The 47,968-nt window shown below is 70.7% G+C and carries 54 protein-coding genes; 34 read left to right on the forward strand and 20 right to left on the reverse strand.

The window, feature by feature from the left end; all coding sequences use genetic code 11:
• Positions 1-43 precede the first annotated feature (43 nt).
• Together dapD and AB0A63_RS06860 are read right to left on the reverse strand one after the other, a co-directional pair.
• Positions 44-1,000 carry a 2,3,4,5-tetrahydropyridine-2,6-dicarboxylate N-succinyltransferase gene (gene dapD, locus AB0A63_RS06855; protein WP_360386145.1) on the reverse strand — a complete coding sequence of 319 codons (957 nt, stop codon included), beginning with the start codon at positions 998-1,000 and terminating at the stop codon, positions 44-46.
• A gap of 70 nt (positions 1,001-1,070) precedes the next feature.
• Positions 1,071-1,484 (reverse strand): hypothetical protein, encoded by a 414-nt coding sequence (locus AB0A63_RS06860; protein WP_360386148.1) that lies wholly within the window; start codon positions 1,482-1,484, stop codon positions 1,071-1,073.
• 60 nt (positions 1,485-1,544) lie between these two features.
• Between AB0A63_RS06860 and dapE the strand changes: the two genes are divergently transcribed.
• From dapE to AB0A63_RS06875, 3 genes are read left to right on the forward strand one after another with little or no spacing between them, the layout of a single operon-like run.
• Positions 1,545-2,612 carry a succinyl-diaminopimelate desuccinylase gene (dapE, locus tag AB0A63_RS06865; RefSeq protein ID WP_360386151.1) on the forward strand — a complete coding sequence of 356 codons (1,068 nt, stop codon included), beginning with the start codon at positions 1,545-1,547 and terminating at the stop codon, positions 2,610-2,612.
• Positions 2,613-2,628: 16 nt separating this feature from the next.
• Positions 2,629-3,411 (forward strand): TIGR00730 family Rossman fold protein, encoded by a 783-nt coding sequence (locus AB0A63_RS06870; protein ID WP_360386154.1) that lies wholly within the window; start codon positions 2,629-2,631, stop codon positions 3,409-3,411.
• On the forward strand, positions 3,411-3,944 hold the full coding sequence (locus AB0A63_RS06875; RefSeq protein ID WP_360386689.1) for a TIGR00730 family Rossman fold protein: 534 nt from the start codon (positions 3,411-3,413) through the stop codon (positions 3,942-3,944). Before AB0A63_RS06870 ends, AB0A63_RS06875 begins: the two co-directional genes overlap by 1 nt.
• On the opposite strand, the gene AB0A63_RS06880 is transcribed toward AB0A63_RS06875, so the two are convergent.
• Together AB0A63_RS06880 and AB0A63_RS06885 are read right to left on the reverse strand one after the other, a co-directional pair.
• A complete protein-coding gene (locus tag AB0A63_RS06880; protein ID WP_360386157.1) occupies positions 3,915-4,964 on the reverse strand; it encodes a winged helix DNA-binding domain-containing protein in 1,050 nt (349 codons plus the stop codon). The two genes, AB0A63_RS06875 and AB0A63_RS06880, sit on opposite strands and share 30 nt — an antisense overlap.
• Positions 4,965-4,974: 10 nt before the next feature.
• Positions 4,975-6,468 (reverse strand): CocE/NonD family hydrolase, encoded by a 1,494-nt coding sequence (locus tag AB0A63_RS06885; RefSeq protein WP_360386159.1) that lies wholly within the window; start codon positions 6,466-6,468, stop codon positions 4,975-4,977.
• 117 nt (positions 6,469-6,585) lie between these two features.
• On the opposite strand from AB0A63_RS06885, the gene AB0A63_RS06890 reads away from it, so the two are divergent.
• A complete protein-coding gene (locus tag AB0A63_RS06890; protein ID WP_360386162.1) occupies positions 6,586-6,924 on the forward strand; it encodes a hypothetical protein in 339 nt (112 codons plus the stop codon).
• A complete protein-coding gene (locus AB0A63_RS06895) occupies positions 6,924-7,835 on the forward strand; it encodes a glucosyl-3-phosphoglycerate synthase (RefSeq protein ID WP_360386165.1) in 912 nt (303 codons plus the stop codon). Before AB0A63_RS06890 ends, AB0A63_RS06895 begins: the two co-directional genes overlap by 1 nt.
• Here the strand turns inward: AB0A63_RS06895 and AB0A63_RS06900 are convergent.
• From AB0A63_RS06900 to AB0A63_RS06915, 4 genes are read right to left on the reverse strand one after another with little or no spacing between them, the layout of a single operon-like run.
• Positions 7,767-9,068, reverse strand: coding sequence for an ATP-binding cassette domain-containing protein (locus AB0A63_RS06900; RefSeq protein ID WP_360386168.1), 1,302 nt, complete (start codon positions 9,066-9,068; stop codon positions 7,767-7,769). The two genes, AB0A63_RS06895 and AB0A63_RS06900, sit on opposite strands and share 69 nt — an antisense overlap.
• A complete protein-coding gene (locus AB0A63_RS06905) occupies positions 9,065-10,414 on the reverse strand; it encodes an ATP-binding cassette domain-containing protein (RefSeq protein ID WP_360386171.1) in 1,350 nt (449 codons plus the stop codon). The genes AB0A63_RS06900 and AB0A63_RS06905 overlap by 4 nt, the downstream gene beginning before the upstream one ends.
• Positions 10,384-11,007, reverse strand: coding sequence for a cytochrome d ubiquinol oxidase subunit II (locus tag AB0A63_RS06910; RefSeq protein ID WP_360386174.1), 624 nt, complete (start codon positions 11,005-11,007; stop codon positions 10,384-10,386). The genes AB0A63_RS06905 and AB0A63_RS06910 overlap by 31 nt, the downstream gene beginning before the upstream one ends.
• On the reverse strand, positions 11,007-12,167 hold the full coding sequence (locus AB0A63_RS06915) for a cytochrome ubiquinol oxidase subunit I (RefSeq protein WP_360386177.1): 1,161 nt from the start codon (positions 12,165-12,167) through the stop codon (positions 11,007-11,009). The genes AB0A63_RS06910 and AB0A63_RS06915 overlap by 1 nt, the downstream gene beginning before the upstream one ends.
• Positions 12,168-12,273: 106 nt before the next feature.
• Between AB0A63_RS06915 and AB0A63_RS06920 the strand changes: the two genes are divergently transcribed.
• From AB0A63_RS06920 to AB0A63_RS06935, 4 genes are read left to right on the forward strand one after another with little or no spacing between them, the layout of a single operon-like run.
• Positions 12,274-12,612 (forward strand): helix-turn-helix transcriptional regulator, encoded by a 339-nt coding sequence (locus AB0A63_RS06920; protein ID WP_360386180.1) that lies wholly within the window; start codon positions 12,274-12,276, stop codon positions 12,610-12,612.
• Positions 12,597-13,289, forward strand: coding sequence for a permease prefix domain 1-containing protein (locus tag AB0A63_RS06925; RefSeq protein ID WP_360386183.1), 693 nt, complete (start codon positions 12,597-12,599; stop codon positions 13,287-13,289). Before AB0A63_RS06920 ends, AB0A63_RS06925 begins: the two co-directional genes overlap by 16 nt.
• Positions 13,286-13,588, forward strand: coding sequence for a DivIVA domain-containing protein (locus AB0A63_RS06930; protein ID WP_360386186.1), 303 nt, complete (start codon positions 13,286-13,288; stop codon positions 13,586-13,588). Before AB0A63_RS06925 ends, AB0A63_RS06930 begins: the two co-directional genes overlap by 4 nt.
• Positions 13,575-14,123: a DNA-3-methyladenine glycosylase I gene (locus AB0A63_RS06935; protein ID WP_360386189.1), complete on the forward strand. Its 549-nt coding sequence runs from the start codon at positions 13,575-13,577 to the stop codon at positions 14,121-14,123. The genes AB0A63_RS06930 and AB0A63_RS06935 overlap by 14 nt, the downstream gene beginning before the upstream one ends.
• 64 nt (positions 14,124-14,187) lie before the next feature.
• On the opposite strand, the gene AB0A63_RS06940 is transcribed toward AB0A63_RS06935, so the two are convergent.
• Positions 14,188-14,973: an enoyl-CoA hydratase-related protein gene (locus tag AB0A63_RS06940; protein WP_360386192.1), complete on the reverse strand. Its 786-nt coding sequence runs from the start codon at positions 14,971-14,973 to the stop codon at positions 14,188-14,190.
• A gap of 12 nt (positions 14,974-14,985) precedes the next feature.
• The gene (locus AB0A63_RS06945) at positions 14,986-15,783 is read right to left on the reverse strand and encodes a PaaX family transcriptional regulator C-terminal domain-containing protein (protein ID WP_360386194.1); all 798 of its coding nucleotides are present in this window, start codon (positions 15,781-15,783) and stop codon (positions 14,986-14,988) included.
• A gap of 208 nt (positions 15,784-15,991) precedes the next feature.
• Between AB0A63_RS06945 and AB0A63_RS06950 the strand changes: the two genes are divergently transcribed.
• The 3 genes from AB0A63_RS06950 (at position 15,992) to AB0A63_RS06960 (ending at position 19,420) form a co-directional block, all read left to right on the forward strand.
• On the forward strand, positions 15,992-16,159 hold the full coding sequence (locus AB0A63_RS06950; RefSeq protein ID WP_065914675.1) for a DUF3117 domain-containing protein: 168 nt from the start codon (positions 15,992-15,994) through the stop codon (positions 16,157-16,159).
• Positions 16,160-16,324: 165 nt separating this feature from the next.
• The gene (locus AB0A63_RS06955) at positions 16,325-17,743 is read left to right on the forward strand and encodes a leucyl aminopeptidase (protein ID WP_360386196.1); all 1,419 of its coding nucleotides are present in this window, start codon (positions 16,325-16,327) and stop codon (positions 17,741-17,743) included.
• A gap of 78 nt (positions 17,744-17,821) precedes the next feature.
• Positions 17,822-19,420, forward strand: a complete 1,599-nt coding sequence (locus tag AB0A63_RS06960) for a hypothetical protein (protein WP_360386199.1) — start codon at positions 17,822-17,824, stop codon at positions 19,418-19,420.
• Here AB0A63_RS06960 and AB0A63_RS06965 read toward each other — a convergent pair.
• Positions 19,402-20,295, reverse strand: a complete 894-nt coding sequence (locus AB0A63_RS06965; protein ID WP_360386201.1) for a LysR family transcriptional regulator — start codon at positions 20,293-20,295, stop codon at positions 19,402-19,404. The genes AB0A63_RS06960 and AB0A63_RS06965 overlap by 19 nt on opposite strands.
• 52 nt (positions 20,296-20,347) lie before the next feature.
• Between AB0A63_RS06965 and AB0A63_RS06970 the strand changes: the two genes are divergently transcribed.
• Positions 20,348-21,592: an MFS transporter gene (locus AB0A63_RS06970; protein WP_360386204.1), complete on the forward strand. Its 1,245-nt coding sequence runs from the start codon at positions 20,348-20,350 to the stop codon at positions 21,590-21,592.
• 1,328 nt (positions 21,593-22,920) lie between these two features.
• On the opposite strand, the gene glgA is transcribed toward AB0A63_RS06970, so the two are convergent.
• Positions 22,921-24,072 (reverse strand): glycogen synthase, encoded by a 1,152-nt coding sequence (gene glgA / locus AB0A63_RS06975; protein WP_360386206.1) that lies wholly within the window; start codon positions 24,070-24,072, stop codon positions 22,921-22,923.
• A gap of 88 nt (positions 24,073-24,160) precedes the next feature.
• Here glgA and glgC point away from each other — a divergent pair, with 88 nt between their 5' ends.
• The gene (gene glgC / locus AB0A63_RS06980; RefSeq protein WP_360386208.1) at positions 24,161-25,375 is read left to right on the forward strand and encodes a glucose-1-phosphate adenylyltransferase; all 1,215 of its coding nucleotides are present in this window, start codon (positions 24,161-24,163) and stop codon (positions 25,373-25,375) included.
• 180 nt (positions 25,376-25,555) lie between these two features.
• On the opposite strand, the gene AB0A63_RS06985 is transcribed toward glgC, so the two are convergent.
• Positions 25,556-26,188, reverse strand: a complete 633-nt coding sequence (locus AB0A63_RS06985) for an O-methyltransferase (RefSeq protein ID WP_360386211.1) — start codon at positions 26,186-26,188, stop codon at positions 25,556-25,558.
• A 198-nt stretch (positions 26,189-26,386) separates the two neighbouring features.
• Between AB0A63_RS06985 and sigE the strand changes: the two genes are divergently transcribed.
• The 4 genes from sigE (at position 26,387) to tatB (ending at position 29,515) form a co-directional block, all read left to right on the forward strand.
• The gene (gene sigE / locus AB0A63_RS06990) at positions 26,387-26,989 is read left to right on the forward strand and encodes an RNA polymerase sigma factor SigE (protein ID WP_045312713.1); all 603 of its coding nucleotides are present in this window, start codon (positions 26,387-26,389) and stop codon (positions 26,987-26,989) included.
• Positions 26,986-27,528: a zf-HC2 domain-containing protein gene (locus AB0A63_RS06995; protein ID WP_360386214.1), complete on the forward strand. Its 543-nt coding sequence runs from the start codon at positions 26,986-26,988 to the stop codon at positions 27,526-27,528. Before sigE ends, AB0A63_RS06995 begins: the two co-directional genes overlap by 4 nt.
• Before the next feature lie 65 nt (positions 27,529-27,593).
• On the forward strand, positions 27,594-29,120 hold the full coding sequence (locus AB0A63_RS07000) for a trypsin-like peptidase domain-containing protein (protein ID WP_360386217.1): 1,527 nt from the start codon (positions 27,594-27,596) through the stop codon (positions 29,118-29,120).
• 17 nt (positions 29,121-29,137) lie between these two features.
• On the forward strand, positions 29,138-29,515 hold the full coding sequence (gene tatB, locus AB0A63_RS07005) for a Sec-independent protein translocase protein TatB (RefSeq protein ID WP_360386219.1): 378 nt from the start codon (positions 29,138-29,140) through the stop codon (positions 29,513-29,515).
• A 66-nt stretch (positions 29,516-29,581) separates the two neighbouring features.
• On the opposite strand, the gene AB0A63_RS07010 is transcribed toward tatB, so the two are convergent.
• Entirely contained in the window at positions 29,582-30,727 is a 1,146-nt protein-coding gene (locus AB0A63_RS07010; RefSeq protein ID WP_360386221.1) for a P-loop NTPase, read from the reverse strand.
• A gap of 103 nt (positions 30,728-30,830) precedes the next feature.
• Between AB0A63_RS07010 and AB0A63_RS07015 the strand changes: the two genes are divergently transcribed.
• On the forward strand, positions 30,831-31,298 hold the full coding sequence (locus tag AB0A63_RS07015; RefSeq protein ID WP_360386224.1) for a MarR family transcriptional regulator: 468 nt from the start codon (positions 30,831-30,833) through the stop codon (positions 31,296-31,298).
• Positions 31,295-31,693: an NUDIX domain-containing protein gene (locus AB0A63_RS07020; protein ID WP_360386226.1), complete on the forward strand. Its 399-nt coding sequence runs from the start codon at positions 31,295-31,297 to the stop codon at positions 31,691-31,693. The genes AB0A63_RS07015 and AB0A63_RS07020 overlap by 4 nt, the downstream gene beginning before the upstream one ends.
• Positions 31,694-31,717: 24 nt before the next feature.
• Here the strand turns inward: AB0A63_RS07020 and AB0A63_RS07025 are convergent, their stop codons facing one another.
• From AB0A63_RS07025 to AB0A63_RS07040, 4 genes are read right to left on the reverse strand one after another with little or no spacing between them, the layout of a single operon-like run.
• Complete coding sequence (locus tag AB0A63_RS07025; protein ID WP_360386229.1) at positions 31,718-32,203, reverse strand: DUF1003 domain-containing protein; 486 nt, start codon at positions 32,201-32,203, stop codon at positions 31,718-31,720.
• Positions 32,196-33,449 carry a CBS domain-containing protein gene (locus AB0A63_RS07030; protein ID WP_360386232.1) on the reverse strand — a complete coding sequence of 418 codons (1,254 nt, stop codon included), beginning with the start codon at positions 33,447-33,449 and terminating at the stop codon, positions 32,196-32,198. Before AB0A63_RS07030 ends, AB0A63_RS07025 begins: the two co-directional genes overlap by 8 nt.
• A 15-nt stretch (positions 33,450-33,464) precedes the next feature.
• Complete coding sequence (locus AB0A63_RS07035; RefSeq protein WP_360386234.1) at positions 33,465-34,298, reverse strand: aminoglycoside phosphotransferase family protein; 834 nt, start codon at positions 34,296-34,298, stop codon at positions 33,465-33,467.
• On the reverse strand, positions 34,295-34,633 hold the full coding sequence (locus AB0A63_RS07040; protein ID WP_360386237.1) for a hypothetical protein: 339 nt from the start codon (positions 34,631-34,633) through the stop codon (positions 34,295-34,297). The genes AB0A63_RS07035 and AB0A63_RS07040 overlap by 4 nt, the downstream gene beginning before the upstream one ends.
• Positions 34,634-34,743: 110 nt before the next feature.
• Here AB0A63_RS07040 and AB0A63_RS07045 point away from each other — a divergent pair, with 110 nt between their 5' ends.
• Positions 34,744-35,703: a CoA ester lyase gene (locus AB0A63_RS07045; protein ID WP_360386239.1), complete on the forward strand. Its 960-nt coding sequence runs from the start codon at positions 34,744-34,746 to the stop codon at positions 35,701-35,703.
• A gap of 146 nt (positions 35,704-35,849) precedes the next feature.
• Positions 35,850-36,026 (forward strand): hypothetical protein, encoded by a 177-nt coding sequence (locus tag AB0A63_RS07050; RefSeq protein WP_360386241.1) that lies wholly within the window; start codon positions 35,850-35,852, stop codon positions 36,024-36,026.
• Positions 36,027-36,034: 8 nt separating this feature from the next.
• Here AB0A63_RS07050 and AB0A63_RS07055 read toward each other — a convergent pair whose 3' ends face one another.
• Entirely contained in the window at positions 36,035-36,418 is a 384-nt protein-coding gene (locus AB0A63_RS07055) for a DUF4190 domain-containing protein (protein ID WP_360386244.1), read from the reverse strand.
• A gap of 201 nt (positions 36,419-36,619) precedes the next feature.
• Here AB0A63_RS07055 and AB0A63_RS07060 point away from each other — a divergent pair, with 201 nt between their 5' ends.
• Positions 36,620-37,816 carry an acyl-CoA dehydrogenase family protein gene (locus tag AB0A63_RS07060; RefSeq protein WP_360386246.1) on the forward strand — a complete coding sequence of 399 codons (1,197 nt, stop codon included), beginning with the start codon at positions 36,620-36,622 and terminating at the stop codon, positions 37,814-37,816.
• 19 nt (positions 37,817-37,835) lie between these two features.
• Here the strand turns inward: AB0A63_RS07060 and AB0A63_RS07065 are convergent, their stop codons facing one another.
• Positions 37,836-38,078 carry a hypothetical protein gene (locus AB0A63_RS07065; RefSeq protein WP_360386248.1) on the reverse strand — a complete coding sequence of 81 codons (243 nt, stop codon included), beginning with the start codon at positions 38,076-38,078 and terminating at the stop codon, positions 37,836-37,838.
• A gap of 26 nt (positions 38,079-38,104) precedes the next feature.
• Here AB0A63_RS07065 and AB0A63_RS07070 point away from each other — a divergent pair, with 26 nt between their 5' ends.
• The 11 genes from AB0A63_RS07070 (at position 38,105) to AB0A63_RS07120 (ending at position 47,558) form a co-directional block, all read left to right on the forward strand.
• On the forward strand, positions 38,105-38,734 hold the full coding sequence (locus tag AB0A63_RS07070; RefSeq protein WP_360386250.1) for a hypothetical protein: 630 nt from the start codon (positions 38,105-38,107) through the stop codon (positions 38,732-38,734).
• A 248-nt stretch (positions 38,735-38,982) separates the two neighbouring features.
• The gene (locus tag AB0A63_RS07075; protein ID WP_360386252.1) at positions 38,983-39,450 is read left to right on the forward strand and encodes a hypothetical protein; all 468 of its coding nucleotides are present in this window, start codon (positions 38,983-38,985) and stop codon (positions 39,448-39,450) included.
• Positions 39,447-39,785, forward strand: a complete 339-nt coding sequence (locus AB0A63_RS07080; RefSeq protein ID WP_360386255.1) for a barstar family protein — start codon at positions 39,447-39,449, stop codon at positions 39,783-39,785. Before AB0A63_RS07075 ends, AB0A63_RS07080 begins: the two co-directional genes overlap by 4 nt.
• 70 nt (positions 39,786-39,855) lie before the next feature.
• Positions 39,856-40,374, forward strand: a complete 519-nt coding sequence (locus AB0A63_RS07085; protein ID WP_360386258.1) for a general stress protein — start codon at positions 39,856-39,858, stop codon at positions 40,372-40,374.
• A 175-nt stretch (positions 40,375-40,549) separates the two neighbouring features.
• Complete coding sequence (locus AB0A63_RS07090) at positions 40,550-41,803, forward strand: ABC transporter substrate-binding protein (protein ID WP_360386260.1); 1,254 nt, start codon at positions 40,550-40,552, stop codon at positions 41,801-41,803.
• Entirely contained in the window at positions 41,800-42,753 is a 954-nt protein-coding gene (locus AB0A63_RS07095) for a sugar ABC transporter permease (protein ID WP_360386262.1), read from the forward strand. The genes AB0A63_RS07090 and AB0A63_RS07095 overlap by 4 nt, the downstream gene beginning before the upstream one ends.
• A complete protein-coding gene (locus AB0A63_RS07100; RefSeq protein ID WP_360386265.1) occupies positions 42,753-43,598 on the forward strand; it encodes a carbohydrate ABC transporter permease in 846 nt (281 codons plus the stop codon). Before AB0A63_RS07095 ends, AB0A63_RS07100 begins: the two co-directional genes overlap by 1 nt.
• A gap of 8 nt (positions 43,599-43,606) precedes the next feature.
• On the forward strand, positions 43,607-44,791 hold the full coding sequence (ugpC, locus tag AB0A63_RS07105; protein WP_360386268.1) for a sn-glycerol-3-phosphate ABC transporter ATP-binding protein UgpC: 1,185 nt from the start codon (positions 43,607-43,609) through the stop codon (positions 44,789-44,791).
• A 308-nt stretch (positions 44,792-45,099) separates the two neighbouring features.
• Entirely contained in the window at positions 45,100-45,987 is an 888-nt protein-coding gene (locus tag AB0A63_RS07110; protein ID WP_360386271.1) for an SDR family oxidoreductase, read from the forward strand.
• Positions 45,988-46,126: 139 nt separating this feature from the next.
• Positions 46,127-47,119, forward strand: a complete 993-nt coding sequence (locus tag AB0A63_RS07115) for a hypothetical protein (protein ID WP_360386274.1) — start codon at positions 46,127-46,129, stop codon at positions 47,117-47,119.
• Between the two features lie 166 nt (positions 47,120-47,285).
• Positions 47,286-47,558, forward strand: coding sequence for a hypothetical protein (locus AB0A63_RS07120; RefSeq protein ID WP_360386276.1), 273 nt, complete (start codon positions 47,286-47,288; stop codon positions 47,556-47,558).
• Positions 47,559-47,968: the final 410 nt, after the last annotated feature.

A 47,968-nucleotide genomic window follows, 5' to 3' on the forward strand; every position in this document is an offset into this window, starting at 1 on the left:
CAGCCTGCCTGCGCAGACCGGGCCCCGGACACCTGGTTTCCGGTCAGTCGTTCGCGTGCAGCGCGGCGTTCAGCTCGACGCCGGTGCCCTTGCGCGGTTTCACCTTCACCACGCCGTCGGTGGAGTCGCGCAGGAACAGCAGGTTCGACTGCCCGCTGAGCTCCACGGCCTTGGTGACCGTGCCGTCGGGCAGCGTCACCTTCGTGCCGGCGGTGATGTAGAGCCCGGCCTCGACCACGCAGTCGTCGCCGAGCGAGATGCCCAGGCCGGCGTTGGCGCCCAGCAGGTTCCGCTCGCCGAGCGAGATGACCTGCTTGCCGCCGCCGGACAGCGTGCCCATGATCGACGCGCCGCCGCCGACGTCGGAGCCGTCGCCGACCACGACACCGCCGGAGATGCGGCCCTCGACCATCGAGCTGCCGAGCGTGCCGGCGTTGAAGTTCACGAAGCCCTCGTGCATGACCGTGGTGCCGGACGCGAGGTGCGCGCCGAGCCGCACCCGGTCCGCGTCACCGATGCGCACACCGGACGGGACCACGTAGTCGACCATGCGCGGGAACTTGTCGACGCCGTAGACCGTCACCGGCCCGCGGACGCGCAGGCGGGTGCGGGTCTGCTCGAAGCCCTCGACCGCGCACGGGCCGTGGTTCGTCCACACGACGTTGGTGAGCAGGCCGAAGATGCCGTCGAGGTTCGCGCCGTGCGGCTGGATCAACCGGTGGCTGAGCAGGTGCAGTCGCAGCCAGACGTCGTAGGTGTCGGCCGGGGCGGCGTCCAGGTCGACCGCCACGCGGACGCCGACCACCTCGACGCCGCGCTCGGGGTCCTCGCCGAGGAGCTTGGCCGCGGCCTCTCCGAGGGCTGCCGCGATCTCGGTGGAGGCCAGCCGGGTCGTGCCCAGGTCCGGCGTCTCCTCCAGGACGGGCGACGGGTACCAGGTGTCGAGGACGGTGCCGTCCGGGGTCACAGTGGCCAAGCCGATGCCGTATGCGGTGCTCACGGAGACCGAGCTTAGTCCTGGTGGGACGGGGCCGGGTTCCGCAGGTCACCGCCGGTGGCGGCGGTCGTGCTCAGTCGGGGACGTCGGCTGTGAAGTAGAGGGAACCGAGGTCGCCGCGCGTCGCGATCAGGGCCTCGTTGCACTTCCACTGCCGGGCGTCGGTGCTGGACACGTTGTCGACCGCCACCTCGCCGCAGCGGTTCGCCTCGAAGTCGCCGACCGAGGTCTTGAGGCGGGGCAGCACCTCGTTCACGCCGGGCTCGACCTCCTTGCCCTGCAACGACCGGTCGAGCGCGCGGGTCATGCCGCCGACCCGGGAGACCCACGCGGCGCACTCGGCGGGGGTGCCGCTGTGCTGGGAGCCGCACGGGGCGGCGAACAGCGCCCTGATCTCGCCGCACTGCTGGTCGCACGCCGCGGGCGCCTCGCCGCAGCCGGTCGCCGTCAGCACGAGCGCGGTGACGAGGAGTGTGCGTTTGGTCACGCACCGCACGCTAGCGGCTGATCGGGCAGGCGCGAAACGCGCGGCGCTAGGGTGGCGGTCGTGTCCGACACCCTTGACCTGTTCGCCGACCCGATCGAGCTCACCACCGCGCTGGTGGATGTGCGCAGCGTGTCAGGGGAGGAGGACGAGATCGCCGATCTGGTCGAACGCTCGCTGCGGCTGCACGCGCCGCACCTGGAGATCACTCGATCGGGGAACGCCGTGCTGGCGCGGACGAACCTCGGCAAGGACAAGAGGATCGTGCTGGCCGGGCACCTGGACACCGTGCCGGTCAACCGGAACTTCCCCAGCCGCCGCGAGGGCGATGTGCTGCACGGGTGCGGCACCGTCGACATGAAGGGCGGCGACGCGGTCATGCTCGCGATCGCCGCACAGAGCCGGAACGCGCGCCACGACCTCACGTTCGTCTTCTACGACTGCGAGGAGATCGAGGCCGAGCGCAACGGGCTCACCCGCATCGAACGGGAGCTCGTCGAGTGGCTGAGGGGCGACCTCGCGATCGTGTGCGAGCCGTCGAACGGCACGGTCGAGGCCGGCTGCCAGGGCACCATGCGCATCGAGGTCAGGACGACCGGCAAGCGCGCCCACACCGCGCGGGCGTGGATGGGGCAGAACGCCATCCACGGGCTCGGGGAGGCGTTGAACCGGCTCGCCGCCTACGAGCCGCGGCAGCCCGAGATCGACGGCTGCCGGTACCACGAGGGACTGCAGGCCGTGAAGATCAGCGGCGGGGTCGCGGGCAACGTCGTGCCGGACGAGGCGGTGCTGACGGTCAACCACCGGTTCGCGCCGGACCGGTCGGTGGAGCAGGCGGAGCAGCACCTGCGGGAGGTCTTCGCGGGCTACGACGTCACGGTCACGGACTTCTCGGGCGGTGCGCTGCCGGGGCTGCACGCCCCCGCCGCGCAGGAGTTGGTGGCCGCCGCGGGGGGCACGCCGGTGGCCAAGCTGGGGTGGACGGACGTGGCGCGGTTCGCGGCGCTGGGGATGCCCGCGGTGAACTTCGGGCCGGGTGATCCGACGCTCGCGCACACCCAGGAGGAGAACGTGCCGGTCGAACAGATCACCGGGTGTTTCACCGTGCTTCAGCGTTTTCTGCTGGCCTGATCATTAGGATCATCGGATGACGGAAGAGAAGAACAGCAACGGCGCGGTGGACGAGCATCCCAAGGAGAAGCAGCGCGGGCCGGTCGTGCTGCGCCGCGACCAGAAGGACGAGCTCACCACCACCGACCAGCGCCTGCTCGACTCGCGCGGGCCGTCGGACTGGGTGCACACCGACCCGTGGCGGGTGCTGCGCATCCAGGCCGAGTTCGTCGAGGGCTTCGGGGCGCTCGCCGAGGTGCCGAGCGCGGTGACCGTGTTCGGGTCGGCGCGGACCGGGCGGGACCACCCGGAGTACCAGCTCGGGCGCGACCTCGGGAAAGCGCTGGCGGAGGCCGGTTTCGCGGCGATCACCGGTGGCGGTCCCGGCGCCATGGAGGCGGTCAACCGCGGGTGTTCGGAGGCCGGCGGGTTCTCGGTCGGGCTGGGCATCGAGCTGCCGTTCGAGCAGGGGCTCAACCCGTGGGTCGACCTCGGCGTGAACTTCCGCTACTTCTTCGTCCGCAAGACGATGTTCATCAAGTACTCGCAGGCGTTCATCTGCCTGCCGGGTGGTTTCGGCACGCTCGACGAGCTGTTCGAGGCGCTCACCCTGGTGCAGACGAAGAAGGTCACGAAGTTCCCGGTCGTGCTGTTCGGCAAGAGCTACTGGCAGGGCCTGTACGACTGGATCCAGAGCTCTGTGCTGGAGGGCGGCAAGGTCGGCGAGAAGGACCTCGCGCTGCTGCACCTGACCGACGACATCGACGACGCGGTGCGCGTGGTCAAGGAAGCGCACAAGGCATGGGCGGACGCACACTGATGTACGTGGCTGTGTACTGCGGCAGTCTCGCCACCGTTCCCCAGAGCTACGTGGACGTCGCCGCCGAGGTGGGCAGGCAGATCGCCGCACGCGGCTGGAACCTCGTGTGGGGTGGCGGGCAGACCTCGATGATGGGCGCGGTCGCACGGGAGGCGCGCGCCGGCGGCGCGAGCACCTACGGCGTGATCCCGAAGGGCCTGGCCACCAGGGAGATCGCCGACACCGACTCGACCGAGCTGCACGTCGTCGACACCATGCGCGAGCGCAAGCGGATGATGGACGACAAGGCCGACGCGTTCCTCACGCTGCCCGGCGGCATCGGCACCGCGGAGGAGTTCTTCGAGGTGTGGACGGCCGGGGTGCTGAGGATGCACGACAAGCCGGTCGTGCTGCTCGACGTCGACGACCACTACAAGGGCCTCGTCGAGTGGCTGACCGAGCTGCGGGACAAGGGTTTCGTCTCGCCCGCCGCACTGGCCTCGCTGGTCGTGACCGGCGACGTGTCAGCGGCTCTCGACGCTTGCGTCCGCTAGTCCCCTGACCCTGGCCAGGAACTGGGCCTCCGGCAGGAGGTCCGGCAGCGGCCGGTACGGCGTGACCGCCACCGCGAACCGCTTGCCGGACACCACCCTGCCCTGCCAGGAGCCCGCGATCTCGCCGTCCACCAGCACGGCGCCGCGCCGGCCCAGCACGCGGAAGACGTCCTTCTGCGCGGCCTTGTCCGGCAGCAGCAGGTCGCGGTCGCGCGCCTGCAGGTAGGGGTCGGTCGGCGGCAGGAACCTGACCTCCGGCGGGTCGGCGGCGGCGATCTCCACACCCTCCGGCAGCCACGCCTGCTGCCCCTCCACGGCCACCTCGACGAGGTCGTCCGGCCACCTCTTCTTGACCTCGCGCACGGTCGTGCCGAAGTAGGAGGCCACTTCGGACGGTCCGGCCGGACCGTGCAGCGCCAGGTAGCGGTGCACCAGCTCGTCGAACCCGGCGGTCTGCCGCGGCACCCCCGGCCAGCCGTGAATCCGTTCGAACGTGACGGTCTTGCACTCGGGCAGGATTCGCAAACCCGCGGGCAGCGCGGCGAGCCGGAAGATCGGGTCGCTGACGTGCGCGGTCCCGCAGCCCCGGCAGTCCTCGACGGTCTGCTTCGGCGCCAACGGGGTCAGTGCCGCGCTGACGTCGCCCTTGGTCATCGGCTTCGTCACGATCGACCGCATGGCCGTGGCGACGTGCCGCAACGCCGCCAGCAGGTCGTCGACCTTCGGCCGGGAGGCGCGGGCACGGGCGTCGGCGTCGCTCCACGGCCACAGCGCGCGGGCGAACGCCTTCAGCTCACCGGCCCGGTGCAGGTGCGGGGCACCGCGCACCGACCACGTGACGGTGAAGTCGTCGGTGGCCGGCGCGGTGAGGCGTGCGGCGAGGCTGAGCAACGCCGAGCCGGCGGTGTTGTCCTGGACGCCCAGGGAGAACACCGCCAGCTCGGCCGCGTCGCCGACGCGCCGGTCCAGCTCGTGCTGGTGGATCCGGTGGAGGAGCACCTGCTGCCGGGTGAGGTCCACCCGGACATTCTTACGCCTTCGGCACGGTGAGGCTCGACGGTCCGAAGGTGACGGTCGAGCCGCGGGTCGACTCGCTGAGGTACCGCGGGTCCACGGTGTCGACCACCAGTGCCAGCCGGTTGCCCGCGCCGACGTTCCACACCGTCGGCTCCAGCGGCACGTCCAGCGTCTGCGTGCGGCCGGCACCGGTGACCTTCACCGGCTTGTGCGTGACCAGCGCGCCCAGTCCGAGCGGGCCGACCTCGTACAGGTACGCGAACAACGTGGTGACCTCCGCGCTCGGCGTCACCGTCAACCGCAGCTGCGGCGTGCCGGCGAGCGTGGCACCGGCCGGGTACTGCGGCCCGTACCAGACGCCGGCGACGTTGCGGTCGACGAACGGCAGCGAGACGCCGGTCGGGATGTTCAGGAACCCTTGCAGCGCACCGGAGAGCAGGATCGTGCCGCTGTCGGCGACGGTGTTCCAGCCGGCGTGGATCCGCTTGCCTTCGAGCTGCACCGTGTCGGCGGCCCCGTCCGGCCAGGCGCCGAACTTCTTCCACGTGCCGCCGTTGTTGGGCTTGAGCTGCACCGGCTGCTCGGCGTCGATGCCGTTGGCCGTGCCCTTCACGTACCGGTCGAACCAGCGGCCGACCGACTCCCAGATCTCGTTGGGCAGACCGGCCGCGCCGAACAGCTCGGCGGTGGCGTGGTCGCCGGGCGAGAGCATGAGCCGCTTCGGCCCGGTCAGCCGCGAGTAGAGGTCCGCGACCTGGCCGGGGGCGAAGATGCCGTCGTTCCAGGCGTTGCCGAGCAGCACGGCGGTGCCGTTGGCGTTGAGCTGCGCGATCTTCGAGGCGGCTGACCGGCCCGCGGAGATCGGCACGACCTCGTGGAACCGGCCGTCGCGGTAGGCGTCCTCGGCCTCCAGCAGAACGGGACCTGGGCGCCCGGTGGCGTGGCCCGCCGCCAGCAGGACCTCGACGGCCTGCTTGTTCACGGTGTCGTTGGGGTAGAGCGAGCGGGCCAGGTCGGTCCACGTGCTCAGCGCCGCTGCCGCCCTGATCCGCCGGTCGTTCGCGGCGGCGAGCAACGACTGCCCGGCGCCGTAGGAGATCCCGGCCGCACCGACCTTCGTGCCGTCGGCACGGGCGTTGGCGATCGCCCAGTCGATGACCTTGCTGACGTCGCCCACGGTGTCGGGGCCGGCGATGTCGATCTCACCGCCGGAGTCCCAGAAGCCGCGGCTGGTGTAGCTCACGACGACGTAGCCGGACTCCTTGGCGAGCTTGGCCGCGGCACCGACGTACTCGATGTTCGGAACCGACCAGCTCGACGGCATCACGAGCAGCGGGAACGGCCCGTCACCCCGGCCGGTGGGCTCGATGACGAAGGCCTTCAGCGCGGTGCCGCCGACGCCGGGGATGGTGCGGTAGGTGATCTGGTGTCCCGGCGCCGCGATGGCCGCCGGTGCACCGAGCAGGGTGGTGAGGAGTGCCAGGAACAGAACAAGTGACCGGCGCACGCTGGTCCTCCTTGACCATGACGTAGATCACACAGGGTTGCTGTTCGGGAGTAAAGCAGATGGCTACTCGCGAGTAGCAAGAAGCTGTGAGTCAGGTCACTGTTTACGCTGGGTGGCGTGAACCGATTCCGCGTCAGTGAGCTGCCGAAAGACCGGGTGCTGATCGTTGCGCATCTGACCAGCGCGAATGCCTTGGAGCAGGCGGTCGCCGACGGTGCCGACGTCGTCGAGTTCGACGGCGAGCTGGAGCTGCCGCCGCTCACCGGGACGCTGGACGTCGTGACCGTCCCCGCGGGCGACGAGGACTTCACCCTGGCGGCCGCGACGGTGGCCGCGCTGTCCGGAGCACGCGCCGTGCGGGCGTCCGACGTGCGGCAGGCGAGGAAGGTCGTGGAGATGGTCGCGAGCGTGGCGGGCACCCGTCCGCCGGCCCGAGCGGTGCGGGCGCTGGCCTGATGCTGCCCTCCGTCGAAGCCTGGTTCGGCACGCACACCTGGCAGCAGCCCCCGTGGACGGTCAACGAGCTGGTGGCGTCGAAGCGCGGGCGCACGGTGTCCGTGGTGCTGCCGGCGCTGGACGAGGAGGAGACCGTCGGCGCCGTCGTCGCGGTCGTGCGGCCGCTGCTCGGCACGCTGGTCGACGAGCTGGTGGTGGTGGACTCCGGGTCGACCGACCGGACCGTCGCCGTGGCGGCGGAGGCCGGGGCGCGGGTGGTGCTGCGCGAGGACGTCGTGCCGTGGCTGGAACCGGTGCCCGGCAAGGGCGAGGTGCTGTGGCGCTCGCTCGCGGCGACCACCGGCGACCTCGTCGTCTTCCTGGACTCCGACCTCGTGGACCCGGAGACCGCGTTCGTCACGGCATTGCTCGGGCCGTTGCTGCTCGACCCCGGCGTGCACCTGGTGAAGGGCTTCTACCGGCGGCCGCTGCGGCTGGAGAGCACCGGCGGCGGGCGCGTCACGGAGCTGGTGGCGCGGCCGTTGCTGAACACCCTGCGGCCGGAGCTGTCCGGTGTGGTGCAACCCCTCGGCGGCGAGTACGCGGCGACCCGCTCCTTCCTGGAGTCCGTGCCGTTCGCCGCCGGGTACGGCGTGGAGATCGGCCTGCTGCTGGACGTGCACCGCCTGCACGGGCTGGCCGGGCTGGCGCAGGTGAACCTGGGCGTGCGCAAGCACCGCAACCGGTCGCTGCTGCAGCTCGGCGTGATGTCCGCGCAGATCATGGGAACGGCGCTGGCCCGGTGCGGGGTGTCCGCGGACTCCGTGCCGTTGACGCAGTTCGTGCAGGTCGACGGCGAGTGGCTACCCGACTCGACCGACGTGGTCGTCGCGGACCGGCCCCCGATGGTGCACGTGGTCGAAGAGCGCTAGCTGCTCCTCGCGGTGCGTCACGACGAGCGCCGTTCCCCGGCAGTGGCCGAGCACCTTGCCGAGCACCCGGTCGGCCTGCTCGGGGTCGAGGCCCTCGGTCGGCTCGTCCAGCAGCAGCACCTCGGGTCGGGCGAGCACCGACCGGGCGAGCACGAGCCGTTGCCGCTGGCCGCCGGAGATCTCCTCACCGCGTTCGCCGACGACCCGGTCCCAGTCGAGGTCCAGCTCGGCGATCTCGGCGGCCCGGTCCAGTTTTTCTTGAGTGGCACCGGGTTTGGCCAGCAGGACGTTCGCGCGGACCGTGGTGTGGAAGACGTGGGCGTCGGCCAGCGCGCCCGCACTGGGTTCGAGCCGGCGCGCGACGGCGTTGAGCAGCGTGGTCTTGCCCGCCCCGCTCGGGCCGACGACCGCGGTCTTCCCCCGCAGTGCCGGCACGTCGGCGGGTTCTGCGGGCTCGGGTTCGCCGGTCGGTTCCGGGGCCGGCCTGCTCAGCGCGGCCAGCGGGACGGTGATCTCGAACGTCGCGATGGCGGCCATGACCAGCCACGCGGGTTCGTGCTGCGCCAGCACCAGCAGCGCCGCGCCGAACTGGACGGCGATGGCGAGCGGGGTCAGGTCGCGGGCGCGTTCCTTGCGGGACAACGTCTTCGCCGTCCGGGCCGCCACCGCGAACCGGGCGTCGTAGAGGCCGTGGGCGATCAGCTCCTCACGGCTGTGCACCAGTTCGGTGGTCTGCTCGGTGAGCAGGGCGCGCAACGGCGTCAGGTCCTCCGCCCGCCGCGTGGCGAGCCAGGGGAGCAGGCCGAGGTTCACCAGCAGACCGGCGACCAGCGGCACCGAGAAGCCGGAGACGACCACCACGACCACGCCGGCGAGGACGGCGGTGCACCACGGCAACGTCGTGCGGAGCCGGGCGTCGAGCTGCTGGTCGACGTTCGTGACGATCCGGGTGAGCGCGGTGCCGGACGGGACGTGCCGGCGCGCCACCAGGTCGTCGTAGACCCGGCCGCGCAGCTCGACGGCCTCGCCGAGCACGGCCCGGTGGCTCGTGAGGCGTTCGAGGTAGCGCAGTGCGCCCTTGGCCAGCGCGAGCGCCCTGACCGCGACGATCGCGACGGTCAGCGCGTGCACCGGCGGGTGCTCGGCGGCCCGCAGCACGAGCCACGTGGCGGTCGCGGTGAGGCCGACGCCGGCGAGCTCGGCGAGGGTGCCGACGACGATCGCGAGCCTCACACCGCCACCACCCTCGTGACCTCGTCGAGCAGCGCCGGCCGGTGCGCCACGACCACGGCGGTGCGGCCCCTGGTGAACTCCCTGACCGCTGCGAGCACGAGCGCCTCCGTCTCCGCGTCGAGGTGCGCGGTCGGTTCGTCCAGCAGGAACAGCCCGGCGTGGCGCCGGTCGAGCGCGGTGGCGAGCGCGACCCGTTGCTGCTCGCCGGAGGAGAGGTCCTTCGGCACGAGCGTGGGGCGTTGCGGCACCCACGAGAGCGCGGCGAGCCATTGCGCGTGGTCGATCTCCGCGAGGTCGACACCACCGACCAGCACGCGGCCCTCGTCGGGTCGCACGAACCCCAGCAGCAGCCCCAGGACCGTGCTCTTGCCGGCGCCGCTCGGGCCGACCAGCGCGATCCGCTCGCCGGGGGAGATCCGCAGCGAGAAGTTCCGCAGGCTGCGCACGCTCACGCCGTCGAGCACGATCTCGGCGCGGGCGAGGTCCGGCGGCGCCACCCCGGTGTGCTCGGCGCGGACCGGGACCCGGTCCAGCACCGCACGGCCCTGCGCGCCGGCGTGGTACTGCGCACCGGCCGCGCGCAACGGCAGGAACGCCTCCGGCGCCAGGAAGAGCACGAGCAACGCGGTGTGCAGCGGCACGCCGCCGCCGAGCAGCCGCAGCCCCACCGGCACGGCGACCAGCGCCACCGCCATCGTGGCCACCAGCTCCAGCACGAACGCCGACAGGAACGCGATCCGCAGCGCCGACATCGTCTCGGTCAGGTGCCGTGCGGCCAGTGCGCGCACGGTCGCCGACTGCGCCCGCGCCCGCCCGAACGCCCGCAGCGTGCCGATGCCCTTGACGACGTCCAGGAAGTGCCCGCCGAGCGTCGCCAGCGCGTCCCACTGCCGTGCGGTCCGCTCACGGGTGTGCGCGCCGACCAGTGCGCCGAAGACCGGGACCAACGGCAGCGTGACGAGGATCGTGAGCGCCGCCGCGAGGTCCGCGAACGCCAGCCGGACGACCACCGCCAGCGGCACCACGACGGCGAGGACCTGCTGCGGCAGGTACCCGGTCACGTACGGCGTCACGTCGTGCACGCCGCGCGTGACCAGCGTCGCGACCTCGCCGGCCCTGGTGCCGGGGTCGCGCAGGAACGCCTCCCGCAGCCGGGTGCGGGTGCGTTCGGCGGCCCGGTGCGCCCACTCCCGGTGCCCCCACCACACCAGCACCCGCGCGCCGACGACCAGGCACAGCAGGGCGTACCCGGTGCCGCCTGCCAGCACCGACGCGAGCAGCTCCGCCTGCGCCAGCACCAGGAACGGGACCGGGATCAGCGCGAGGAGATGGCGACGATCGACCACTGCACAACCACCACCAGCGGGATGACCGGGACCGCGACCCACGCGAGCAGGCCGAGCGTGTCGGCGTGCGCCATGAGCCCGGTCGTGTCGACACGGGTGAACGCGAGCGGGATCGGCAGCGCGCACAGCAGTGCCGTCACCGGGAACAGCCGCCGGTGGCCGCTCTGGAACACCCACCCGTGCACCGCGAACAGCACCGGCATCACCAGCGCGACGGGCCACGGCGCGTCGAGCAGGTGCGCCAGGAACAGCCCCCACCCCACCGACACCGCCAGCGCGCCGGTGAACACCAGCCACCACCACAACCGCAGCTGCACCGCGGCCATGAACAGCACCAGCCCGGCCAGCACGAGCGTGAACACGCTGTGCGCACCGGACAACAGCTCGCCCTCCAGCCGCGGGAACGCCGCGAACAGCACCCCGACCGCGGCGACCAGCCACACCTCGTTGCCGAGGAAGAACGGCGTCATCCTCCGCAGCACCTCGTCCCGGCGGCGGAACGGCAGCAGCAGTCCGCTGCCGTAGTCGAAGCCCGCCAACGCGAAGTAGCCGGCCGTCAGCGTGCCGAGGACCGTCAGCCACAGCGCTTCCATCAGAGCGTCACCACCAACGGCGAGACAGGGGCGGGCGTCGTGTCCGGACCGCGGCGGACCGCGCGTGCGATCAGCGTCCAGTCGACGACGGCCAGCACGGCGAACAGGGACGTGAAGACGATGAGGGACAACAGGACCTGCCCGGCGTCCACGTGCGACACCGCGGCCTCGGTCCGCAGCAGCCCCTGGACGAGCCAGGGTTGCCGGCCGACCTCGCGGAAGACCCACCCGAAGACCGCCGCCGCGAACGGCAGCGGGATGCCGACCACCATGAGGTGCAGCGGGAAGCGCAGGCGGATCACCGCGTCCCGCAGGAGCAGCGGCAGCGTGAGCCAGCTGACCGCCGTCAGGACCATCCCGATGATGATCATGAACCCGAGTGGCGCGCCGAGCCACTGCGCCGCGTCGGCCTTGCCCGGCTGGTACCGCGCGATGACCGGGAACTGCGCGAACCCGGCGCCGATCAGCGACGGCGTGGCCAGCGCGGTGCTCACCACGCCCAGCCGCAGCGACCGCCGGAAGAAGTCGGTCTCGGTGGTGCGCCGGAGGAAGTGGCAGGCCGACACGCCGGTCACGAACACGCCGCCTGCCGTGATCGACGCGAAGACGACGTGCACCAGCGCGCTGGTGAACGTCGGGTTGGTGAGCAGGGCCGAGAAGTCGTCCAGCCGCAGCACGTTCCCCTCGACCCGGTGGCCGACGGGGTGCTGCAGGAACCCGTTCGCCGCCATGATCCAGAACGCCGACGCGAACGCCGTGAGCGCCGTCAGCCAGAGCAGGCTCAGGTGCACCCACCGGTTGAGCCGTCCCCAGCCGAAGATCCACAGGCCGAGGAACGTCGACTCCAGGAAGAACGCGACGAGCGTCTCCAGCGCGAGCGGCGCCCCGAACACGTCGCCCGCGTAGGTCGCGAGCCCCGACCAGTTCAGGCCAAATTGGAACTCCATGACGATGCCCGTCACGATGCCCAGCGCGTAGTTGATGACGTAGACGCGGCCCCAGAACCGCGTCATCCGCTCGTGCACCGGGTTCCCGGTGACCGCGTAGCGGGTCTGCATGACCACCAGCAGCGTCACGAGCCCGAGCGTGAGCAGCACGAACAGGAAGTGGAACGACGTCGTCAACGCGAACTGGAGGCGGGCGAGGTCTGCTGCGCTCATGAGTAGCCACGCTATATGTAGCGTGCCTACAGCAAGGCGGATCTGCTGCAACATCAGGGACATCTCAGGGCTCCCCGGAGGCGGCGCATCAGTAGAGTCGCTACTCATGAAGCCCGACGCGCTGCGTGGCCACCTGGACGCGTTGCTGCTGGCCACACTCGACGGCGAGCAGCTGCACGGCTACGCGATCATCGAGGCGTTGCAGCAGCTCAGCGGTGGTGCGCTGGACCTGCCCACCGGCACGGTCTACCCCGCGCTGCGCAGGCTGGAGCGGGCGGGCCACGTCACGAGCGACTGGAGCACGGTCGGCGGGCGCAAGCGGCGGACCTACCGGCTCACCTCGGCCGGCCAGCGGGCGCTGAGCGCCGAACGCACCGCGTGGCGGGAGTTCACGACGGTCATCGACGGGGTGCTGGGAGGTGGTGGCGGGTGGGCCCGGACGTGATCGACCACCGCGTGATCGACCGGTACGTGACCGACCTCGGGTCCCGGCTGCGTGGCTCGAAGCGGCAGGTCCGCGACCTCCTCGCGGAGACCCGCGACAGCCTGTCCGACGCCACCGAGGCCCACGTCGAGAGCGGTCTCACCGAGCAGGAGGCGCAGCGGCGCGCCGTCGCGGAGTTCGGGCCGGTCAAGGAGATCGCGAACGAGTACCAGGCCGAACTGGCCGTCGCGTACGGCACGCGGACGCTCATCTGGCTCGCAGTCGTGCTGCCGTTGCTGCACATGGCGTGGGAGTTCGTCCGGATGCTGCTCATCGGGCCGTGGCAGGACTTCGGGACGGTGCCGCCGCAGTGGTACCTGTTCATCGCCAAGGCGAACGACCTGGCCGGCGGTGTCGCGTCCGGGATCGCGCTGGTGGCCCTCGTGCTCGGCCGGGTCCTCGCGCGCACGTGCGACACGAGGCTGCTCGCCCGGCTCGGCGCGGGCGTGGCGCTGGGCGCGGTCGGCATGGTGCTCGCGGGCAACCTCGCGATCATCGCGGCCACCGCGCACCTCGACCCGGCGCGGCTGCTGCAGTCGGTGCCGATGAGCGTCGCCAGCCTCATCACCTGGACCGTGATCGTCCGGCTCGGTCTGCTCGCTCGCCGCTGCCTGAGCTGTGCCACGATCGTCGCGTGACCAACGCCCTGATCTACCTGATCGTGATGGTGGCCGTCGCGGCAGTGGTGTTCCTGCTCGCGGCGTTGGTGTTCGGGCGCGGCGAGGAGCTCGCCCCGCTGCCGCCCGGCGCCTCGCCCACGCGGCTGCCGGCCGACGACATCACCGCGGAGGACGTCCGCGAGCTGAAGTTCCAGCAGGTGTTCCGCGGCTACAAGATGAGCGAGGTCGACTGGGCGTTGCAACGGCTCGCGACCGAGGTGGAGACGCTGCGGGCGCGCGTGCGGGAGCTGGAGCCGGAGAGCCATGAGCGAGCGTGAGCGTTGCCCGTGGGGCGGCTCCACGCCGGACTACATCAACTACCACGACACCGAGTGGGGCGTCGAGCTGCACGGCACGAACGAGCTGTACGAGCGGATGTCGCTGGAGGCGTTCCAGTCCGGGCTGTCGTGGATCACGATCCTGCGCAAGCGGCCGGCGTTCCGCGCCGCGTTCGCCGGCTTCGACCCGGAGCTGGTCGCCGGTTTCGGACCGGCCGACGTCGAACGGCTGATGGCCGACGCCGGCATCGTCCGCAACCGGATGAAGATCGACGCGGTGGTCCACAACGCCCGCGTGATCACCGAGCAGGACCTCGACCTCGACGCGCTGCTGTGGTCGTTCGCGCCGCAGGACCACGTCCGCCCCGCCACGATCACCGACGTGCCCGCGATCACGCCCGAGTCCAAGGCGATGGCCAAGGAGCTCAAGCGCCGCGGCTTCAAGTTCCTCGGCCCCACCACGTGCTACGCGCTGATGCAGGCCACCGGCATGGTCGACGACCACATCGCGACCTGCTTCCGCGCCTCCTCCTGAGGGCATCTGCAAGTACTGCCAACTGCGAGTTGGTGGTACTTGCAGATGCCGGAACAAGCAGGGGTCAGCGGCCGGTGAACTTCGGGGCGCGCTTGGTCACGAACGCGTCCACGGCCTCGCGGTGGTCAGCGGTGGCGCCGCAGTCGGCCTGGGTGCGGCGCTCGGCCTCCAGCGCGTCCTCCAGCGTGCCGTCGGCGGCGGCCGCGAGGGCTTCCTTGATCTTCGCGTAGGCCGTCGTCGGACCGGCGGCGAGCTTCGCGGCGAGCAGGTGCGCGGTGGAGAGCAGCTCGGCGTCCGGCACGACCTGGTTGACCATGCCGATCCGCAGCGCCTCCTCGGCACCGACCGGCTGCGCCAGCAGCATCATCTCCATCGCCCGGCCGTGCCCGATCAGCCGCGGCAACGTCCACGAGGCACCCGAGTCCGCGGTCAGCCCGACGTTCGCGAACGCCATCAGGAACTTCGCCGACGCGCCCGCGATCCGCAGGTCGGCCGCGTAGGCGAACGACGCGCCCGCGCCGGCCGCGCTGCCGTTGACCGCCGCGATCACCGGCTTCGGCATGCCGATCAGCTCGCGCACGATCGGGTTGTAGTGCAGCTCCACGGTGTGCAGCGGCGCGGGGTCACCGGCCTGGAGCAACCCGATGTGCTCCTTGAGGTCCTGGCCCGCGCAGAACGCCCGGCCGGCGCCCGTGATCACCACCGCGCGCACCGAGGAGTCGGCAGCCGTCTCCTTCAACGCCTCCAGGAACGCCACCTTCAACGCGACGGTGAACGCGTTGAACGACTCCGGGCGGTTGAACGTGAACGTGCGCACTCCGTCAGCGTCGTCGACGAGGAGCTCGGACACTCGGGACCTCCATCAAGCAGTGGAAACGTTGCGGACCGGGCGCAGGCACTCGTCGACGAAGCGGCTCGTGCCCGGTGCCAGCCGCAGCGTCTGTTCGTCGAAGAACGACGCTGCCGCCCGGCCCGGCCAGTCCTGGGGCAACAGTTCAGCAGGAAGACCGGGATCGCGGAACAGGAACTTGCGCCACGCGTGCAGCAGCTGCTGGGAGGCGGCGAAGGCGGCCGCGTCGTCCGATTCGTCCACAACGGACACCACCGGTTGCCAGTGCGCGACGAACGCGGCGTAGTCGCGGCCCAGTCCGTCCAGGTCCCAGGCCCTCGCCGCGAGCTCGGCGTCCGCGCCGTCGTGTGAACCGTGAAAAGTTCGTGCGGGAACTTCTCCGGCGGCCAGCACGTCGGCCAGCTCCGGCGAGGGCCGGGGTGCGATCCACGTCACCGGGCCGAGGGCGCCGTAGCCCAGCAGCTGGAGCTCGGAGGCCAGGTGGTCGCGCGAGTCGCGGCCGGGCAGCTCCTCCAGGACCACGACGTGCCAGCGACCGTCCCAGGTGGACGGCCGGGTGCGGTAGATGCGGGCAGCGGCCTCGTCGAGCCGCCGTTCCCCGCGGGGTGTCATCGCGTAGCCGGGCCCGTCGGGCAGCCGCACGGGGTGCAGCCAGCCCTGCCGGACGGTGCGCGAGACCGCCGTGCGGACGGCGGGCGCGGCGAACCCCAGCGGCTCCAGCAGCCGGACGAGGGCGGCGATGGTGGCGGCACCACCGCGTTCGCGCAGGTGGCCGCCGTAGACGTCGAATAGCGCGGAACGGGCTCGCACCCTGTTGAGTCTGTCACGCCGCGCCGTGGAGTGCCGAAAGTGTTGCGCGGTCGTGAAACCGGGTACTGACCAGGGACAAGTGAAGATCCACAACTGTCACCCGGACTCGCCAAAAGATCGGTTCGGTTTCGCCCCTGAGTCGCGATAGGGGAGAATGGAGCAGATCCGGCCTGGCCGGACGGGGAAGAGTTGACGGAGGGAGCACGCGATGGCGGCCATGAAGCCCCGGACCGGCGACGGTCCCCTCGAGGTCACCAAGGAGGGACGCGGCATCGTCATGCGCGTGCCGCTCGAGGGTGGTGGGCGCCTCGTCGTCGAGATGTCGGCGGACGAGGCCAGCGCCTTGGGCGACGCGCTGAAGGCCGCCGCCGGCTGAGGCACCCGGCGAGAGAAGCACGTGAAGCCCCGGTTTCCACAGTGGAGACCGGGGCATCGCTTGTTGCAACCAGGGGCGGGGGCGAACGGCCGCGCCGCTGGGTGAGAATGAGCGGTCCCTGATGCACAACGAGAGGTCCAGGTCGTGGGGTCGACGGTTCCGGCAGTGCCAACCAAGCTCGTGGACGTCGAGGTGGCCGTGACGCCGCGGCGCAACGTGCCGGCGGTCGTGCTCGCGGGCACCGGTCCCGCGCTCGGTCCGGGTGGCGAGGGCATCGACACCGCCGACCTGACGGGCAAGGCCGGCGAGGCGGTCCGCCACCGGGCCACCGGCACGTGGACGCTCGGTGTGGGCACCGGAACGCTCAGCGACTACCGCACGGCCGGTGCGGCGCTCGTGCGCGCGTTGGGCGGTGACGACGCTCCCAAGACCGCCGACGTGCTGCTGACCGCCGACTTCGACGCCGACAAGGTGCGGGCGTTCGTGCTGGGCGCGGCGCTCGGCGGCTACCGCTTCAAGGTCACCGGCGAGGAGGCGCCCCGCCGGGTCGGCTCGCTCCGCCTGGTGACGCCCGACCAGGGCTTCGAGGAGGTCCTGACCTCCGCCGCGCTGAAGGCGCACGCGCTCGCGACGGCCACCGCGCTGACCCGCGACCTCGCGAACACGCCGTCCAACGTCAAGGACCCGCGCTGGCTCGCGACCACCGCGGCCAAGCTCGCCGACCGAGTGCCCGGCCTGTCCGCCGTCGTGCGCGACGAGAAGTGGCTGGCACAGCAGGGCTTCGGCGGCGTCCTCGCCGTGGGCGGCGGCTCGTCCCGCCCGCCGCGGCTGGTCGAGCTGACCTACGACGGCGGCACCGGCCCGCACCTGGTCTTCGTCGGCAAGGGCATCACGTTCGACACCGGCGGCATCTCCGTGAAGCCGGCCGACGGCATGCACCTCATGCGCACCGACATGGCCGGTGGCGCCGCGGTGATCTCCGCGCTGCTGGCCGTGGCCCGGCGCGGGTTGCCGATCAGGGTCACCGGCCTCGTGCCGTGCGCCGAGAACCACGTCTCCGGCTCGGCGTACCGGCCGGGCGACGTCGTGCGGCACTACGGCGGCGCCACCACCGAGGTGCAGAACACCGACGCCGAGGGCCGCATGGTGCTCGCCGACGCGATGGCGTACGCGGTGAAGACGCTCAAGCCGGACCTCGTCGTGGACGTGGCGACGCTGACCGGTGCCATGAAGGTGTCGCTCGGCCTGCGCACGGGCGGCCTGTTCACCGCCGACGACACGCTGGCCCGCACCGTGGTCGACGCGGGTGTGCGGGTGGGGGAGAAGTGGTGGCGGATGCCGCTGCTGGAGGAGCACGTCGAGGCCGTGACCAGCGAGATCGCCGACTACCGGCAGTGCCCGCCCGGTCCCGGCGGCATCACCGCGGCGCTGTTCCTGCAGAAGTTCGCGGGCGACGTGCCGTGGGCGCACCTCGACATCGCGGGCCCGGCGCGGTCGGAGAAGGTCTACGAGGAGGTCGTCGCGGGCGCCACGGGCTTCGGTGCGCGGACCCTCGTCGAAGTTGCTGAACATTTTTCGCGTTAGTAGCCGATCGGACCGTTCGAGACGGCGGTGCCCCACGGCATGATGTGAGCTCCTTCACAACGCCGTAGAGGAGCGCTCGTGTTACTCCGCCTGGCACTCGCCGTCTCGTTGCTCCTGACCGCGCTGACCCCCGCCGTGGCGAGCACGCCGTGGTGGGAGCCGGTGGCCCGGCCCGCGCAGGACTCGCAGATCGGGGTGACCGGCGAGCCGTTCCGCGGGACCGACGGCCAGGGCCGGGTGCGCGGCCTCGTCGACGCGCACAACCACCTGATGACCAGCGAGGCGTTCGGCGGCCGGCTGATCTGCGGCGCGCCGTTCGCCGAGGGTGGCGCGCCGGAGGCGTTGCGGGACTGCCCCGAGCACCACCCCGCCGGGCTCGGCGCGATCTTCGAGGCCGTGGTGACCTCGGACCTCGACGGCCACGACCCGGTGGGCTGGCCGACGTTCCGCGACTGGCCGTCGTACACGACCGTCTCGCACCAGCAGAACTACTACGCCTGGCTGGAGCGGGCGTGGCGCGGCGGCCAGCGAATCCTGGTGACGGACCTGACCAGCAACGCCGAGCTGTGCGTGATCTACCCGTTCAAGGACCGGCCGTGCGACGAGATGACGTCGGTGCGGCTGCAGGCCAAGCGCACGTACGAGCTGCAGGACCACGTCGACCGGATGTTCGGCGGCCCCGGCAAGGGCTGGTTCCGGATCGTGACGACGTCCGAGCAGGCGCGGTCGGTCGTGGAGCAGGGCAAGCTCGCCGTCGTCCTCGGCATCGAGACCTCGGAGCTGTTCGGCTGCCGCCAGCTCCTGGACCTCCCGCTGTGCGGCCGGGGTGACATCGACCGCGGTCTCGACGAGGTCTACGCGCTCGGCGTGCGCAGCGCGTTCCTGTGCCACAAGTTCGACAACGCCCTGTGCGGCGTCCGCTTCGACTCCGGCGTGCAGGGCGGCGTGCTCAACGCCGGCCAGTTCCTGCGCACCGGCACGTGGTGGCAGACCGAGCGGTGCAGGGGCCCGCAGCAGGACAACCCCATCGGCTTCGCCGGCCCGAACGCCCTGATCCCCGCCACCGTCGTCGCCCCGGCGTACGACCCGGCCCAACGCTGCAACGTGCGCGGCCTGACCGCGCTGGGCGAGTACGCGGTGCAGGGCATGATGCGCAGGCACATGATGATCGAGGTCGACCACATGAGCGTGAAGGCCGCCGGCCGCACGCTGGAGCTGGCCGCCGCCGCGCGCTACCCCGGTGTCCTGTCCAGCCACGGCTGGATGGACGCGCAGTGGACCGAACAGGTCTACCGGCTCGGCGGGTTCATCGCCGGCTACGAGAACGACCCCGACAGCTACGTCGCCCAGGCCGCCGCCACCGAAGCCCTGCGCCGCAGGTACGACGTCGGCCTCGGCTTCGGCTCCGACTTCAACGGCGTCGGCTCCCACCCGGCCCCGCGCACCGGCGTGACCTACCCGTTCCGCAGCTACCCGGACGGCCCGCTGGTGGACCGGCAGAGGACCGGCGAACGCGTGTGGGACGTCAACACCGACGGCGGCGCGCACATCGGGCTGCTGCCGGACTGGGTCGAGCAGGTGCGGCAGCTCGGCGGCGACCAGGTCGTGGCGGACCTGCTGGGCGGGGCGGAGTCGTACCTGCGCACGTGGTCGGGGACTCAGCGCTGGACCTCGTGAGTGCGCAGGGCGTGCTCGCGGAACGCCCTGACCGCCGGTGGCAGCGGCTGGTCCGTCAGCCACGACAACCCGAACACCCGGCTCGACCGCGGCGTCAGCGGCAGCTCCCGCACGCCTGCCGGTGGCGTGAACTCGGGGTGGGGCAGCAACGCCACCCCGAGTCCCGCCGCCACCAGCCCGCGCACGGTCTCGGTCTCCTGCCCCTCGAAGGCGATGCGCGGCGTGAACCCGGCCGCCGCGCACAGGTCGTCGGTGATCTGCCGCAGCCCGTAGCCGTGCTCCAGGACGATGAAGTCCTCGTCCCGCAGGTCCGTCAGCCGCACCGCCCCGCGCGCGGCCAGCCGGTGCGCGGCGGGCACGACGACGATCAGTTCCTGCTCGAACAGCACCACCGAGGAGAACTCGGGGCCGGACGGCGGCGGGGCGACCAGCGCGAGATCGATCTCGCCGGAGACGAGCTTGTCCACCACGCCCTGGCGCGCGTCCTGGACCAGGCCGAACCGCACGTGCGGGTGCTCGGCGCGGAAGCCGCGGACCAGCTCCGGCACCACCGAGCGGCCGAGCATGTGCAGGAACCCGAGCACCACGCGGCCCTTCTCCGGGTCGAGTTCCTCCTCGACCTCGCGCAGGCCCGTCTCCAGCGCGGCCAGCGACCGGGTGGCGGCGTCGGCGAGCAGGCGGCCCGCGCGGGTCAGGCGGACGCGGCGGCCGGACCTGACCACCACCGGAGCGCCCAGTGCGTCGCTCAGCTCGGCGAGCCAGCGGCTGACCGTGGGCTGCGGCAGGCCGAGGCGCTCCGCGGCACGGGTCACGTGCTCGTCAGCGGCAAGCGCTTTCAGCACAGCCAGCTTCGGAGCCAGCTCCAATTCGTCCACGGATCAATTCTGACGCATTTCCGTATTGGACGGATGCTTTAGCGTCGGAAGCATGACCAGGCTGACCGCGTCCATCGCCGCGTCCGGACTCGCGAGCTTCGCGCTGCTGTACGCGCCGCAGCCGCTGCTGCCGCTGATCGCGGACGAGTACGGCCTCGGGCCGGGCGGTGCGTCGCTGGCGATCTCGGCGTCCACGCTGGCGCTCGCGCTGGTCGTCGTGCCGGTCGCGGCGCTGTCCGAACGGATCGGGCGACGGCCGGTGATCGTCGCGAGCGTGCTGCTGGCCGGGCTGGTCGGGCTCGCGCTGCCGTTCGCGCCGAACTACGACGTGTTCCTGGTGCTGCGCGTGCTGCAGGGCGCGGCGGTCGCCGGGGTGCCCGCCGCGGCCATGGCGTACCTGGCCGACGAGCTCGACGGCGGCGGGCTCGGCGCGGCGATGGGCGCGATGATCGCGGGCAACAGCGCGGGCGGCATGCTCGGCCGGCTCGCGTCCGGACTGACCGCGGACTGGCTGGGGTGGCGCGGCTCGCTGCTGGCGGCGGGGGTGTTCGGGCTGGTGGCGGCGGCCGTGGTGGTGTTCTTCCTGCCGCCGGCGCGCACCCGGCCGAAGCGGGCGCCGCGGGCGCTCAAGGCGGCGCTGCGGGACCCGGTGCTGCTGTCGCTCTACGCGGTGTCGGTGCTGCTGGTCGGGTCGTTCATCTCGTTCTACAACGTCGTCGGCTTCCAGCTCGGCGGGCCGACGTGGCTCGAGTCGCTGGTCTTCCTCTTCTACGGCGTCGGCAGCGTGGCGTCGGCGTTCGCGGGCCGGTTCTCCGACCGGTTCGGCCGCGGCCGGGTGCTGCTCGCGTGCATCGGGGTCCTCGCGCTGGGCGCGCTCGCGAGCCTGGTGTGGGTGCCGCTCGGGCTGGCGGTCGTCACCGGCGGGTTCTTCGCCGCGCACGCCACGGCCAGCGCCTGGGTCGGTGCGCGCGCTCCGGAACACGCCCGCGGCCAGGCGTCCGGGCTGTACCTGCTCGGCTTCTACGTGGGCAGCAGCGTCGGCGGAACGGCGGGCAGCACGGCGTTCGGCGAGTGGGGCTGGGGCGGGCTGGTCGCCGTGGTCGTGGGCTGGCTGGCGCTCGCCGCGATGCTCGCTCAGAACTCCAGCGCGAGCGTGAGGCGCGCGTCGACCGGCATCAGCGCGACCTTGCCGAGCCGGGGCAGGTCGGGGTTGCCGTCGACCAGCCCCACCGTGACCGAGCGGGTGTCCGCCGGGATCTCCACCACGACCGCGAACGGCAGCGGGCCGCCGTCGTAGCGGGCACCGACCTGCGGTGCCGCCGAACCGTCCGGCAGGGTCACCGTGACCAGGTCCTTCGTCAGCAGGCCGCCCGCGGTGTCCGGCACGTCACCGGTGGCCTCCAGCCGGACCTCCAGCAGCGCCTTGTCGGGTGCGGAGGCCGTGGCGACGTCGTACTGGCTCGGACCGAGCTTCACCGGGCGCTGCCGGCCGAGCTTGACGCCGGTGACCTTCATGCCCATGGCGTTGCCGCCGAGCCGGAACTTCTGCGTCTGCTCGGCGAACTGCGCCGGACCGGCCGCGCGCAGCAGCACGGCGGGCGGGTTCTCGGCGCGCTTGCCGGACGGGACCTCGACCCGCTGCTCCAGCGACTTGGCGCCGAGCGTGCCCAGCGCGAGCGTCTCGGTGCCGGCCTGCGGGTCGGGCACGGTGTAGACGACGAACACCGAGCCGTTGGCCGGCAGGCGGTCCTGCGGCAGCACCTGGCGCTTGCCCGGCAGCTCCAGCGCGAGCTCGGAGGGCTGCGGGGCGAAGCCCTGCCAGTTGGTGCGCAGGTAGCCGCTGTCGGTCTCGTTGAGCTTCTCGACCTTCATCCGCAGCACGCGCAGCCGGGAACCCGGCTCTGCGCGCACGGTGCCGTCGGAGGTGTGCCACAGGTCCGGGTTCGCCCAGCCGGTCACGGCCGTGGAGAGCAGGTCGTCGCGCACCCGCACGTCGACGTTGCCGAGCCCGAGGTCGGAGTTCGACCGCTTGCCGTCGTCGGGCAGCACGGCGAGGAAGTCCCTGCCCGCGGTCAGGTCCTGCTGCTTGGCCGGGTCGAACTGCTTGCCGTCGGTGCGGATCAGCGTGCCCACCGGGGAACTGCGGTTGCCGCTCTCGGGCACCTGCGGCGACTGGACCTCGAAGCGGACCTCGTCGTCGGTCTTGCCGACCTCCTTGAGCGGCACGGGCACCCAGTCGGTCGAGGCGCCGGTGCCGGGCACCTGCACCGGGCCGCACCACAGCCGCCGGTCCACCTCGGAGTCGACGCCGGTCTTGGCGAACCAGCAGCTGACCGCCGCGGCACCCGCCCGTGCCACGTAGCCGTACTCCAGCGTGAACGAGATCTGCGCCTCGGCCTCCGACTGCAGGTCGGAGGCGCCGGCGAGCTTCTTGCCGTCGACCGTGAGCGTGGGAGCGGGCGGGGCCGCCTTCGGTGCTGACGCACATCCGGCCGCCGCCAGGACGACCGCCAGACCCAGCACCGCACAACGCACAGTCCTCGCGCCCCTCACCAGTTGGAACCAAAAGTCACTACTGGTTAAAGGCGGCGTTCACACTTCAGGGTTGCCCCGGACGTGTGTGGCTCAAATCACACTGCGGTAGACCTCGACCGTCTGCTCCGCCATCGCGGCCCAGGAGAATTCCTGCTCAGCCCGCTTGCGACCGGCCGCGCCGAACCTCTTGGCCCGCTCCGGGTCGGCGATGAGTGAGTTGATCGCCTCACTCAACTGCAATCGATAGGTCGACGGGTCGTGCTCGTCGTAGTGAACCAGGAGCCCGGTCTCACCGTCCGCGACGACCTCGGGGATGCCGCCGACGTCGGAGGCCACGACCGCCGTGCCGCACGCCATCGCCTCCAGGTTCACGATGCCGAGCGGCTCGTAGACCGACGGGCACACGAACACCGTCGCGTGGCTGAGGATCTGCCGGACCTCCGCGGGCTGCAGCATCTTCTGGATCCAGAACACGCCCTCGCGCGCCGCCGCGAGCTCGCTCACCGCGAGCCGGGTCTCCTCGGCGATCTCCGGGGTGTCCGGCGCGCCCGCGCACAGCACGATCTGCGCCTCCGGCGAGATCTGGTGCGCAGCGGCGACGAGGTGCCCGACGCCCTTCTGCCGGGTGATCCTCCCCACGAAAGCGACGATCGGCTTCGTGGGATCGATCCCACGGGACGTCAGGGCGTCCGTCTCGGCGACCGGGTGGTAGGCGACGGAGTCGATCCCGTTGCGGACGACGTGGACCTTCGCGGGGTCCAGCGCCGGGTAGGCGTCCAGGACGTCCGCGCGCATGCCCTCGCTCACCGCGATGACCGCGTCGGCGTGCTCGTAGGCGGTGCGTTCCGCCCATGACGAGATCCGGTACCCGCCGCCGAGCTGTTCGGCCTTCCACGGCCGGCGCGGCTCCAGCGAATGCGCGGTCACCACGTGCGGCACCCCGTGCAGCAGCTTCGCGAGGTGGCCGCCCATGTTGGCGTACCAGGTGTGCGAGTGCACGAGGTTCGCCGTGGACACCGCCGCCGCCATTTCGAGGTCGACGGCAAGTGTGGTCAACGCCGCGTTTGCGTGCTCCAAAGAATGGGGAGGGTTGTGCGCCGTGGCGTCTCCCCTGGGCGCCCCGAAACAATGCACGTCGACATCGACCAGCTCTCTGAGGTGCGGCACGAGGAATCCCACGTGCACACCAGCGCCGCCGTAGACCTCCGGCGGGTACTCCCGCGTCATGAGCGCAACTCGCACGCACCCACCGTAGATCACAGCGCGACACGGTGGGACGAACTGCTTTGCGTCTGGTTCGCGGACGATCGCCCGGATAGGGTCACGTGTTGTGAAGGGGCAGCCGCACGTCCTCGGAATTGTGCTTGCCGGTGGTGAAGGCAAGCGCCTGTGGCCACTGACGGCAGACCGCGCGAAACCGGCCGTGCCCTTCGGGGGCAACTACCGGCTGGTCGACTTCGTGCTGTCGAACCTGGTCAACGCCGGGCTCGCGAAGCTCTGCGTGCTGACGCAGTACAAATCGCACTCACTGGACCGCCACATCTCGACGACGTGGCGCCTGTCCAATGTGCTCGGTCAGTACGTGACGCCGGTCCCGGCCCAGCAACGCCTGGGCCCGCGCTGGTACACCGGCTCGGCCGACGCGATCTTCCAGTCGCTGAACCTCGTCCACGACGAGAAGCCGGACCACGTCGTGATCTTCGGCGCGGACCACGTGTACCGGATGGACCCCGGCCAGATGATCTCGCAGCACGTCGAGTCGGGTGCCGCGGTGACCGTCGCCGGCATCCGCGTGCCGCGGACCGAGGCCAAGGCGTTCGGCTGCATCGACTCCGACGCCTCCGGCAAGATCACCCGCTTCCTGGAGAAGCCGTCGGAGCCGCCGCACGTGCCGGACGACCCGGACGTGACGTTCGCGTCGATGGGCAACTACGTCTTCACGACCGAGGCGCTGCTCGACGCGCTGCGCGGGGACGCGTTGAACCCGGACTCCGACCACGACATGGGCGGCGACATCATCCCGATGCTCGTCGACCGCGGCAAAGCGCACGTCTACGACTTCCAGGACAACGAGGTGCCCGGCGCAACGGACCGCGACCGCGGCTACTGGCGCGACGTGGGAACGATCGACGCCTACTACGACGCCCACATGGACCTGGTCTCCGTCCACCCGATCTTCAACCTCTACAACCAGCTGTGGCCCATCCGCACGGCGACGCCGCCGCTGCCGCCGGCCAAGTTCATCGCGGGAGGGTCCGCTGAGGACTCGATGGTCGGCCCCGGCGCGATCATCTCCGGCAAGATCCACGGCTCGGTGATCTCGTCGGACGTGGTGGTCGAGGTCGGCTCGGTCGTGCAGGGCTCGGTGCTGCTGCCGGGCGTGCGGATCGGCAAGGGCGCGGTGGTCCGGCGGGCGATCCTGGACAAGAACGTCGTGGTGCCCGACGGCGCGCTGATCGGCGTGGACGCCCCGATGGACCGCGAGCGCTACACCGTCTCAGCAGGCGGCGTCACAGTCCTAGGCAAGGGCGTCCGCGCCTACTAGCCCACACCCCTCTTCTCTTACACACCCCTTGCATGCGCCGATAACCCGCGCACGCGCGGATCGCACGAAAGGTCCCCGCGTGCGACAGGAGCGCACGAAAGGGCCCCGCGTTCCCCTCCAGAAGGCACGCGGGAGTCCCGCGTTCCCCTGGAGGGCACGTGGGGGCCCCGCGTGACCGTCCTAGGGGCGGCGGGCGGCGACCAGGAGGCCGTCGCCCAGCGGCAGGATGACTGGAACGAGGCGCGGGTCCTCCCGGCACGAGCGCGCGATCTCGCGCATGGCCAGGGTCGACTCGTCCTTGACCTTCGGGTCGACGACCTTGCCGTGCCAGAGGACGTTGTCGAACGCGATGACGCCGCCGGGCCGCAGCATCCGCACCCCGTGTTCGAGGTACTGCGGGTACTCGGGCTTGTAGGCGTCGACGAAGACGAGGTCGTAGGCCGCGTCGGTGAGGCGGGGGAGGACCTCCAGGGCCTTGCCCATGATCAGGCGGGTCCGCGACGGTGAGATGCCGGCGGCGGCGTACGCCTCGCGGGCGGCGCGCTGGTGTTCGGGGGCGACGTCGATGGACGTCAGCACGCCGGACCTCGGCATCCCCGACAGCAGGTAGAGGCCGCTGGTGCCGGCGCCGGTGCCGATCTCGACGACGGCCTTCGCCTGCAGGGCGGCCGCGAGGAACCTGAGAGCGGCTCCGCCACCCGCGCCGATGGGCACGCAGCCCAGCTCCTCACCGCGTGCGCGCGCGGCGAGGTGCACGTCGTCCTCGGGGAGGTACTGCTCGACGTACTCCCGCAGGGCCGATTCCGGTGTCACAAGGACGAAGGCTAGTGCCACTTGTGCCCAAAACGGGTGAACGCCGCCCGAACCGAGATTCTCAGGGTGCTCTCAGCCAGCTCTCACGATCGTTTAAACCGCGCGGGAGAAGGTACAGGGGCAAGAAGCCAGGCTCTGGTCGGGAACAAGCCGGACCCGCCGTCCGTTGAGCCGCACAAGGGTCGCCGGGCGGCCCACATGGAGGTGCCGAAACACCTGATGCGCACGCAGTCGAGTTCGCCGGAGGCCGTCGCGCCCATCGAGACGGCCGACTGGACGCCGCCCTCGTGGGACAGCATTGTCCGCGAGCACGCGGACAGGGTCTACCGGCTCGCGTACCGCCTGACCGGCAACCAGCACGACGCCGAGGACCTCACGCAGGAGACGTTCATCCGCGTCTTCCGCTCCCTGGCGTCGTACAAGCCGGGCACCTTCGAGGGGTGGCTGCACCGCATCACCACCAACCTCTTCCTGGACATGGCACGCCGGCGCAGCCGCGTGCGCATGGAGGCGCTGCCCGAGGACAACGACCGCCTCGAGGGTGACGACCTGTCCCCCGAGGAGATCTACGACGAGAACCACCTCGACCCGGACCTGCAGGCCGCGCTCGACGAGCTCCCCCCGGAGTTCAGGGCCGCCGTCGTGCTCTGTGACGTGGAAGGACTCTCCTACGAGGAGATCGGCGCCACTCTCGGGGTGAAGATGGGTACCGTGAGGAGCAGGATCCACCGGGGCCGCCAGGCCCTGAAGGTCGCTTTGGAACGCCGTCGTCGGGAATCGTTGCTGGAGGACTCTGCATGACCGACCTCCGTGGTTGGAGCCTGCCTGAGCAGCACCTGTTGCCGGATGCCGTGGTCGCGTTCGTGGACGGAGAGCTGTCCTCGGTCGCACACGAGCGAGCCTCTGCGCACATCCAGCGCTGCGGCTTCTGCGCGTTCGAGACCTACACGCAGCAGCAGGCGCGCGCAGCCGTGCGCACCGCGTCGGCGCCCACGGCGTCGGCCTCGCTGCTCGACCGGCTCGGCGCCATCCCGCAGGAGGTCGAGCTGCCGTCCGCACCGGACGGGCTCGCGATCACCGAGGACGGCCAGTTCGTCGCCGTTCAGCGCACCGACAAGCCCGCGTTCGGCTCCGGTCCCGTGCTGGGGTCGTCCAAGCCGCTGGGCAGCCAGGGCTGGTTCACCGGCCGCAGGGCCCGCCAGGGAGCGGGCGTCGTCGTGAGCGGCATGCTGCTCGGCGCGCTCGCGTTCGCCACCCCGGACGGCGAGCCGAAGCTGCCCGCGCAGCCGGCGCCCTTGATCCACCAGGACCTGACCGGCGCGCTCGTCGGCACCCGCTGACAGCTATTTCACCGCTCGTCAGGCAGGCTGTGGTTCAGCACTCCTAGCGGAAAACTCGGGGAGAGATGAGCCAGCAGTCGCCCAACGGCCAGACGCCCACACCTGTGTCCGGAGTGGACGACGGAGCACACCGCAGGCTGCGCCCGCGACCGCTCGTGCAGCCGCCGGTCGACCCCACCCACGCCACCGCCTTCGGCCGCCCCGCCGGTGTCGACGGCGCGTTCGCCGCGCGCACCGTGCAGGTTCCCCAGGTGCAGTCCGCGCCACCGCCACCCGAGTCGCTGGCCACCGCGTTCGGCCGCCAGGGCTCCGGTGAGCTGTTGCAGCGCCCGCCCGGCCACCAGCCGCACAGCACGCCCGACCCCGACGTCGACCCGGTCTTCTGGGACGGCAAGCCCGCCGCCGACCCGTGGCGCGACCCCGCCGCCGGTGCCGTCATCGGCCCGCCCGCCGTGGGCGAGGACCCGCCGGGAGAGCCGGAGAAGGCCCAGGAGCCCGGTCCCCAGCTGAGCGTCCCCGAGCTGCTGTTCGGCCGCCGCGTGAAGCCCACCGCCCTCGCCCTGCTGATGGTCGCCGCCCTGTTGGTCGGTTCCGTCGGCGGCCTCGTCGGCTGGCTGATCGGGCGCGCCGGCAACCCGCTGACCGACTCGACGGTCACCCTGGCCGAGGTCTCGGAGGGCAAGGAACGCCCGGCCGGCTCGGTGTCCGACATCGCCAAGCGCGTGACCCCGAGCGTCGTCTCCATCGAGTTCAAGGGTGCGAACGTCGCGGGCGTCGGTTCCGGCGTCGTCATCGAGAGCGGCGGCTACATCCTCACCAACGACCACGTCGTCGCCCCCGCCGCCGCGGACTCCTCGGCGAAGCTGAGCGCCGTGTTCACCGACGGCACCCGCGCCGCGGCCCGCGTCGTGGGCCGCGACCCGAAGACCGACCTCGCCGTCATCAAGGTCGAGGTGACGAACCCGACGGTGCTGCAGTTCGGCAACTCCGACGAGCTCCAGGTCGGTGACTCCGTGATCGCCGTCGGTTCGCCGCTGCAGTTGTCGAACACCGTCACCGAGGGCATCGTCTCCGCGCTGCACCGCCCCGTGACCGCCGCGGGCGAGAACGGCGGCCCCCAGGTCACCTACGACGCCATCCAGACCGACGCGGCCATCAACCCCGGCAACTCCGGTGGCGCACTGGTCGACTCGCGCGGTGCCCTGGTCGGCATCAACTCGTCGATCCGCACCGAGACCGGCGGTTCGGTCGGCCTCGGCTTCGCCATCTCCGGCAACCAGGCCCGCAAGATCGGCCAGGAGCTCATCCGCAGCGGCTCGGTCAAGCACGCCGACATGAACGTCAACGTCAAGTCGGTCTCCGCCGAGACCTCCGAGGGCGCCCAGGTGCAGAACGTCCCCGCCGGTGGGGCCGCGGCCACCGCCGGCATCCAGGAGGGCGACGTCATCACGAAGGTCGGCGACCGGATGGTCCGCAACGCCGCCGAACTGGTCGTAGCGGTCAGGGAACACGAAATCGGCGAAACCGTGCAGGTCGTGCTGGCGCGGCAGGGCCGTGAGCTGAAAATCGACGTCACGCTCAAGTCCGACTGACAAGTAGGCTGGGACCCGTGTTCGACAGCATCGGATGGGTCGAGATCCTCATCATCGTCGTCGCGGGTCTCTTCATCCTGGGCCCCGAACGCCTGCCGTCCGCGGCGGCCTGGCTGGGCAAGACGGTCCGCCAGGTCCGTGAGTACGCGACCGGCGCACGCGAGCAGCTCAAGCAGGAGATGGGCCCGGAGTTCGAACAGCTCCGCAAACCCCTGGAGGACCTGCGGGAGCTGCGCAACTTCGACCCGAAGCGCGCGGTGACGAAGCACCTCTTCGACGACCCGGAGCCGACGACGAAGGCGAACGGCTACCCGACGCCGCCCACTCCTCCCACCCCTGAGCAGCGCCCTCTGGCCCCTGGCGAACGCCCGCCGTTCGACCCGGACGCCACCTGACCCGAGAACGAACGAGGGGCCCCGCGTCACCGGTCCGGTGACGCGGGGCCCCTCGTCCTCGTTCTGCTACCGCCCGGCGGGTGAGACGTTCAGCAGGCGGCCGGCCAGGCCGCGGGAGCGGACCGAGAGCTTCGTCGCCACCTCGGTGAGGACCTGCGCGGCCGCCGAGTCCGGCACGGCCTGCACGATCGGGGTGCCCGCGTCACCGTTCTCCCGCAGCCGCGGGTCCAACGGGATCTGGCCGAGCAACGGCACGTCGGAGCCCACCGCACGGGTCAGCGACTCGGCGACGGCCGCACCGCCGCCCGCGCCGAAGACCTCCATGCGGGAGCCGTCGGGCATCTCCAGCCACGACATGTTCTCGATCACGCCCGCGACCCGCTGCCGGGTCTGCAACGCGATGGAACCGGCGCGTTCGGCCACCTCGGCGGCGGCGGTCTGCGGGGTCGTGACGACCAGGATCTCGGCGTTCGGCACGAGCTGGGCCACGGAGATGGCCACGTCACCGGTGCCCGGCGGGAGGTCGAGGAGCAGGACGTCGAGGTCGCCCCAGAACACGTCGGCCAGGAACTGCTGCAGCGCGCGGTGCAGCATCGGGCCGCGCCACACCACCGGGGTGTTGCCGGGGGTGAACATGCCGATCGAGATGACCTTCACGCCGTGCGCCTGCGGCGGCATGATCATCTTCTCGACCTGGGTGGGACGGCCGTCCGCGCCGAGCATGCGGGGGATCGAGTGGCCGTAGATGTCGGCGTCGACGATGCCGACGGACAGGCCGCGCGCGGCCATGGCGACGGCCAGGTTCACGGTGACCGAGGACTTGCCGACACCGCCCTTGCCGGACGCGACGCAGTAGACGCGGGTCAGCGAGCCGGGCTGGGCGAACGGGATGACCGGTTCCTCGGTGCCGCCGCGCAGGGTCTTGCGCAGCTCGGTGCGCTGGGCGTCGCTCATCACGTCGAGGTCGACGCGCACCGACGAGACGCCTTCCAGCGCGGACACGGCCGCGGTGACGTCGGCGGTGATCTTGTCGCGCATCGGGCAGCCGGCGACCGTCAGGTAGACCCCGACCACGACCGAGCCGTCCGCGGCCACCTCGACGTCCTTGACCATGCCGATCTCGGTGATCGGACGGCGGATTTCGGGGTCCTGCACACCGGAGAGCGCCTTGCGGACGTCCTCCGCGGTGGGGAGGGGCTGCGTGGTGGTCACCGATCCATGCTACGTCCGGTTCACGCCCGTCCTACCGGCCGGTCACTTTCCAGCGCAGGCCCAGGTCGTAGCGGGAGGAGCGCTGTCCGTAACATCGACGTCCGTGCCGGAATCGGGTAGTTCCCGATTGCCCACCCGCGTCGAGCTCGGGGTGTGGCGATCGTTCCTCCGCGCGCATGCACGGATCACGCGGGTCCTCGAGACCGAACTGATTGCTGAGCAGCGCCTTTCTCTCGCGGCGTACGACGTGCTGGTTCAACTGGCCGAGTCGCCCTCCACGCGCATGCGCATGACCGAGCTCGCCGACGCCGTCCTGCTGTCCCGCTCCGGCGTGACCCGGCTCGTGGACCGGCTGGAACGCGCGGGGCTCGTCGGGCGGGAACGCGCCGACGGTGACGGACGCGGCATCGTGGCCGTGCTCACACCGCTCGGTGCCGAACGCCTCCGCAGCGCCTCCACCACCCACCTGGCGGGCGTCGCCGAGCACTTCGGCGAGAGCTTCGGACCCGGTGAGCTGGAGGCCTTCGGACGCACCTGCGACCGGCTGGCCGCGGACGACGTCTTCCCGTGATCACCGTCGTGGGACTCGTGCACGTCGAGGCTGGCCGCCTCCTCGTTGTGCGCTCACGCAACAAGAAGGCCTTCTACCTCCCCGGCGGCAAGATCGAACCCGGCGAGACCCCGGCCGAGGCGCTGCGCAGGGAGGTCCGCGAGGAGCTCGGCACCGACCTCGACCGCCCCGAGGTCCTTCAGCGCTACGTCGCCCCCGCGTACGGCGAGGGAGAGGGCGCGATCGTCGACATGACCTGCTTCACGGCGGAGCTGCTCGGCACACCGCAGCCGACGAGCGAGATCGCCGAGCTCACCTACGTCACCCGCGACGAGTACCGCGCGCACGCCGAGACGGCACCCGCGATCCACGACGTGCTGGCCGACCTGGTCGAGGCCGGGCACGTCAGGCCGTGAGCAGCGGCTGGTCCCGGTCGGCCGTCACGGCCTGACCTTCTTGCGGTTGTCCTGCTCCTTCACCAGCTTCTCCAGCTCACCGCGGATGAAGTCGCGCGTCGCCACCTCGCCGAGGGCCAGTCGCACCGCGGCCAGTTCGCGCGCCAGGTACTCGGTGTCCGCCTTCGTCTGCGCCGCCCGCTTGCGGTCCTCCTCCAGCGACACCCGGTCCCGGTCGTCCTGCCGGTTCTGCGCGAGCAGGATCAGCGGTGCGGCGTAGGCGGCCTGGGTCGAGAACGCCAGGTTCAGCAGGATGAACGGGTACGGGTCCCACCGCAACGACACCGCGACGAGGTTCACCGTGATCCAGACGACGACGATCAGCGTCTGCCAGAACAGGAACTTGCCGGTGCCGAGGAAGCGCGCGAGCCGCTCGGAGAGCTGTCCGAACGTGTCGGGGTCGATCGAGAACCGGAAACCCCTCGGTTCGCGCGGCTGGTCGAGCCTGCGGCGGGGCAGTACTTCAGGCATGGCTCAGTCCCGTCTCGCGCCAGTTGTCCGGCAGCAGGTGGTCCAGCACGTCATCGACGGTGACCGCGCCGAGCAGGTGCTCGGTGTCGTCGATCACCGGTGCGCACACCAGGTTGTAGGTGGCGAAGTAACGGGTCACGTCGCTCAGCGAGGCGTTCGGCGACAACCGGGCCAGGTCGGTGTCGAGCACGCCGGCGACGAGGTCGAACGGTGGTTCGCGCAGCAGCCGCTGGATGTGCACGCAGCCGAGGTAGCGGCCCGTCGGCGTCGCGGAGGGGGAGCGGCAGACGAAGACCATCGACGCCAGCGCCGGCGTGAGGTCGGGGTTGCGCACCCGTGCCAGCGCCTCCGCGATCGTCGCGTCCGGCGTCAGGATGATCGGTTCCGGCGTCATCAGACCGCCCGCGGTGTCGAACGAGTACTCCAGCAGGCGGCGGACCGGTTCGGACTCCTCGGGTTCCATGAGGTCGAGCAGCCGGTCCTTCGTCACCTCGGACAGCTCGGCGAGCAGGTCGGCCGCGTCGTCCGGGTTCATCGCCTCCAGGACGTCCGCGGCGCGTTCCTCGTCCAGGTGCGACAGGACGTCCTTCTGGTCCTCTTCGGACAGTTCCTCGATGACGTCCGCGAGCCGTTCGTCGTCGAGGGCGTCCGCGACCTCGTGGCGGCGCTTGGGCGGCAGCTCGTGGAGGGCGTGGGCCACGTCGGCCGCGCGCATGCCCTCGAACACCGCGACGAGCTGCTGCGCACCCTGCGGCTGGCCGGCGAGCTGGTTCACGCTCAGACCGCTGACGTCCTCCCACCGCCACACCTGCACCGGTCCGCGCCGGCCGAGGCGTCCGGAGCGCCGGCGGACCGCGACCTTGACCATCCGCCAGTCACGGGTGCGGGTCAGCTCCATCGCGGCGTCGGTGACGGTCGCGGACGAACCGTCCTCCAGCTCCACCGTGGCGTCCAGCACCTCGCCGATCACCAGGACCTCGTTGACCCGCTGGTGGAACGGCCGCAGGTTCACCGACCCGGTCGCGAGCGTCACCGCGTTCGGCTCGACCGTGGTGACCCGCAGCATCGGCACGAAGATCCGCCGGCGGGTGGCGAGCTCGACGACCATGCCGAGCACCCGCGGTGGCTGCCGGTCGATGCGGAGGCTGATCACGACGTCCCTGGCCTTGCCGATGGGTTCGCCATCGGGGCCGAAGACGGGGAGTCCGGCCAACTGCGCGATGTAGACCCTGTTCACAGCCACCACGACAGCGAGCCTAGATCAGGACCTGACCGCCCACTCGGCGATCTCGGCGCAGATGGCCGCTTGGTCCGGCAGGTCCTCCTCCAGGCACCAGATCCAGTTCGCCACCGCGCGCTGCAACGTCCAGTCGCGGGCCTTCGCCACGTCCAGCTCGCCCGCGTCGCACAGCGCGAGGAACCGGCCGGTCAGCCCCCTGCGCCCGTCCAGCTCGCCGAACCTGTTCCACAGCAACGGGATCATGCAGTACTCGGGGTCACCGGACAGCGGCTTCGGGTCGATCATGAGCCACGGTTCCCGGTCGCCGCGCAGCACGTTCCGGTAGTGCAGGTCCTCGTTGACGAGCGTCGTGCCCATCGGCCGGGTGCCCGCCTCCCTGGCCGCGTCGAGCAGCCTGCGGGGAACGGCCGGGTGCTCCTTCAGCGTGTCCGTGAACCGGCGGAAGTTCGCAGGCGCTTCGAGGTGCCGGTGGCGGCGCAGCAGATCACCGATCACGCCGACGGCGAGGTCGATCGGTTCGTCGTCGAGCGAGTGCTGGTCGAGGCGTTCCAGCAGCAACGCGCCCAGCTCCGCGTCGTGGCCGAGCAAGCGAACCGCGCCGTTGCCGTCGTAGAGCCGCAACGCGATCGGCTCGTGCTCGGTCTCGCGGTCGACCCACGTCAGCTTCAGCACGGCCGGGTGCCCGTCCGGCCGGCGCACCGGGAGCACGACGGCGCAGAACCCGTTCATCAGCGCGCCGTCCGGGGTGAGCCGCCAGCGCGCGCACGCCTTCGTGGCCAGTGAAGGCAGCTTCGCGACCCACTCCGGCGCGCCCTCGCCGAGCTCGAGCCCGAAGCCCTCCGGCACGGTGATCACGCGCCGAACTCCAGCCGGTACACCGCGTCCCACTCGGGTTTCGTGTTGAGCCGCGCGGTCTTCAGCGCCTGGGCCGTCTCGTCGTCCGGTTCCACGAGCCGGGCCGTGGCCTGCGCGTCGACGAGGTGCGAGTGCGTGCTGGGGGAGCGGACGGTGACGGTGACCTCGGCGCCGTCGGCCAGTCCGGGCACCTGCTGTTCCGTGCCGCCGGTGATCACCCACAACGCGTCGTCGCGCCAGTGGGCGTGCACCAGCTTCGGTTCGCGGCCGGGTGAGGTGATCCACACGGCGGCCGCTTTCCGCAGCGCCGCGTCGAGGATGCGCGTGATCTCCACCGGTTCAGACTGCCAGGGGCTGTGAGACGGGACTCAGCGGACATGCGCCCCGCAGCGATGCGTGCCACTGTGGCCCACATAGTTACCGGCCGGTACGAGGAGGTACTCCAGTGGTCGACCAGCAGCGTCCCCGTCGCTCGTGTCTGGCGGTCCCCGGCTCGAGCCAGAAGATGATCGACAAGGCCCGCACGCTGCCGGCGGACCAGGTGTTCCTGGACCTGGAGGACGCCTGCGCGCCCCTGGCCAAGCCGGACGCCCGCAAGACCATCGTCGCGTCCCTCAACGAGGGCGGCTGGGACGGCAAGGCCCGCGTCGTGCGCGTCAACGACTGGACGACGGAGTGGACCTACCGCGACGTCACCGAGGTCGTCGAGGGCGCGGGCGCGAACCTCGACTGCATCATGCTGCCGAAGGTCCAGACGCCGGAGCAGGTCGTGGCACTCGACCTCCTGCTCACCCAGATCGAGAAGACCATGGGCCACGAGGTCGGCAAGATCGGCATCGAGGCGCAGATCGAGAACGCCCTGGGCCTCAACAACGTCAACGCGATCGCCACCGCGTCCCCGCGCGTCGAGACGATCATCTTCGGCCCCGCGGACTTCATGGCGTCGATCAACATGAAGTCGCTGGTCGTCGGCGAGCAGCCGCCCGGCTACGACGTGGGCGACGCCTACCACTACATCCTGATGCGGATCCTGATGGCCGCGCGCGCCCACGACAAGCAGGCCATCGACGGCCCGTACCTGCAGATCCGCGACGTCGAGGGCTACAAGCGCGTCGCCGGCCGGTCCGCGGCACTGGGCTTCGACGGCAAGTGGGTGCTGCACCCCGGCCAGATCGAGGCGGCCAACGAGGTCTTCAGCCCCAAGCAGGACGACTACGACCACGCCGAGAACATCCTCGACGCCTACGAGTACTACACGTCCGAGGCGGGCGGGAAGCGCGGCGCCGTGATGCTCGGCGACGAGATGATCGACGAGGCGTCGCGGAAGATGGCGCTCGTGATCTCCGGCAAGGGACGCGCCGCGGGCATGTCGCGTGCGAACGTGTGGACGCCCCCGGAGGACTGAGTTCCGTCACGGGTTGTGCGCCATTTCACCCCTGATGTCACTGGACGTGGCCGACCGTCACGGGTTGCGTTCAAAACGGGTGAGGTGACGCACAATCCGTGACCGGGGTTTGCGATCTCGCCCCGGTGCGGGTGCATGCTCTGGGCATGTCACGTTCGAGTAACGGCAAGGCGGGCAGGCGCCTGCGGCTCTTCAAGCGCCGCGAGGACGACCTGCTCGAGCGCAGCTTCCGCAGCTGCCCGGGATGCGATGCCGACGTCCACGTGTTCGCCGACGTGTGCCGCCACTGCGGTGGTGCGCTGGAGATCGCCCTCGCGGGCTGAGCTCACCGCTAGTACGTGCTGCCCTGCTTGGCCGCCGCGATGATCGCGATGATGACGATCGCGAAGTACAGCAGGTAACCGGCGATGACCAGGTACCCGACGATGAGGCCCGCGAGCGCCAGGCCGCGGCCGTCCTCCTCGCCCCGCTTGATCCGCCCCATCGCGATGTGGCCGAAGATGACGCCGATGATGGACGTCACGCCGCAGGTCGCGATGCCCACGCAGGACAGCACGAGCGCGAGGATCGCGTTCGTCTGCGGCTTCGGCACGGGCGGCGGGTAGCCGTAGCCGTACATCGGCTGCGCGCCGTACGGGCCGGGTTGCTGGCTGTAGGGCTGGCCGGGCTGCTGGCCGTACGGGTCCTGCTTCGGGTTGTACGGGTCGTAGGTCATCGCTGGTCCCCCTAGGTGTGGTGAGGCGGGATCTTAAGTCCGCACTGTTCATTCGCCGCGCATGGGTGCGCGATCACACCTGTTGGGGAAGCTGTTTCGGTACAGCCGCCATGGCTGTGTTGCGGAGAGCACACCACGGTCGCGAACGAGCGTTAACCGGTCCATACTCGCCGGTAACTCTTGCTTCGGAAGGGAAGTGCGATGGCGCGCCTCGCCCAGACCGCGGGTCTCACGGACATCCAGGAAGAAATCCTCGCGACCGTTCGCACGTTCGTGGACAAGGAGATCATCCCGCACGCGCAGGCGCTGGAGCACGGCGACACCTACCCCGCCGACATCGTCGAGGGCATGAAGGAGATGGGCCTGTTCGGCCTGACGATCCCGGAGGAGTTCGGCGGGCTCGGCGAGTCGCTGCTGACCTACGCGCTCGTCGTCGAGCAGATCGCGCGCGGCTGGATGAGCGTCTCCGGTGTCATCAACACCCACTTCATCGTGGCGCACATGCTCAAGCAGCACGGCACGCAGGAGCAGAAGGAGAAGTACCTGCCGCGGATGGCCGCGGGCGAGGTGCGCGGCTCGTTCTCGATGTCGGAGCCCGAGCTGGGCTCGGACGTGGCCGCGATCCGCACGAAGGCCGTCAAGGGCGCGGACGGCTACACGATCAACGGCCAGAAGATGTGGCTGACCAACGGCGGCACGTCGAACCTGACCGCCGTGCTCGTGAAGACCGACGAGGGCGCGGACAAGCCGCACCAGAACCTCACGACGTTCCTGGTGGAGAAGCCGGAGGGCTACGGGGAGGTCCTGCCCGGCCTCACGATCCCCGGCAAGATCGACAAGATGGGCTACAAGGGCGTCGACACCACCGAGATGGTGTTCGACGGCTTCGAGATCTCCGCCGACCAGGTCCTCGGCGGCGCCACCGGCCAGGGCTTCCGGCACATGATGGACGGCGTCGAGGTGGGCCGCGTGAACGTGGCCGCCCGCGCGTGCGGCATCGCGCTCCGCGCCTTCGAGCTCGCGATCGAGTACTCGCAGCAGCGCAGGACGTTCGGCAAGGCCATCGCCGAGCACCAGGCCATCGCGTTCAAGCTCGCCGAGATGGCCACCAAGGTCGAGGCGGCGCACCTGATGATGGTCAACGCGGCGCGCCTGAAGGACTCCGGTCAGCGCAACGACGTCGAGGCCGGCATGGCCAAGCTCATCGCCTCGGAGTACTGCGCGGAGGTGACGCAGGAGGCGTTCCGCATTCACGGCGGCTACGGCTACTCCAAGGAGTACGAGATCGAGCGCCTGATGCGCGAGGCGCCGTTCCTGCTGATCGGCGAGGGCACCTCGGAGATCCAGAAGACGATCATCTCCCGGGGTCTGCTGCGGGAGTACCAGAGCCGGGGTTAGCCCGTTGGGGGTCGCTCTTTCACGGGAGTGGCCCCTGACGCTCCCCGTCCGGCCCGCACCGGGACTGCGCCAGGTCGCCGCGCTCGTTGGCGTGCAACGGGTTCTCGCCACCGCACCCCGTCGTGCCGTCGAACACCTCGGCGGTGGCCGGATCCTGTTGCAGCTCACCGAACACCTCGACGAGGTGCCGCCGGAGCTGACGACGTTCCTCCGCCCGTGCCGCACTGAAACCCGGTTGCCCGCAGGTCCACACTCGAACCACACGTTCGACGATGCTCTGGTGACCTCATGACGCACCCCCTGGCCGGCCCGACCCGCCGCCTCGCCCTGCCCGCCTCCGCCCAGCGCGCTCATCTGGAGTCGATCGGCACCGCTCCGTCCACCGACGAGCTCGCCCTGGAGTTCGACGACGTCCGCCGGCACCCGGTCCCGCCGGCCGCCGGCCCGTTCGTCGACCGCATCGACACCCTGCTGGAGACGATGAGCGGCCCCGGCCCGGTGTGGCACGTCACCTCACTGGCCACTGCCGCGCAGTGGGCCGAGCTCCGCCTGCTCGCCGCCGAGCTCCTGCGCCACCTCCCGGCCCACCCGCGCCCACTGGCCCCGTCCGAACGCGAACTGCTGGCTCTCCTGCTCACCGACTTCCCCGGCCTGCACGCCCAGCTCGACCACGTCCAGGTGCGCGCACCGTGGTACGACGGATCGGCCAGCCTCGACCTCGACACCTCCGGCCCCGCTGCTGACGTGCCCGACGGCGTGCTGCCGGTCAGCGCCGAGGTGCACTCGAACGGCGAGCACATCGGCGAACTGCTGCTGTGGGTCGCCAACGGCCGGTTGTCCGCCATCGAGTACGCCTGGGTCACCGACGAACCCCCGCACACCCTGCCTCCCGCGGCCGCGGTGACCACCCGGCGCTGACCGCTCGCTGCTCGGCTTCGACCGGCCGCGCACGCTGGCGATCACCCACGTCGTCGACGGCGACCTCGGCAAGGCCGCCGCGGTGATCGAGGAGGAGCGGGAGCGGGTGGGGGCGGGCAAGGACGCCTACGCGCGCGCCTACCGTGCGTTCGCGCACCGGTTCGGGCTGGTCTTCGCCTAAGTTCGAGGGCGGCAAGTGGCCCACGGATCGTGTGGGCAGTCGTCGGATCATCACCGGAGAAGCTTCTATGTTTGTCGGACGGCTCGATGAGTTGCTGGGCAGTGTGATCGCCAAGGTCAGACGCGTCAACTACGTGCGTCCCGGCGGCCACCGCGAGGCCGAGGAGGGACCGATCGAGCTCACCCTGGAGAACGGTGCGGTCCTCCTCTTCGAGTCGGGCTCCGATGGTGAGTCGCTCCGCCTGTCCACCGGTGAATGGGCTGACCCGTTCGCTGGTCCGCTGTCCCCCGAGAACCAGGACTTCGTGGCCCGCTCGGGGAAGTGGACCGCCTTCGACGTGTCGTCCGAGGGGGACTACCGAGAACTCGTAGGACGTCGGGTCGAGGACATCTCGCTGGTGGTCGAGAGCGGTAAGACGACCGGTGTGGAGCTCTCGGTCGGATCGGTGTTCGTGCGGGCGGTGGTCGTCGCTGACGAGCTCACGGTCGTCCTCGGCGAGGTAGCAGGGCGTCCTTCGAAGCAGGAGGAGTCGTGAAGGTGGTCGTCGACGGAAAGTCGATCACGGGGGAGCGGGCGTTTCACGATGCGCTTGCCGGCCCGCTCGACTTCGGGCCGTACTACGGCAACAACCTGTCCGCGCTCTGGGACCGCCTGAGCACCGACGTCGAACGTCCGGTGGAGCTGGTGTGGGTGGACTCCGAGGTCAGCAGGGAACTGCTCGGCGACGAGCTGTACGAGGAGATCGTCAAGATCCTCTCCGCCGTGGCGGAGAGATGCGCCACGTCCCGCCGAGCACAGGTTCGTCGTCCGGTTCGAGTAGCGCGCTGTGGGCGTTGCGGTCAGTGGAGCAATCCGGCAAAACACCCGTAGGCGTCTCAGCACGGCGCACCGGGCACTGGCAGGATGGGACGATCAGCGCGTCCGACAGAGGTGGTCCCCTGTGACGAGTCCGTTCGCCAACCCGAACCGACCCGGTGTCCCGCCACGCCTGCCCACGCCGCCGACGGGGTGGCCGGTCGGGTCGTACGCCACCTACGAGGAGGCGCAGCGGGCGGTCGACTTCCTGGCGCTCGAGGACTTCCCGGTGCAGGACGTGACGATCGTCGGCGTGGACCTGATGCTGGTCGAGCGGGTCACCGGGAAGCTCACCTGGGGGCGCGTCCTCATGACCGGTGCCGCCAGCGGTGCGTGGTTCGGTCTGTTCGTCGGCCTGCTGCTGACCCTCTTCAGCCCGGAACCGGGGGTGACGGTCGGGCCGGTGCTCACGGGTCTGATCACCGGTGTGTTCTTCGGGCTCGTGTTCGCCGCGGTCGGCTACGGGTCGGCGCGGGGCAAGCGGGACTTCCAGTCGGCGAGCCAGCTGGTGGCAGGGCGGTACGACGTGCTGTGCCACCCGAAATCGGCGGAGAAGGGCCGTGACCTGCTGGCCAGGCTGGCCATGCGCCCTTCAAACCCCTAGCTGTTGAGACATGAAGAACAGCTATTGGTTCTGAATCGTTGCCTCTCTTGGTTGCGGCTCCTGATCACCAGGCCTAGGTTCGGTGCACCGGTCCGCCGGGTGCGGCCGGTGGCACGACGAGGTGCCGGGCATTGCGGTCTGGCTCCTCCGTGCAGTCGGGAAGGAGGCAGGGCCGATGGGTGCGAACCGACGCCATCGACTCGCCGCCGGTGTGGGGGTCGCGTTGCTCGCGGCATCAACCGTCACGGCGTGCGGGTCGAGCGACGACGGCATCACCGTCAACGTCTACAAATACCCCCAGGAGAACTTCCAGGCGATCGTCGACAACTGCAACGCCAAGGCCGCGGGGCGCTACAAGATCGTCTACAACAAGCTGCCGCGGGAAGCGGACGGTCAGCGCGAGCAGATGGTGCGCAGACTCGCCGCCGAGGACGACAGCATGGACGTCCTCGGTCTTGACGTCACGTGGACGGCCGAGCTCGCGGAGGCGGGCTGGCTCAAGGAGTTCACCGGGTCCGTCAAGTCGCAGGTGGAGAGCGGCACGCTGAGGACGCCGCTGGAGACCGCCACCTACGAGGGCAAGCTCTACGCGGCCCCGGACAACACGAACGTCCAGCTCCTCTGGTACCGCTCGGACCTCGTGCCGAAGGCGCCGACGACGTGGGACGAGATGATCACGATGGCCGAGGACCTGGTCGCACAGGGCAAACCCGGCCGGATCGTGGGGCAGGGCAAGCAGTACGAGGGGCTCGTCGTGCTGTACAACACCCTGGTCAACTCCAACGGTGGCAAGATCATCGACGAGAGCGGCACCAAGGCCGTGGTCGACGACAAGGCCGTGGAAGCGTTGGCGGCGCTGAAGAAGCTCGCCACGTCCAAGGCGATCGACCCGTCGTTCTCCAACGCCGCGGAGGACAACGCGCGCCTGGCCATGGAGAACGGCAACGCCGCGTTCCAGCTCAACTGGCCCTACGTCTACGCGGCGGCGCAGAAGAAGCCGGACTTCGCGAAGAACTTCAAGTGGGCGCCGTACCCCGCGTTCGGCGGTGACAAGTCGAAGGTCACCGTCGGTGGCATCAACTTCGCCGTCAGCGCGTACACCAGGCACCCGGACGAGTCGTTCGACGCGGTGCTGTGCCTGCGCAGCGCGGAGAACCAGAAGCTCGCCGCGCTCAAGGACGGTGTGCCGCCGACCATCGAGGCCGTCTACGACGAGCCCGAGATGGCCGAGGCGTACCCGATGCGCGACACCATCAAGGAGACGCTGAAGAACGCGAGTGTGCGGCCGCGCACGCCCGCGTACCAGAACGCGTCGACCGTGATCGCCACGGTCCTGTCGCCGCCGGCGAGCATCGACCCCAAGGCGACCGGTGACCGGCTGCGCCAGGAACTCCAGGACGCACTCGACTCCAAGGGGGTGCTGCCGTGAGCCACGCGACTGCGGAGAAGACCGGGGCAGCGACAGCGGAGCCCGTCGCTCCCAAGAAGAAGGTGGCGCTCAGCGAGGGCAAGAAGGCCGAGCGCAGGCTCGGCTGGCTGCTCTGCGCGCCGGCCGCGCTCACCATGGTCGCGGTGACCGGCTGGCCGATCCTCTACTCGCTGCTGCTGTCGATGCAGAAGTTCGACCTGAAGTTCCCCGACCGCACCGAATGGGTGTGGTTCGACAACTACGTCGCCGTGCTCAGCAGCCCGTACTGGTGGAACGCGGTGTGGGTGACGGTCGTGCTGACCGTCGTCACGGTCGCGATCGAGCTGGTGCTGGGCATGTCGCTCGCCCTGATCATGCACCGCGCGCTGGTCGGCCGGGGCATCGTCCGCACGACGACGCTGATCCCGTACGGCATCGTCACGGTCGTGGCCGCGTTCTCCTGGCGCTTCGCCTGGACGCCCGGCACCGGCTACCTCGCGGAGGCCCTCGGCGGTGAGCCGGTGCTGACCGAGAAGATCCCCGCGCTCATGGTCGTGGGCCTCGCGGAGATCTGGAAGACCACGCCGTTCATGGCCCTGCTGCTGATGGCCGGTCTGGCACTGGTGCCGGACGACCTGCTCAAGGCCGCCGCGATGGACGGCGCGAGCGGGTGGCAGCGGTTCATCAAGATCACCGTGCCGATCATGAAGCCGGCGATCCTGGTGGCACTGCTGTTCCGCACGCTCGACGCGTTCCGCATCTTCGACAACCTCTTCGTGCTCACCGCGGGCTCGCAGGGCACGTCGTCGGTGTCGATGCTGACCTACAACAACCTGATCAAGGGCTTGAACCTCGGCATCGGATCGACCATGTCCGTGCTGATCTTCATCATGGTCGCGATCATCGCGTTCGTGTTCATCAAGCTCTTCGGCACCGCTGCCCCCGGCAGTGACGACGGGGGGAAGCGCTGATGGCTGGAATCGGAGGAGCGGAGACCACCGGCAAGAAGGTCGGCTGGGGCCTGCTCAACGCCGTCGTGGTGATCTACGCGCTGTTGCCGGTGCTGTGGATCGTGTCGTTGTCGTTCAAGTCGTCGGCGACGCTGGCGGACGGCAACTTCATCCCGCGCGAGTGGAGTCTGGAGAACTACCGCAACATCTTCTCGACGTCCGAGTTCACGCGGGCGCTGATCAACTCCATCGGCATCGCGCTCATCGCGACCGCGATCGCCGTGGTGTTCGGCACCATGGCCGCCTACGCCATCGCCCGGCTCGACTTCCCCGGGAAGAACCTGCTGGTCGGCGTCTCGCTGCTGATCGCGATGTTCCCGCAGGTCTCGCTCGTGTCGCCGTTGTTCGAGATCGAGCGCTCGCTCGGCCTCTTCGACACGTGGCCCGGCCTGATCCTGCCGTACATCACGTTCGCGCTGCCGCTCGCGATCTACACCCTGTCGGCGTTCTTCCGCGAGATCCCCTGGGAGCTCGAGAAGGCGGCCAAGATGGACGGTGCGACGCCGGGGCAGGCGTTCCGTCGCGTCATCGCGCCGCTGGCCGCGCCGGGCGTGTTCACGACGGCGATCCTGGTGTTCATCTTCTGCTGGAACGACTTCCTCTTCGCGATCTCGCTCACCTCGACCGAGCAGTCGCGGACCGTGCCGGTGGCGCTGTCGTTCTTCACCGGCAGCTCGCAGTTCGAGGACCCGGCCGGGTCGATCGCGGCGGCCGCCGTCGTGATCACCATCCCGATCATCCTCTTCGTGTTGTTCTTCCAGCGCCGGATCGTCGCCGGCCTGACCTCCGGCGCCGTCAAGGGGTGAGTTGACCAATGGCAGAGATCGTTCTGGACAAGGTGACGAAGAGGTACCCCGACGGCGCGCTGGCCGTCCAGGAGGTCAACCTCGAGATCGCCGACGGCGAGTTCATCATCCTGGTCGGACCGTCCGGCTGCGGGAAGTCCACCACGCTCAACATGATCGCGGGCCTGGAGGACATCACCGACGGCGAGCTGCGCATCGGCGGGCAGCGCGTCAACGAGAAGGCGCCCAAGGACCGCGACATCGCGATGGTGTTCCAGTCCTACGCGCTGTACCCGCACATGACGGTGAAGGAGAACATGGCCTTCCCGTTGCGGCTGGCCAAGGTCGACAACGCCACGGTCGAGAAGAAGGTCAAGGAGGCCGCGGAGATCCTCGACCTGTCGCAGCACCTCGACCGCAAGCCGTCCAACCTGTCCGGTGGCCAGCGGCAGCGCGTGGCCATGGGCCGCGCGATCGTGCGCAGCCCCAAGGCGTTCCTCATGGACGAGCCGCTGTCCAACCTGGACGCCAAGCTGCGCGTGCAGATGCGCACCTCGGTGTCGCGCCTGCAGAAGCAGCTCGGCACGACCACGGTGTACGTGACGCACGACCAGACCGAGGCCATGACCCTCGGCGACCGGGTCGTCGTCATGCGCGGCGGGATCGTGCAGCAGATCGGCGCGCCGCAGTTCCTCTACGACAACCCGGCCAACCTCTTCGTCGCGGGCTTCATCGGCTCGCCGTCGATGAACTTCGTGCCGGCGTCGCTGGAGAACGGCGGCCTGCGCTCGGCGCTCGGCGACGTGACGCTGACCGACCGGGTGCGGCAGCTGCTGGAGGGTGCCGACGCGCCCCGCGAGGTGATCATGGGCATCCGCCCGGAGCACTTCGAGGACGCGGCGCTGGTGGACGGCGCGGTGCTGTCCTCCGGTGGCAAGTTCACGTCCAACGTGGACGTGCTGGAGTCGATGGGCTCGGACAAGTACGCCTACTTCAACCTCAAGGGCGAGCAGGTCACCTCGGCCGACCTGCAGGACCTCGCGGCGGACATGGGCGCGGACGACGTGCCGGGTGACGGCATCTCGCTCGTCACGCGGCTGTCGTCGGCGTCGGGTGCCACCGCGGGCTCCCCCGCGGAGATCTGGTTCGACGCCGACAAGATCCAGCTCTTCGACCCGTCCAGCGGCAAGAACCTGACCTACACGGACCGGTGAACTGTCGAATTCAGGGCCGCCTCCCCCAGCCGGAGGCGGCCCTTTTCGATGCTTTCGGGGACCATTTGGGTGTTTTCCTCGCAATTTGTCACTCGAACAGGTGAGGGCAAAAGCCCGGGGTACCACCGGGCCGATCAGTCGGGGTCATCTGCCGGGGTGAACTCGCTACGCCATTGGGCGCTCGGCAGCGTCACCTCAACGAAACGTGGTGAGCACCGCTTCGGTTGGTCCGCACGCTTGTCGAAGGCGGGTACAGGGCCACAGGGGGGTCAGGGGAACCACCGCCGAGAACCGAAAGAGAGCGTGCAATGGGGATCCTGGACGGAAAAGCCGTCGTCATCACAGGGGCGGGCCGAGGACTCGGCGAGGCCTACGCGATGCACGCGGCGCTGGCGGGCGCCTCGGTGGTGGTCAACGACAACGACGGTGACCTGGCCGAGAACGTGGCGGAGCACATCCGCGGCTACGGCGGCCGCGCGGTCGCCTCCAACCACACGGTGGCGGACCCGAGCGAGGCCGCGAAGATCGTGGACCTGTGCGTCGACGAGTTCGGCCGCATCGACGGCCTGGTCAACAACGCGGGCCTGAACTACGAGACGCTGCCGTGGGAGGACGACCCGGAGACCATCCGGGAGGTCGTCGAGGTGAACGTGCTCGGCGTCATCTACGTCGGAATCGCCGCCATGCGCGCAATGCGCGGGTCCGGCGGCGGCTCGATCATCAACATTTCCTCCGGCGCCTCCTTCGGCCAGCGCAAACTCGGCACCTATTCCGCGACCAAGGGCGCGGTCGCGTCGCTGAGCTACTCGTGGGCGCTCGACCTGGAGTCCGAGGGCATCCGCGTGAACGCCGTCTGTCCCGTCGCCCACACGCGAATGGTGTGGAAGTCCGAACGTTCCCTGCGCGCCATTCCGGCCGACCGCACACCGGGCAAGGTGGCGCCGCTGGTGCTGTTCCTGCTGTCGGACCGCTCCGAGGGCATCACCGGGCAGGTCGTGCGGTGCAACGGCAGGCAGCTGCACATCGTGGGGCAGCCGTACTTCAAGCAACCGATCCTGGAGAGCGACAACTGGGACACCGCCTCCGTGGAGCGGGCGTTCACGGGCGTGCTGCAGGCCCACCTCGAACCGTACGGGCTGGAGAAGAGGATGCCTCCCCGGCTCCGCGCACTGGTGGAGCCGTCGCAGACCGCCTGAGCCCGCGGCGGCCGCGCGGACCTGCCGTCACGGTCCGCTTCCAGGGCATGTGATCACCGATTGAGGCGCTCGGGTGACGTTTCCGCACGTCACACGGATGGCTGCGGAAATTGTCAGTGGTGCCTGTCACCATCGGTCCATGGCCGATCGCAAACCCAGAGTCACCGACTGGCGACTCGTCGTGCAGTCCCGGTTGGACCGGGTCCGCGCGGATCTGGCTGCGCTCGGCCCGTCCGACCCGGTCGACCCGGAGGGCGACGTCTGGCGCCGCACGGCCGAGGAGCAGGCCGCCGTGGTGGAGGCGATGCTGACCGACCGCGAGCCGTGGTGGCGCATGGTGCCGTCGTGGTGGTCGGGCTGGTACATCGAGCGGGCCTGGCGCGCGCTGCACGAGGCCGAGGTGGCGACGATCTCGGCGGAGCGCGGTTTCCTCGGCCGGCTGCCGGGCCTGCAGGCGCGCGTGGCGCAGTACCTGGACGACGACGACCCCCGCCGCCGCGCCCTGGAGTCGTTGCGGCCGGGGGAGTTCACGCCCGCGGTGGAACGCGCGATCGTGGTCGACGCCCTGCGGGCGGCGTACGACAACTCGGACTTCGCCCACGCGGGCTCGCGGGCGTTGCGCAACAAGCTGATCGCGGCATCACTGGTGCTGTTCGTCATCAACACCGTGCTCGGCGTGGTGAGCATCGTGAAGCCGGGCATCATCCCGCTGTGCGTGGACCCGAAGGAGAACGCGCTGCCGACGGTCTGCCCCGGCGGCACCGCCAAGGCGTCCGGAGTGGACGTCTGGCTCGTGCAGGTGCTCGGCGCGTTCGGCGCGGTGCTGGCCGCCGTGGTCCTGCTCTTGCGCCGCCGGCCATCGCTCTCGCCGTACGTGATGATCGGCTACCAGGCGCTGATCAAGATCATGCTCGGCGCGGCACTGGCGGTGGTCGGCATCCTGGCACTGGGAGCGGGCGTGACGAGCGGCCTGATCGGCATCCCCTCGGCCGCGGCACTGCTGCTGTGGGCGGTCATCTTCGGCTACGCGCAGCAGATCGGCACGCGGCTGCTGGACAAGTACACCGACGAGGTGCTGGACCAGGCCCGCCCCCTGCCGGACGCGGACAGCCCCCGCGTCGCACCGCGCTGACCGGCAGGACGGACGCGCCGACCGGTCGGCGGCTGCCCGGTGCGGGGCGGGTGGTCCTGCGTGCCCATGACAGCGGCGGGCCGTTCGTTCGCCGTGCCGCGCCGAGTGGTCGGCCGAACGGTCGCGGGCCGACCAGCCGCGCTGGTTGCCGGTTACCGTCGCGGTCATGAACGCGTCAGAGCGGGTGGCCGCGCGGGTGCGAGCCGACTTCCGCCCCGAGGAAGCGGGCGAAGCCCTGCGGGAGCTGGCCGGCACCGAAACCGGCAACCAGGACGTCGAACGGGTGCACGCCGCCGTGGTGCTGGCGGCAGGAGGGAGTCTTGGGCAGCTGAGGAAGCTCGTGGAGCTGAGCCACGTCGACTGGCGGGACGTGCTGATGGCGGGCGGCCTCGCCGACGGCACCTGGCCGGAGGTGGTGGAGCGGGAGTTCGGCGGCTGACGGCGGGCGGGTGACGGCGGGCGGCTGGCAGCGGGCGGCTGGCAGCGGGCGGCTGGCAGCGAGCGGCTGGCAGGGGCGGCTGGCAGAGGGCGGGTGACGGCGGGCGTCGGTCCGCGATCCGCCTCAGCCGCGACCCGCTGGTCGCGATCAGCGTCGGCCCGTGAGCCGTGGTCGGCGCACGGCCTGCCCGCGTCCCGCCTACCCGCGTCCCGCCGGTCCGCGACGGGCGCCGGTCTGCGGTTGGCGCCGGTCTGCGGTCGGCGTGGGCCGCGATCTGCCTCATCCGCGACCCGCTCATCCGCGACCCGCTTGGCCGCGACCCGCTTGGCCGCGACCCGCTTGGCCGCGACCCGCTTGGCCGCGACCCGCTTGGCCGCGACCCGCTTGGCCGCGACCCGCTTGGCCGCGAC

Origin of the sequence: Lentzea sp. NPDC042327 (assembly GCF_040647275.1) — a bacterium.
Lineage (GTDB): Bacteria > Actinomycetota > Actinomycetes > Mycobacteriales > Pseudonocardiaceae > Lentzea.

Excerpts from the sequence above, each read along its gene's own strand:
- AB0A63_RS07120 (WP_360386276.1), top strand. The coding sequence starts at position 47,286 with ATGAACGCGTCAGAGCGGGTGGCCGCGCGGGTGCGAGCCGACTTCCGC.
- AB0A63_RS06950 (WP_065914675.1), top strand. The coding sequence starts at position 15,992 with ATGGCGGCCATGAAGCCCCGGACCGGCGACGGTCCCCTCGAGGTCACC.
- AB0A63_RS07090 (WP_360386260.1), top strand. The coding sequence starts at position 40,550 with ATGGGTGCGAACCGACGCCATCGACTCGCCGCCGGTGTGGGGGTCGCG.
- AB0A63_RS07110 (WP_360386271.1), top strand. The coding sequence starts at position 45,100 with ATGGGGATCCTGGACGGAAAAGCCGTCGTCATCACAGGGGCGGGCCGA.
- AB0A63_RS07075 (WP_360386252.1), top strand. The coding sequence starts at position 38,983 with ATGTTTGTCGGACGGCTCGATGAGTTGCTGGGCAGTGTGATCGCCAAG.
- AB0A63_RS07055 (WP_360386244.1), bottom strand. The coding sequence starts at position 36,418 with ATGACCTACGACCCGTACAACCCGAAGCAGGACCCGTACGGCCAGCAG.
- AB0A63_RS07100 (WP_360386265.1), top strand. The coding sequence starts at position 42,753 with ATGGCTGGAATCGGAGGAGCGGAGACCACCGGCAAGAAGGTCGGCTGG.
- AB0A63_RS07050 (WP_360386241.1), top strand. The coding sequence starts at position 35,850 with ATGTCACGTTCGAGTAACGGCAAGGCGGGCAGGCGCCTGCGGCTCTTC.
- AB0A63_RS06935 (WP_360386189.1), top strand. The coding sequence starts at position 13,575 with ATGAGCGAGCGTGAGCGTTGCCCGTGGGGCGGCTCCACGCCGGACTAC.
- AB0A63_RS06995 (WP_360386214.1), top strand. The coding sequence starts at position 26,986 with ATGACCGACCTCCGTGGTTGGAGCCTGCCTGAGCAGCACCTGTTGCCG.
- AB0A63_RS07025 (WP_360386229.1), bottom strand. The coding sequence starts at position 32,203 with ATGCCTGAAGTACTGCCCCGCCGCAGGCTCGACCAGCCGCGCGAACCG.
- AB0A63_RS06875 (WP_360386689.1), top strand. The coding sequence starts at position 3,411 with ATGTACGTGGCTGTGTACTGCGGCAGTCTCGCCACCGTTCCCCAGAGC.
- AB0A63_RS06915 (WP_360386177.1), bottom strand. The coding sequence starts at position 12,167 with ATGAGCGCAGCAGACCTCGCCCGCCTCCAGTTCGCGTTGACGACGTCG.
- AB0A63_RS07070 (WP_360386250.1), top strand. The coding sequence starts at position 38,105 with ATGACGCACCCCCTGGCCGGCCCGACCCGCCGCCTCGCCCTGCCCGCC.
- AB0A63_RS07000 (WP_360386217.1), top strand. The coding sequence starts at position 27,594 with ATGAGCCAGCAGTCGCCCAACGGCCAGACGCCCACACCTGTGTCCGGA.
- AB0A63_RS06870 (WP_360386154.1), top strand. The coding sequence starts at position 2,629 with ATGACGGAAGAGAAGAACAGCAACGGCGCGGTGGACGAGCATCCCAAG.
- AB0A63_RS06910 (WP_360386174.1), bottom strand. The coding sequence starts at position 11,007 with ATGGAAGCGCTGTGGCTGACGGTCCTCGGCACGCTGACGGCCGGCTAC.
- sigE (WP_045312713.1), top strand. The coding sequence starts at position 26,387 with ATGGAGGTGCCGAAACACCTGATGCGCACGCAGTCGAGTTCGCCGGAG.
- AB0A63_RS07060 (WP_360386246.1), top strand. The coding sequence starts at position 36,620 with ATGGCGCGCCTCGCCCAGACCGCGGGTCTCACGGACATCCAGGAAGAA.
- AB0A63_RS06970 (WP_360386204.1), top strand. The coding sequence starts at position 20,348 with ATGACCAGGCTGACCGCGTCCATCGCCGCGTCCGGACTCGCGAGCTTC.
- AB0A63_RS07115 (WP_360386274.1), top strand. The coding sequence starts at position 46,127 with ATGGCCGATCGCAAACCCAGAGTCACCGACTGGCGACTCGTCGTGCAG.
- AB0A63_RS06895 (WP_360386165.1), top strand. The coding sequence starts at position 6,924 with ATGCTGCCCTCCGTCGAAGCCTGGTTCGGCACGCACACCTGGCAGCAG.
- AB0A63_RS06920 (WP_360386180.1), top strand. The coding sequence starts at position 12,274 with ATGAAGCCCGACGCGCTGCGTGGCCACCTGGACGCGTTGCTGCTGGCC.
- ugpC (WP_360386268.1), top strand. The coding sequence starts at position 43,607 with ATGGCAGAGATCGTTCTGGACAAGGTGACGAAGAGGTACCCCGACGGC.